At 42.7% G+C, this 51,160-nt stretch carries 29 protein-coding genes and 3 pseudogenes; 22 read left to right on the forward strand and 10 right to left on the reverse strand.

Going from position 1 to position 51,160, the window contains the following annotated elements; all coding sequences use genetic code 11:
- Positions 1–139: 139 nt before the first annotated feature.
- The 3 genes and pseudogenes from EHV15_RS35960 to tnpB all read right to left on the reverse strand — a co-directional run bounded on the left by EHV15_RS35960 (position 140) and on the right by tnpB (position 3,493).
- On the reverse strand, positions 140–1,255 hold the full coding sequence (locus EHV15_RS35960) for a hypothetical protein (protein ID WP_128636064.1): 1,116 nt from the start codon (positions 1,253–1,255) through the stop codon (positions 140–142).
- Positions 1,256–2,000: 745 nt separating this feature from the next.
- A complete protein-coding gene (locus tag EHV15_RS36910) occupies positions 2,001–2,177 on the reverse strand; it encodes a hypothetical protein (RefSeq protein WP_178076131.1) in 177 nt (58 codons plus the stop codon).
- A gap of 213 nt (positions 2,178–2,390) precedes the next feature.
- Positions 2,391–3,493 (reverse strand): annotated as a pseudogene (gene tnpB, locus EHV15_RS35965) (IS200/IS605 family element RNA-guided endonuclease TnpB).
- 596 nt (positions 3,494–4,089) lie between these two features.
- Between tnpB and EHV15_RS35970 the strand changes: the two are divergent.
- The 4 genes from EHV15_RS35970 to EHV15_RS35985 all read left to right on the forward strand — a co-directional run bounded on the left by EHV15_RS35970 (position 4,090) and on the right by EHV15_RS35985 (position 17,689).
- Entirely contained in the window at positions 4,090–8,607 is a 4,518-nt protein-coding gene (locus tag EHV15_RS35970; RefSeq protein WP_178076132.1) for a fibronectin type III domain-containing protein, read from the forward strand.
- Between the two features lie 214 nt (positions 8,608–8,821).
- On the forward strand, positions 8,822–16,234 hold the full coding sequence (locus EHV15_RS35975) for a fibronectin type III domain-containing protein (protein ID WP_128636066.1): 7,413 nt from the start codon (positions 8,822–8,824) through the stop codon (positions 16,232–16,234).
- A 140-nt stretch (positions 16,235–16,374) separates the two neighbouring features.
- The gene (locus EHV15_RS35980) at positions 16,375–16,707 is read left to right on the forward strand and encodes a hypothetical protein (protein ID WP_128636067.1); all 333 of its coding nucleotides are present in this window, start codon (positions 16,375–16,377) and stop codon (positions 16,705–16,707) included.
- 115 nt (positions 16,708–16,822) lie between these two features.
- Positions 16,823–17,689, forward strand: a complete 867-nt coding sequence (locus EHV15_RS35985) for a hypothetical protein (protein WP_128636068.1) — start codon at positions 16,823–16,825, stop codon at positions 17,687–17,689.
- Positions 17,690–18,121: 432 nt separating this feature from the next.
- Here EHV15_RS35985 and EHV15_RS35990 read toward each other — a convergent pair whose 3' ends face one another.
- Positions 18,122–19,081 carry a TPM domain-containing protein gene (locus EHV15_RS35990; protein ID WP_128636069.1) on the reverse strand — a complete coding sequence of 320 codons (960 nt, stop codon included), beginning with the start codon at positions 19,079–19,081 and terminating at the stop codon, positions 18,122–18,124.
- Positions 19,082–19,779: 698 nt separating this feature from the next.
- Entirely contained in the window at positions 19,780–21,651 is a 1,872-nt protein-coding gene (locus tag EHV15_RS36000; protein WP_128636071.1) for a coiled-coil domain-containing protein, read from the reverse strand.
- A 202-nt stretch (positions 21,652–21,853) separates the two neighbouring features.
- Here EHV15_RS36000 and EHV15_RS36005 point away from each other — a divergent pair, with 202 nt between their 5' ends.
- Positions 21,854–23,242 carry a helix-turn-helix domain-containing protein gene (locus tag EHV15_RS36005; protein WP_128636072.1) on the forward strand — a complete coding sequence of 463 codons (1,389 nt, stop codon included), beginning with the start codon at positions 21,854–21,856 and terminating at the stop codon, positions 23,240–23,242.
- Positions 23,243–23,364: 122 nt separating this feature from the next.
- Positions 23,365–24,156 carry a hypothetical protein gene (locus EHV15_RS36010; protein ID WP_128636073.1) on the forward strand — a complete coding sequence of 264 codons (792 nt, stop codon included), beginning with the start codon at positions 23,365–23,367 and terminating at the stop codon, positions 24,154–24,156.
- Between the two features lie 49 nt (positions 24,157–24,205).
- Here the strand turns inward: EHV15_RS36010 and EHV15_RS36015 are convergent, their stop codons facing one another.
- A complete protein-coding gene (locus EHV15_RS36015) occupies positions 24,206–24,565 on the reverse strand; it encodes a hypothetical protein (RefSeq protein ID WP_128636074.1) in 360 nt (119 codons plus the stop codon).
- Between the two features lie 342 nt (positions 24,566–24,907).
- On the opposite strand from EHV15_RS36015, the gene EHV15_RS36020 reads away from it, so the two are divergent.
- The 16 genes from EHV15_RS36020 to EHV15_RS36095 all read left to right on the forward strand — a co-directional run bounded on the left by EHV15_RS36020 (position 24,908) and on the right by EHV15_RS36095 (position 47,338).
- Positions 24,908–28,093 carry a TraM recognition domain-containing protein gene (locus EHV15_RS36020; protein WP_246062131.1) on the forward strand — a complete coding sequence of 1,062 codons (3,186 nt, stop codon included), beginning with the start codon at positions 24,908–24,910 and terminating at the stop codon, positions 28,091–28,093.
- Between the two features lie 194 nt (positions 28,094–28,287).
- Positions 28,288–29,148: a hypothetical protein gene (locus EHV15_RS36025; protein ID WP_128636075.1), complete on the forward strand. Its 861-nt coding sequence runs from the start codon at positions 28,288–28,290 to the stop codon at positions 29,146–29,148.
- Entirely contained in the window at positions 29,145–30,302 is a 1,158-nt protein-coding gene (locus EHV15_RS36030) for a replication-relaxation family protein (RefSeq protein ID WP_128636076.1), read from the forward strand. The genes EHV15_RS36025 and EHV15_RS36030 overlap by 4 nt, the downstream gene beginning before the upstream one ends.
- A 163-nt stretch (positions 30,303–30,465) precedes the next feature.
- Positions 30,466–30,735 (forward strand): DUF1292 domain-containing protein, encoded by a 270-nt coding sequence (locus tag EHV15_RS36035; protein WP_128636077.1) that lies wholly within the window; start codon positions 30,466–30,468, stop codon positions 30,733–30,735.
- 314 nt (positions 30,736–31,049) lie between these two features.
- Positions 31,050–31,511, forward strand: a complete 462-nt coding sequence (locus tag EHV15_RS36040) for a hypothetical protein (RefSeq protein WP_128636078.1) — start codon at positions 31,050–31,052, stop codon at positions 31,509–31,511.
- A 463-nt stretch (positions 31,512–31,974) separates the two neighbouring features.
- Complete coding sequence (locus EHV15_RS36045; RefSeq protein ID WP_128636079.1) at positions 31,975–33,456, forward strand: AAA family ATPase; 1,482 nt, start codon at positions 31,975–31,977, stop codon at positions 33,454–33,456.
- A 71-nt stretch (positions 33,457–33,527) separates the two neighbouring features.
- Positions 33,528–35,603 (forward strand): hypothetical protein, encoded by a 2,076-nt coding sequence (locus EHV15_RS36050; protein WP_128636080.1) that lies wholly within the window; start codon positions 33,528–33,530, stop codon positions 35,601–35,603.
- Between the two features lie 167 nt (positions 35,604–35,770).
- Positions 35,771–37,051, forward strand: coding sequence for a hypothetical protein (locus EHV15_RS36055; protein ID WP_128636081.1), 1,281 nt, complete (start codon positions 35,771–35,773; stop codon positions 37,049–37,051).
- Between the two features lie 682 nt (positions 37,052–37,733).
- A complete protein-coding gene (locus EHV15_RS36060) occupies positions 37,734–39,215 on the forward strand; it encodes a hypothetical protein (RefSeq protein ID WP_128636082.1) in 1,482 nt (493 codons plus the stop codon).
- A gap of 813 nt (positions 39,216–40,028) precedes the next feature.
- A complete protein-coding gene (locus EHV15_RS36065; RefSeq protein WP_128636083.1) occupies positions 40,029–41,381 on the forward strand; it encodes a CHC2 zinc finger domain-containing protein in 1,353 nt (450 codons plus the stop codon).
- A 26-nt stretch (positions 41,382–41,407) separates the two neighbouring features.
- Positions 41,408–41,887: a single-stranded DNA-binding protein gene (gene ssb / locus EHV15_RS36070; protein WP_128636084.1), complete on the forward strand. Its 480-nt coding sequence runs from the start codon at positions 41,408–41,410 to the stop codon at positions 41,885–41,887.
- Between the two features lie 342 nt (positions 41,888–42,229).
- Positions 42,230–42,514, forward strand: a complete 285-nt coding sequence (rpsR, locus tag EHV15_RS36075) for a 30S ribosomal protein S18 (protein ID WP_023559051.1) — start codon at positions 42,230–42,232, stop codon at positions 42,512–42,514.
- Between the two features lie 214 nt (positions 42,515–42,728).
- Complete coding sequence (locus tag EHV15_RS36080; RefSeq protein WP_246062132.1) at positions 42,729–43,877, forward strand: tyrosine-type recombinase/integrase; 1,149 nt, start codon at positions 42,729–42,731, stop codon at positions 43,875–43,877.
- Positions 43,874–45,271 carry a tyrosine-type recombinase/integrase gene (locus tag EHV15_RS36085; RefSeq protein ID WP_023559053.1) on the forward strand — a complete coding sequence of 466 codons (1,398 nt, stop codon included), beginning with the start codon at positions 43,874–43,876 and terminating at the stop codon, positions 45,269–45,271. Before EHV15_RS36080 ends, EHV15_RS36085 begins: the two co-directional genes overlap by 4 nt.
- Positions 45,264–46,895 (forward strand): tyrosine-type recombinase/integrase, encoded by a 1,632-nt coding sequence (locus tag EHV15_RS36090; protein ID WP_023559054.1) that lies wholly within the window; start codon positions 45,264–45,266, stop codon positions 46,893–46,895. The genes EHV15_RS36085 and EHV15_RS36090 overlap by 8 nt, the downstream gene beginning before the upstream one ends.
- Entirely contained in the window at positions 46,892–47,338 is a 447-nt protein-coding gene (locus EHV15_RS36095) for a DUF6262 family protein (RefSeq protein WP_023559055.1), read from the forward strand. The genes EHV15_RS36090 and EHV15_RS36095 overlap by 4 nt, the downstream gene beginning before the upstream one ends.
- A 300-nt stretch (positions 47,339–47,638) precedes the next feature.
- On the opposite strand, the gene EHV15_RS36100 is transcribed toward EHV15_RS36095, so the two are convergent.
- The 4 genes and pseudogenes from EHV15_RS36100 to EHV15_RS36115 form a co-directional block, all read right to left on the reverse strand.
- A complete protein-coding gene (locus EHV15_RS36100) occupies positions 47,639–48,463 on the reverse strand; it encodes an ExeA family protein (protein WP_128636085.1) in 825 nt (274 codons plus the stop codon).
- Positions 48,460–49,845: pseudogene (locus EHV15_RS36105) on the reverse strand (transposase). The gene EHV15_RS36100 and the pseudogene EHV15_RS36105 overlap by 4 nt, the downstream one beginning before the upstream one ends.
- Before the next feature lie 102 nt (positions 49,846–49,947).
- A complete protein-coding gene (locus tag EHV15_RS36110) occupies positions 49,948–50,766 on the reverse strand; it encodes a DUF6431 domain-containing protein (protein WP_342774103.1) in 819 nt (272 codons plus the stop codon).
- A 226-nt stretch (positions 50,767–50,992) separates the two neighbouring features.
- Positions 50,993–51,160 (reverse strand): annotated as a pseudogene (locus EHV15_RS36115) (manganese catalase family protein); the annotation flags it as partial.

Here is a 51,160-nt window from a genome sequence, read left to right on the forward strand (position 1 = left end):
GATATATATTTGCACTAAAATATAAATTGGGAATTGCGGAAGAAGGCAAAGACTTTTTTTGATGCATAGTGAGCTGAGTAAATTTCAATAAAAAAAGAGGATGCACCTAATTGATAGGTTGCATCCTCTTTTTCTTGCATCAGGCCTCAGTCTGAAGCAAAATATATTCCTTAAAGTGATTCAAGGCAATTTCGTTTCGCTTTTGGACGTTTGACTCACGAGTGTCTCCCCCGAAGTTATTGTAACCACTCTCAGCGATATCCTCGATGAAGAATTTGTTTGCCCAGGCAGCAAAGACTTCGACCGGAAGATCTTTCGGAGCTTGGGAAGCCACATAGAGCAGGGTGGGCTTGTGCTTTTTATGGAAGATTTTCTTAGCAAGTTTGGTCTCTTCGAATGTTAAACAGACCTCCTCTAAGAAGGGAGTAATCTTACTAACCAACAACAACGTCTTGGGAGAGAACTTGTTCTTGATCAGCATGTCATTAATAACATCCTCTTTCAGACTCGTCTGGTTATTGGTTTCAATCAGTGCGAACCCTTGGAGAAGCGGCTCCATGTGCTGAGACCGGTTGACTCGCCAATCTTTGAAGCCAATTTTAGTGAAGTTCATCTTCAATGCGTTATTCACGGTTTCCTGCATAATAGCAGACATGTGAGCCCGCTTTAGCTCGGAGGAAGTATGAGGTTCATAATTGTTCCAACGATAGAACATTTCGTTTTTCATTTCATCATCCATACTATACAGGTGTACTTGGAATGAGTATCCTGTGATACGGCGTTGGAACATTTTTGGCAGGTCGTTGAAATATGCACCTGATACATCGATAAGGATCTTTTCGCCATTAAGTTCTCCAAAGATATAGGTTTCCGGATCAAGCGCCCACTCATTCTTAATATAAGCTCGCTGCGATGCCAACCGGTTTCCTCCATCGATAACGTTGCGGTACAACTTTTTGTTATGAGATATCTTTTGAACTTTAATCGGGCCAAGTTCGATTCTCATGAGAATGGAAGCAATCCCCTCCGACCGCTTCCTTGAAGACCAAGCATCCGTTCCGCGTTGAACCGGGTCATCGAATTTGAAAAGATTTTGGCGTTCCAAGAACTCGTCCAAAGTCCAATCTTCACTTTGGAATTTAATGCCGAACATGAATCCTTGTTCATCTGGATCAAAATCTTCCGATTGAGTCATTTCTACAACTTCCTGAAGGCTTAACACAGTAAGCTCCGGGTACTTTTCAAGATTGATCATTTGACTAATCTCCTTTGTCACAGCCGATTAATTTAAACACATCTTATCACAGAATGGCAATTTGTTCCTTCTTGCGACGGTTCTTTTTTCTACGTATTCGATATTTTCATAGTTCTCTCTCCTTAGTAGGGATTGGGTTGCAGGCGCAAAATGCAAAAATGCACCTAACAAATGATCAAATAGGCGCACCAATGGTGAGCGAATTTTACTTGATCACTTGTTACGCGCATTTAACATTAGAATTCATCCACTGCGTCTGCTGGGACGTAAGTATTAATGTATTTGTAAGGTATGTGCTTATTTTATCAAATTTTCTGACGATGTCCAACACGTTTTTCTCGCGTCTTGTTGTCAGTTTGTTCAATTTTGTGTTACAGTAAATGTAATCAAATACCTTATATGCGAAGAACGCATCTATCTGAAAAAAGATAGGTGCGTTTTGTTTTGAAAAAAAACAAGGCTGGGTTTGGAATTATGTACTATCTTCATTATTTATTATTCATTTTTTTTCGCCTGATTAAGACTCTACTTTACATTTTATTGGCAAGTATTCTCTTTATGGTCGCCCTTGTATTAACTTTTGGTTTACTAAATGCACTATAAGTTTATCGGATAGACTTGTTTGAAAGAGAATAATAAAGAAAAGCTCTCCACTTGGAAGTTGGGCGAGTAAAGAGCGATTGCTAGGTCGATCCACTTAATATTTTTCGAGAAGAATTCAATATCTAAAAATCAGAAGCGTTCATCAATTGTCAGCCGAGAGTTCCTCAAGCAGCTTTTCAAACTGTCCGCTGGCAAGGATCATCACAAGATTTAACCCTTCATAAGGACTATGTCGGAAAACGAATTTTCCTTTTTTATTTTTATAAACATCAATATCATGGTTACCGTAAGCCATGCAGCTTTTTTCGCGGGTTTCCATCCAATATGGCCTGGAGTTGCCCCTTTAAATCTGCCTCCCAGATATTGATCTCATGACGGCTTTCACCAAGCGGTTTATCAGGCTCCGGCATCCGAAACTTATTGAATCTCTCATGGCTAAAGCCACGAGATTCTTGGGTAGTCCGTTCTTCTGAACAGAATTAGCACGTAATGTGCCACCAAGCTATCCCCGAAGTTCCTGCGGTTCCTGCAATTACGCAGATAGGAGTCTCTTGCCTTCGGCAAGGATGTTTTTACTTGCATTAATATCCCGATCATGGCGGGTATGGCAGGCCGGACATATCCACTCACGAATATGAAGGTCTTTAACTTCTTTATTTTGGTAACCACAACACGAACAGAGTTGAGAAGAGGCGAAAGTTCGGCCTACGGCAACAACCATTCGCCCATACCACTTTGCCTTATATTCAAGCATCGTTCTAAATTGATACCAGGACACTTCACCAATCGCTTTGGCCAGATTATGATTTTTCATCAGGTTAGACACCTGCAAATCTTCAATCGCAATCATATCGTGGTTTTTGACAATATACGTTGAAAGCTTTTGCAAGTAGTCTGTACGGCAGTTGGCAATGCCTTCATGGATTCGGGCGACCTTCACTCGTTGTTTATTCCAACCCGAGGAACCTTTCAACCGTCTGGAAAGAATCCGCTGTTCACGAATAAGTTTTTGTTCCATCTTTCGCAGGAAATTCGGATTCTCGAATACTTCACCGCTGGATAATACCGCGAAATCTTTGATTCCTAAGTCAATTCCGACTGCTTGGTTTGTTTTTGGCAGGGGGTGTACGTTGGTTTCCACTAACAGCGAAACAAAGTATTTACCGGAAGGATTACGCCTAATCGTCGCATGCATTATACGACCTTCTACTTCTCTTGACTTGGCAAACCTTACTAAACCTAATTTAGGGAGTTTCATCTTGTTGCCAATGATCGAAATATTTCCATTGGTATAGTTAGTTTGATACGACTGAACCGGCTTCTTTTTACTCTTAAATCTCGGTGCGTCAGTTTGTTTCTTAAAAAACCGGTTAAACGAATCCGCCAGATTTTTCAAGGCATTTTGCAAAGAAAATTTGTCCGGTTCTTTTAGCCATTCGAGTTCTTGTTTCAATTTCGTGAGTTCGGCAGAACATGCAGCATACGACAATCCTTTTCCTGTGCTGCGGTAAGCTTTATTCCATACTCCCAAAAAGTGGTTAATACAAAACGGGAACAGCCGATCGTCTTGTTGATGAGAACAGCCTGATCTTGGCTTGGGTAGATGCGAAATTTATAGGCTTTATGTACAAGCATGAACTCACTTCACTTTCTGATCTTGAATATACTTTTGGATTTGTAGGTTCGCTCACCGTAGTAACAAAATAGGATGATTCATCACTATAATAATTTTACTATAAGTAACAACCATGTCGCTTCATTGTCATGTCCAATGACATGCCTGAACCGAAGTTTTCTTACTCATGACTAAAGTCGCGAGTTTGCGAAAACTCGTTATCAAATAGTGATGGGTGGTTTGCTGGGATCTTTTTAAAGACCTCCAAGATTTCAACGTCCTCTCTAGTAATCCACTCAGACATGGGTAGCACCTCGCCTTTTCTATTTATTTTGATTATATCATTACTGATCTCAACGGATCTTGAAATTTAGGTTCAAAAAGAATCACAGAGTTCATCTATTATTTACAAGGGTCAATTGATTCTATATAATGATGGTAATCGCATACTCGAAAAGTGGAAGCACCACTGGAAAGGCATTACGCCTATTCAGCGGTGCTTCCTTTTTTGGTTGCATTTTTATTTCTCAAAATGACTCCGATAAGAGGGGGGCTGCAATGTATTAATAATCGAAAAAAGAAGACTCGATTTTCAAAAATACAATGGAGGTACTCAATGAAAAAGAACTTGTTCAAAGTAGCTCTCGCTCTTCAAGTCGGCCTGCTCTCATTTGGAAGTTTCGGGCCAATAGCGAGTGTTTCCTACGCTGCAACAGGGAACATTAAACCGAATACTCCCGGGATTTATTCGGTATCCGATGGACAATGGGCTAATTCAACATCGATCAACATTATGTTCACTTACAGCGATCCGGATGGAAATGCACAACAATCCTATCAAATTCAGCGATCCTATGATAACTGGGCCACAACAGAGTTTGATTCAGGCGAAATGCCGGCGAGGACGCAACATACGCTTACAGGCTCACGTCAAGGCGACAACTACGTACGAGTAAGGGTTAAGGACTCAATCGGAGATTGGTCGGATTGGGGGTACGTTCATTTTAACGTAGACTCGTTTAGTCCGAATCCATTTACTGTTAGTCCCATTCAATTTTCGAACGACCCGAATGGATCATATCGCATACTAGCGCAGAACGTAACTGATAACATCGGGATTAAACGTGTGAACTTCCAATCTGAGTACAATGGGGCTTGGACTGATCATGGGAATGGTTCTTCTACAGGTGGCGATCAGTGGTACATGGACCTGCCAAAGAGGGGCGAAGGACTTCATACAATTAAGATCACCGCATATGACTTCGCGGACAATTATTATGGACCGGTATTTGCACAGTATCGGGTAGATACTGTGGCACCATCGGCACCTGCAGTTACCCCTTCCACGACGGAGTGGACTAACGGTGATGTTACCGTAACGATTTCTCATGGAAGCGACTCCAACTCCGGGATCAACCGGACCGAATTCAGGTTGGATGGCGCAAAGGATCAAGACTGGACTCCTTATACAGGAACTCTGGCCATTACCAATGAGGGCCAGACAACCGTCACTGCCCGGACGATTGATAACGCCGGAAATATAAGTACTACCACATCAGCATTGGTAAAGATTGATAAGACAGGCCCTGCTGGGCCGGAGATTACACCGAGTACGACAGACTGGACAAATCAAGATGTCACTGTCAATATCGAACCAGGTTCGGATGCAGCCGCGGGGATAAACAGAACGGAATATCGCCTTGTCGGAGCAACCACCTTGAATTGGACCACTTATAATGGACCAATCACGATTAGTGAATCCGGCGAAACAACCATTTACGCTCGTACGATTGATAACATCGACAATATCAGTTCAGAAAGTGCTTACGTGGTACGAATTGATAAAGACCCACCAACGAATCCGACCATTACTCCAAGCGTGGTAGGATGGACGAAAGATAACGTTGGTTTTACTATCGGGGATAGTACGGATGTGAACCCGATCACATATGAATTTAAAATTGGCAATGGTCCTTACGTTGAAGGAGCCAGCGATACGATTACGGATAATGGCGAAACGGTGGTGACCGCCCGGGCTAAAGACTCTCTCGGTAACATTGGAGCCGAAATCCCGCTATCGATCTACATCGATAAAGAACCGCCGACTATTTCGTATTCGACCAGCCAGCGTGATTGGGATTCGCAAGACATTGCACTGACAATCAATTACGACGATACTCTATCTGGCGTAAATGTAAACAAACGATTCTACAAGGTTACAAACAACCCGGCAGTTCCCGCTTCATGGGATATCGCAACGAGTGACGAACAGCCGGTCACTATAACCAGTGAAGGCGAATGGTATGTCCACGCAAAAGTAGAGGACCAGGTAGGCAATTCGGCTTCCTTAACAACATCCCATCTTCGGCTGCAAAGGCAGCCTGCTGAACCGGCGAACGTGGTCGTTAGCAACATAAGAGAAAACGAAGCAACAATTTCCTGGGATCTGCCTGCTGGCGGCACGTTGACAGATGGGTTTTCTTACGAAGTCACGAACCAGACGACCGGGCAAACCTGGACGGTATCTTATCCGCAAAACTCCATTACGGATAACACGCTTCAAGGTGGAACAGTTTATCAATATGTCGTCAAAGCTATTAACCATGTAGGTAGCAGTGCGGACTCGGCTCCTGCCAGTGCGCTCACACTTCCAAAAGCACCGGTAAACATTACTGCCTATAAGGTCGATGGCAGACCGGACCAAGCGACGATTAGTTTTGACCCTGTTGAAAGTGCTACCGCATATCGGCTTGTGGCTAAAAACCCCAGTAATGCCGTCGTGTACGATCAAACTGTCACTGGCTCGGTATATCAACCTATCGAAAATCTTTCTCCGGGTCTGAATTATTCCATTTCTGTCAGTGCAATCAACACGACAGGCGAAGGGGCGAGTTCGAATATCAGCTTCCTTTCCTTACCGAACACGCCGGGCAACTTCAATACCGTAACCATCCAAAAAGATAACATTCGATTGGGGTGGAGTTCCGTAACGTCCGCGACTTACTATAACCTGGAACGGGACGGGGAACAGATTTATCACGGAAGCGGGACCATATTCCAAGACGTGGGACTTGAAAGCGGCACGTCTTATGCGTACCTTCTCTACGCAGAGAACCAAACGGGTGACGGTATTTCAGGGATATTGACTGTCATGACTCTTCCAGCAGCAATATCAGAGCTTCAAATATCTCAACAAACCACAAATAGTTTCTTGCTGAACTGGAACGCCGTTAAAGGAGCAGAGAATTATGTGGTCAAAGTAAACGACAAAACGGTTACTTTGGGGGCGGATGAAACGAGCTATTTGGTTGAGGGACTTGAGGCAGGCGTTTCGTATCCGGTCGAGGTTTATCCGACGAATACAAGTGGAGCAGGGGAATCGGTTTTCAATACGGGTCTTACAATTCCGGACATTCCAACTGGAATGATTGCGGCATCAGAAGAAACATCCAGTGTTCTTACTTGGAGCCCGGTTCCAGGAGCGACGAAATACCGAGTGACAACTGGAGGAAGGTCCCAAGAGGTATCCGGGACCACAGCTACTATTGAAGGTCTCGAGGGAAGTAAATCATATCCCTATACCATTGAAGCTGGCAATGCTTCGGGTTATGGTGATGCCGCGTCCGGCACACTACTTACTAAACCGCACCAACCGACCAATATCCATGAAGCTGGACGTACAGAGCAATCCGTTGAGCTTGCATGGGATGCAGACCCGACCGCTACAGTTTATACAATCATTCAAGATGGGGTGGGTACTCTTGCAACGGTGCAAAACAGCACTTACAAAATTGAAGGGTTGACTGCGGCGACGGGGTACAAATTCACGATCGTAAGTACGAACGCATCCGGCGACAGCACTCCAGCTGTATTCAACTGGGTATCTCAAACTTTGCCGGTTGCAAATGTGATAGCGACACCTGGGACAACGACAGCTCAACTGAGCTGGGATGCTGCTGAAGGGGCTACAGGTTACGTGATTTTAAATGGAAACACCGAAATCTATCGGGGTACAGAACCAACTGCGAAAATATCGGGATTATCCGATGGGCAAGAGTATACGTTTGTGATAAAAGCTTTGAATTCCTTGGGCATTGGTTCGACTGGAACATCGGTTTCCTTTAAGCAGAAACCGAAAACACCTGCAGCAGTTACGGCATCTGTAACGAGCTCCACGGTAACGCTGAATCTCTCTGCCACACAAGTTGTAGGGGCAGATGAGTACATCGTTGAGCGGGATGGGAAAGAAATTACCAAGATCCCAGCTACCGATACCTCGTACACGGACAGCAAACTGGAATCACGTACCACGTACAAGTACACGGTAAAAGCATCGAATGCATCAGGTGTAAGCGATGGCTTTGACGTAACGATTACAACCAGCGCTCTTAACAGTGGGGGCGGTGGAGGTGGTGGTGGAGGCGGTGGAGTTCCTCCTACAACGCCACCTACCCAAACCAAAACGAATGAAGGAACAGATAAAAATAGTAAGTCGTCCAACGATAAGGGAGCTAACAACGGTTCCAACGGCTCCAAAGGCTCTAATAGCTATAATGGCTCCAATGGAACAAGCACGAAAAATGAGGTGAGATTTACCGATATCGACAAGACGTTCAACAAAGATCAAATCCTTGAGCTTGCCGAAGCGGGAATTATTTCGGGTGTTTCCGATAAATCCTTCGAGCCGAATCGTCCGATTAATCGCGCAGAATATGTTGCGCTTATCGTGCGTCTGATGAGGCTCGATACAAAACAAACCACGGCCACCATGTTCAAGGATGTTAAAGCTTCAGATTGGTTTGCTTCTTCCATCGCGGCTGCACTAGCCCATAAACTGGTTGAAGGCGTTAGCCAAGACTCCTTCGAGCCTCAAGCCATGATTTCGCGGGAGCAGGCGGCAAAAATCATCGCGAACGTACTTCGGACTCTTGAAAAAACAGAGGCTAAAGGCGAAGTGAACTTTACAGATAAAACCCAAATTTCGTCTTGGGTCCTCGATGATCTCGCATATCTGGTTGAGAAAGATCTGATCCGTGGATATGAGGATGGAACCTTCAAACCGAAGAACAAACTCAGCCGCGCCGAAGCAGTCGCTCTGATTTACAACCTGAAGAATTATTTAGGGAATCGGTAAGGTGAATACTGCCCCGATTTGGGCGGCATTTTCTTTCATAATCATTTACAGAACCCTATCATTAGCTTTATAATAATAGGTAATCAAATAACTGCGAACGGGGAAGCACCTCGATATTGGTTAAGCCAATATTGGGGTGCTTTTTTGTTTCTGCGGACAGAAAGGAAGGGAGACCCTTTTGAAGAGAAAAGGATTAAGGAAGACCTCCGAGACGATGGGGAAAGTATTGCTTGCCGTCGCTTTGCTTTCACCTCCATTGGCATCAACCGGGCTGCTAATGCCCTCAGCTTATGCTGCTGCTGTAGATAACATAACGGTTGTATCAGACACAGCAACACTGAAAGCTGTACAGTCTTCAGTGGTTAAGGTTGAGATGACTGATAAGGGAAGATATCGTATTATACTTCTCCCAAACACAAATGTGTTTTATGGAAGCGGCGAAGGCAACGTTTCTACAATTCTGGATTACAACGGTACAACGATTAATTTTAACTCGTTGCCATTAAACTATTTCCGGATCAACAACAATGTTATCGAAATGTCTCGCCAAAAAGATAGCTTAGAATTCATCCTCCGTGTATCCATTGTCAATGCAACCTCACTCGGAGCATATATGAAGGTAGAATTGGAGGCCGTCAACCGGAGCGGGGGCAACCAAAACCTCGGAGGCACCTTTTATTGGGACACCAAGGTAAACGACAATGACGGGTCCCCTTTTGAAGTGATTCCAAACGGTTGGAGGAACTATAGCGGCGGAGTTCAGGTCACTGCTTTTTACGCGAATACGTATAATGTTGTAGATGCCGACCGGATTTGGATGGGGCAGTATTCCAATCCCGATAATGCGAGCTTGAGCGGAGGAAGCTCGCCCTCCTACTATACTGTAGGACAAAAAATTTCCGCATCTGATACCGCGGCTCAATTTTGGTGGAATCAACAGACGGTAAGTAATGGGGCATCCAGGAAGTTTTCAACAATTGTTGGTATCGGACCTCAAAATACTCCGCCGTCGTTTACGTTGTCATCACCAGCCTCCGGCCAGACTTTTTATAAAGGCCAGTCACTACAAATCACGGGTACAACTAAGGATTCGGACGTTGGTGATGTACTGACTGTAAAATGGTCTATCGATGGTGGACCTGAAAACATTCTTAATACACTGACTGCGGATGGTTCCAATCAACAATTTACGATGAATTATACGCTCCCTACCAACATGTCGGATGGAGCCCATACCCTTCAGGTTTGGGTAATGGATGACAAGGGAGGCGTTTCGAGTGTCAGCAACGTGAACTTCACAGTAAAGAGCTTCGTTATTCCAGGACAACCTGTTTTTAATGCAACGCAACCAAATGGCTTCGACATTTCTTGGGATAAGAAAGAAAACGATGCCTCCGTCACCTATGAGTTGTTGAATTCGACAACAAACCAAACCATTAATACAGGCACAGCAAACAGTACGACCGTGACGGGCTTGACCCCGAACACCAGTTACTCATTTGTGGTTCGTGCCAAAAACTCCAGTGGTGAATATACAAGCTATTCGCCAGTATCAAACCTATTTACACTTGCCAACGCTCCAGCGTCGGCTTCCATTACGCAATCTGGTAACTCACCGCATGCAACGTGGTCTGCTAACGGAAATCCGACAGGAACAACGTATAAATATGAGCTCAGGGATCAGGGCGGGGCAGTTGTAAAGAGCGGAACAACCACTTCCACCTCAACGAGCATCCCGCTGGATGGGGTTCCCGATGGTCGCTACAACTTGTTTGTTTGTGCGATCAATGGTAATGGAATTTCGACAACATACGCTTCGGCCGGCCAGGTATTAAAGGATACGACTGCTCCTACAGCTCCTGGTGTATCCATTGCTCCAAGCACATGGACAAATAGCAGCGCCACCGTGACCATCACCCACGGAACCGATAATCTGAGTGGAGTGCAAAAGAGCCAATATAAAATTGGGTCGGCAGGAACATGGGTGGATTACACCACCCCATTCACAATTTCGACGGAAGGCTTGCAGGATGTATATGCCCGGACCTTCGATAATTTCGGAAACATCAGCTCTGTGGCATCGTCGACTGCTCTTATCGATAAAACGGCTCCGATGCAGCCATCCATTTCATTGAATCCCTTGGGGTGGACAAGCTCCAGTGTCACCGTAACGATTACACCCGGCAGCGACACACTCAGTGGCGTTCTGAAGACACAGTACAAAATTGGCCCTGGTGGATCTTGGGCTGACTACACTGCACCGATTACGATCTCTGCTGAAGGTCTATCGGATGTTTATGCACGTACGATCGACTACGCTTCTAATGTAAGTTCGGAAGCTACCGTAACAGCGAAGATTGATAAGACTGCGCCATCCGCCCCTGCGATAACGCTCAGTGATTCCAACTGGAGCAACAAAGATGTCACATTTACCATTAGCAGTGGTGCGGATAACGGCAGCGGCGTTGCCAAAAACCAATACAAGATTGGGGCAGGAGCATGGGTGGATTATACGGGAATTGTCACCATTTCGACTGAGGGTCAAACTGATATTTATGCCCGGACCGTTGACAATGTAGGCAATATAAGCACTCAGACTGTTGCGAGGGCGCTGATCGATAAGACACCACCATCAGATCCTCAGGTGCTGTTGAGCGAATCAACTTGGACCCAGAAACCCGTCACTTTTTCAATCGGCGGCAGCTCTGACGTAAATCCCATCACATATGAGTATAAGATAAACGGTGGGGATTATAAGGTCGGTACCTCGGGGACGATAAGTGAAAATGGAGTCACCACGATTACTGTTCGGGCGAGTGATTCTGTAGGAAATATCAGCAATGAAATATCCAAGAAGATTTACGTTGATGCTGTTGATCCATTCATTTCTATTGGGCCTAACACGCAGGATTGGACGGACAAGGATGTCAAGGTCACGATTAATTACTCTGATGAACATTCGGGTGTAGACCCAAATAAGCGGTTCTACAAAGTGACGAGCAGCCCTAATCTTCCGACAAGTTGGGAGACGGCCACTTCGAATAACCAAGAGGTAATGATTCAATCGGAAGGCGTTTGGTATGTACATGCTAAAGTTGAAGATCTTGCCGGTAATACATTCCAAACAACGTCTTCTGAGATTCGTCTGCAGCGAATGCCTCAAATTCCCGTGAACTTGAGAGTGACACAGGTGACCGAAAAAACTGCGCAATTGACGTTTGACCTTCCAGCAGGAGTTCTCAGTGATGGTTATCAATATGAGGTCAAAAACAGTACTACAGGTAAAAGCTGGTTGCTTGATCATCCGAGCAATACGATTACCGATCTATCGCTTGAAGGTGATCATGCCTATGAGTATCAGGTCAGGGCAATTAACCATGTAGGGTCAAGTCCATTCGGCAATTCGGTATCTGCATTGACGCTGCCCAAGCCACCGGATAACCTTGTTGTTCAGAGCGTAGGCACGGATTATAGCCGGGCAACCGTTTCATTTGATCCTGTTGATAGCGCATCTTACTATCGGATCGTTGCAAAAGACAAAAACGATAATATTGTCTATAATGAAACGGTAACAGATACCGTGTATCAACCTGTCGATGGGTTGGATGCTGGAACCATGTACACGATCTCTGTGAGTGGCATTAATGCTTCCGGTGAGGGTACAAGCCGTAACGCTGGCTATCTCTCGTTACCAGCTGCTCCGGGCAATTTCAACAGTATTCAGATCGAAGAGACAGCGATTAAGTTGGGCTGGGAATCAGTGACCTCGGCAACGTATTTTTCGCTGAATCGGAATGGCAGGCCAGTTTATGAAGGCCCGGAACTTCAGTTTTCAGATTCAGGTCTTGATTCGGGTACTATCTACAACTATAGCTTACGTGCTTTTAATGAAGCAGGTGAAGGCGAAAAGTCTGTTCTTGATGGGCTTATCACCTTGCCGGGTCACATTCAGAATCTTCACACATCCGACTATACAACGAATTCATTGCTTTTGACATGGGACGAGGTTCGCGGTGCGACACGGTACGTCATTATGGTAAATGGGAAACTGTATAAAACAGTTCCCGCCGGCCAACCGTCCTTGATGATCTCTGATCTCGCTTCTGGAACAGAATATACCTTTTCAGTTTATGCGGTGAATGAGAGCGGGCAAGGCGTTGAAGCCTACACTTCCGGAACAACGATTCCTGACCAAGTGAGTGCCATTAACGCAACCGATATTCAAGAAACAGCAGGCAGGATCACGTGGGAGCCGGTACTGGGAGCCAATCGCTACCGTATTACCGTTGGAGATAAGATGTTTGAGGTGGCTGGCAACTTCTACGACATCCGCGGGCTTACCGGAAGCCAAAAATACCACTACTCTGTCGAAGCCGGTAACGAATCAGGTTATGGGAAGGCAACGGAGGGCGATTTTCTGACATTGCCGTATTCTCCGAATAATATTGAAGTTACGGCCACTACAGAATCCTCGATTGGTTTGAAGTGGGCTCCGGTAGAAACAGCATCTTCTTATATCGTAACAATGGATGGAAAAGTTGTTGGAACACCGGCATCCGCGGAAATTACCATAGAAGGGCTTACTGATGGCTCGAATCATGTATTCACCATTCAAGCAGTTAACCTGAGCGGTGAAAGTCAAAAATCTATCTTTGGCTGGATGACGAAACCTATCGCACCAACAGTGGTCTGGACAAATCCGAACACCTACAGCACGGATGTAATGTGGGAGCCAGTAAACGGCGCGGAAGAGTATATTGTAGAAAGAGCAGAAACAGTTATTTATAGGGGCAAGGACACCCGTTTCACCCTTACGGGACTCTCGGATGGCCAGGAGTATGATTACACGATCCGTGCAGTCAACGCTAATATGGTAAGTTCCTCGAAGACATCTTTCGGTTTCAAAACGCTGCCGCGCAAACCCGTAATCGTAACAGCGACAGAAGTACAAACCGCTACGTTGACTTTGGACCTTTCCAATACTCAAATGAATGGTATCGACCGGTATGTCATCGGACGTAACGGAGATGTGATAGCGACGATTCCTTCTTCCCAAAAGTCTTATAAAGATGAAGGATTAGACGCGGGAACCGCCTATACTTACTCGATACAGGGGCAGAATAAGTCGGGTTCAGGTGATGCTTTCTCCTTTAAGGCTACTACTCAAACTGATCCCGTGAATTTGAAAACAGTCAAGGTTGAACCAGGAACAAATCAATTGTATATCTCGTGGGGAAAGGTCAAAGGAGCTGCATCCTATCAGATCCGAAATACCGTTACTGGAGAAGTTTATACAACTTCGACCACCGACGTTTCTGTTCCGAATTTGAATTCTGGAACCAACTATTCCTTCGAAATTGCAGCAGTTAATATCAATGGTGTTGTTTCCAAATCTGTTGCCTTTACAGGTCTGACGAAGCCGGCAGAACCGGCCACGGCTAGTATTGGCCGGGTGAGTGATTCCTCTATTACCATCGACTTGACACAAACATCTGTCCAAGGTGCTGATGAATTTATCATAGAGCGCGGTGGAAAAGAGATTGGTCGTGTCTCCGCAGGAATCGACTCCTATGAAGAAAAGGGCCTTGAGGCTGGACAGGTTTACACTTACGTGATTAAGGCAGGCAATAAGTCAGGAATGAGCGATCATGGATTTTCTCTCACTGCAAAGACGGTTCCTGCGAGTATTGATAAACTTGCAGAGGCCACTGCAGTCACTGAGAACAGCGCAACTGTTTCGTGGGATAAGGTGAAGGGTGCAGATGGGTACAGGGTATTCATTGGAACAAGACTTATCACAACGACGGCCGAAACCACTGCTACGATCGATAATCTTGTCAGTGCCAAGGCATATGATAATATCAGTATTGTGGCGTTCAACGACGCAGGGGATGCCATGCCTATTCGAGTAAAGGAATTTGAAACTCTTCCTGTTATTAAGGGTCTCGATGTTATTTCGAAACCTGGAACTACAAAGGCGAAGCTTTCTTGGACTCTCCCGTCAAAAAATGAGATCTTTGTCCTCGTGTATAAGGGAAAGGAGATTTACCGAGGGAAAGAACGTGAGTTTATGGCCGCCGGCTTTACGCCTGGTGAAATCGAGGAAGTATACTTCTATACTGAAAACAGCAGAGGAGATACTTCAGAAGCTGCTGTCCATTCATTCCTTATGGTGCCGGCTGCACCTACGGATGTAAAATACCAATCCGCTCCTTATTCTGTAACAATCGACCTTTCCGGAAGCGAAGTCAAGGGAGCAATCGGCTATGTAATTGAGCGCGATGGCAAAAAAATTGCTCAAACTTCCGTTACGTCAGCGGTGTACGTAGATACGAATCTTTATCCTGGACAAACCTACCACTACCTGATCAAATCGGTGAACGATTCGGGTATAAGTGAGGAAGGGCATGCTGTTGACGTAACAACACTACCGAGTGGTATGAAAGGCGTTCCTACTGTAGGAAATACTACAACAGATGAAGTCAACCTTACTTGGGAGCCGGTTGAAGGTGCGACAGGTTATAAATTGTACTACGACGAGTCCCTTATTACAGAAACAGACAAACCTTCAGTAAACATTTCGGGACTGGAAAGTGCTCATCAGTACAGCCATTACCGAGTCATTCCATACAACCAAGCAGGGGTAGGCAAAGGGGCTGATGTGCCGGTATTTGTAACCTTGCCAGATCCTAATTTTACTGTGAACGCCACAGGTAAGAGCAACACTGAAGTTGATTTTACTTGGACATTACCGTCTAATAACGAGATTTTTGTCCTTTCTTTCGGTGGCTTGGTAATCTACCGCGGGAAAGATCAGAGCTTCTCGTGGAAGGATCTGAAGAGCGGTACAGCCTATCAAGTGGAAGCATGGACCGAAAATGAACTTGGTGATCGGAGTGACGCCAAACAGATTACCGCTCGTACTCTTGGGTTCCTTTCTCCACCCAGTGGAGGCAAAGGAGGTGGAGGCGGGGGAACACCTTCAACGTCTACTCCTATTAATTTTGAAAAGGATGTGCCACCTGACCTTAACGATACACCTCCTTATCCAGTGGCTCCTGTGGTTAAGCAGGTGAAATTTGTAGACATTGATAACACCTTCAACAAAGATCAGATTGAGTACCTGGCTCAGCAAGGTGTTATCGAAGGAGTGACGGAGACAAGGTTTGAACCAGGACTTGCTATCACTAGAGCCGAATTCACAACACTGATTATTAGATTGATGGGCTTTAAACCAGTTGATTATCAAAACACATTTAAAGACGTTAAGGCAGAAGACTGGTTTGCTCAGTTCATCGCAGTAGGAGTTGCTAACAATGTAGTCTCGGGAATGGGAGCGGGAGTGTTTGTTCCTAACGATCATATTACAAGAGAGCAGGCATCAGTTATTCTTGCCAATGTGCTTAAATCAATGAATGCATCAGCGTTGTCAAACGGGCAGGAGTTTGTAGATCAAGAGAACATCTCTAAATGGGCTGAGGAAAAGGTCAAATATTTGTCGCAAATGGAAATGGTCACTGGATATGAGGATAGATCTTTCCGGCCGCTGAACAAACTCACTCGTGCGGAAGCAGCTGCCCTAATCTATCGGCTAATAGACGTAGTTAACAACAAACTTAAGAATTAAGAATAAATTGGAGCCTACCCCAGAAAAGAGTTTCTATTATTAAGGTAGGTAACTGCATACTTGAACGGGGAAGCACCCCAGATTGGAGTTCATCCAATTTGGGGTGCTTATTTTTATCAGGAGAGGGGGCTACTAGTTATATGTTATTCACTTCAAATAAGGACAATCATGGCAAAATGGGTTATTCTGCTGGGAAATCTGCAATCGATCTTCTATCCAAATTACAGGATCTACTTAAAGCTGAACTGGATTATTATGAAAGGTACTATTCACCCTCGATGATTAGTGAATATTCTCTTGATCTAATTAAAATACAAGCTGAGATAAAAGGCACAAAAGATACGAACTATCTTTCTTATCTCAAGAGCATGGAAAGAATACTGATTAGTCGTATAACCAAATATGACTCGAATCAACGAGCTCTGATCAGCAAGGAAATTAAACATGTAGAGGAAAGGATTCGCGATTTCTAAAAATCCCAGTTATAAATTTAGAGATTAAGTGGTAGACTAAGATTACCGGGTCTACCACGTTTTTAATGAGTTTAATTTAGGTTTACTATGGTCTACTCAAGAAGGGATGTTGGTAATGGATTCAATGGATCGTGCCCAGGAGCGAAATGATGCAATAGAAGAAACAAGAAGAGCTCGGGAACTTGGTGGAGATGACAAGAAAGGTAAAGTGGTTAAATCTTTTAAGGTTAGGCCAGAAACCAGAGACTGGATAGACAAACTCTTTGCTGCCTCTGGTATTCAAGTACAAGATGAGTGGCTAGAGAAAGTTGTTCAGGATTGGGAGATGCGCGAGCTTGCGAAAGGAAATCCGGATTTTACCTATCTACTTGATAAACTTGATTACTTCCTCGGCGGGATTTCGAACATCTTCCTTGCTTTTCTGCATGGTGAGCAGGCAGAAAAGAGGCAGATGGAGGACCGATACTCTGCAGATGCCGATAAGCTGCAGGAAGAGTTGGAAAAAGCAAGAGAGGATCTGAGCAAGCAACTTGAGGAAAACAAAGAGATGTCTCTTTTTGTGGAAAGAATCCAGAAAGAAAAAGAACAACAGGATGCGACTATCGAGCAACTGCGGGGTTTAGTTGATAAATCAGATTTGTTGGTGAAAGAATACACAGTAAAAAATCAGAATCTCTCTGATTTGGTTTCCAAGCAGACGAAAGCCGCAGAAGAAGGCGAAAAACACGCAGAGGAAGCAAGGGCTATTCGAACTCAGAATGAGCAACTGACGCGGCAATTAAAGGAACTTGAGGACAGAATGACTCGTATGGAGGAAAAGCATCGAGAAGAGTTGGCAAGTTCCCTTGCAAAAAAGGATCTCGAACATGAAAAAGAGAAAGTACAGCTACAGGCTGAATACCAAGATAAACTTGAAAGCATGAGAAATGAAATGACCCAATGGCTTATGGAAGCCTTAAAACCAGGGCGTATCGAAGAATGAAAAAAGCAGCTTCTCCATTTTGAGGAGAAGTGCTTTTTGTTTTCCGCTTCATATTAAACTTCACCTCCGTGAAGACTTTTCTTTAATTGTTAGGTATAAGTCATTTGCTTCTCTCCAAAAGAGAAACCTTATGATGAATGTGTTTATACAGATGGCGATAATTGGGGCAGCTATTTTCTGTGCATCGTTATAGAAACATCTAATGATAAATGTGGCAAATTCACCCCCGGTGATGGCTAGTATAGCACAACAAATCCATTGTGTTATTCTCATAGGTAGTCTTCCTTTCAAATAAAAAAAGCACCAAATCCATCTGTCTTAAAGAGGGACTGGTACTTCCAGTTTTAGATATTCGGTTACTCATAGTATATCAGGATTCCTAATCTAATGTCTACAAGATACATGTGTAGGTGGGATCATTAAACTCATTAATCATCTTCGTATTATTCGCTTTGCTTCAGGATTGTCTACACTTTTATGTTGATTCTTCTCATTGTTGTCTACCCGTATAACTCTAAGTCCAGTATTTGACTCACTATCATCAGTATTCGTTCTGCGCTGAGTCACAGGTTGAGTAGATTCAGTCGTGGTGGTGTTGTTATTAAGCATGTTTTCCAGTGCATCTGCTACTGAAACAGGACGCTGTGATCGAGGCCGGGTTGTCTGAGTGGACTCTTGCCTAGAATTCTGTTCTGTTCTTCTTCTATCAGTGGAGCCATTTATATCATCTCCGAATATACGTCTCAGTATTTGGTAACCTACTGAAGTTACAGACGTAAGAACCAGAAATGAACCTAAAAAATATAAAGGAGTTAAAAGGAATTTCGAAGAATCTTCTTCTTTATCTTTTTTTGGAGAGCTGGATTCTTTGTTCTGCTCTTTATTTGCTACTTTTAAAGTGTTTAAATTCCGGAATGTATTCATAAAATCCATTACACCTGCAGAAAAGTCTTCATTTTGGGCATATGAAACAAAGTGCATTCTAATCAGTTTTTCAAGGGTGGTTTCATTTGGGTTCTCTTTATTATCATATTCCTGTGGAAGATTAACATTTGAAAGATAGGCAGTGTTCCTATAATTGACTTCGATTCGATGGTCCTGTTTTGATATCAAAATGAGCGCCTCGTCATTATTCAGTCCCCAGGAATTAAAAACTTCAGCTGCGTATTGTGCAGAATTCTGACCGTTTAGTGTATCGATGGTTAGTATGTAAAAGGTTATGTTCGAATCTTCCTGGTGAGCGATACTATTTATTTCATCAATTTTTTCATTTGGGAAAATATGTGCCATGTCTTGCACGTAGTCTTTCTTTTCTGGTACTGATGCAAGGGCTGTCATAGGTGTGGATATAATAAGAAAAAATAAGAAAAGCACAACCGTTATTTTATTCATAGGGATCACCTCAAGTAAGACTTTTATTTAATAATATCAAGTGACTGCTTTATCGACAGTTTTAGTGGCAACGACAAAATTGCTATGGCTAACCTAAAATTTCTAAACACGTATTATGTTCCAATTAAAGAAGCACCAAATCCATCTGCTGTTACAGAGGGACTGGTGCTTCCAGATATCAGTATTCAATTACTTCGAGTATACCAGCATCTCTTAACTTATGTCTATATGGTACTTTGGGAACGCATTTCTATTTCGCCCGGCAAGGGGGGGTATTGACCGGAACAATTAAAGATCAGTATTCAGGGTTTTCTCCATCTTGAAGAATTTCAAATGATTTTTTCCATATAACTCATTGTTAGAGGTCGCTTTAGCAATAGTCCCCCTGATCATTAGATAGCCGTCATAGCCTTCGACGATTTTCATCAGACGCTCAGTTATTAAGAGGGGATAAACAGAAGTGTCACGCCCCTAAATTGAGTTAGATTACTTTTATGGCGAAGTCGTCTTCATTCCCGCAGATGCATTTTTTGAATCCTGTTTCAATATGCTCACCAGTATGTATACCCCGAAAAGTATATTTTTCGCCACAATTGTTACACTTAATTTTAACTTTTACCTTTTTACCAGTCAGAATACCTGATTCAGAGTTTTTTTCAGCCAAGGAGACTTCCTCTCTTTCTCTTAGGGAAAACTAACTAACAGTTATCTTCATCGGACCTATCGCCTCCAACATTTCTAGTATCACCGTTCGAGTCTGGGGGTTCGGAGTCAGATCCAAATCGTATTATCCTATTTGCTTCAGGAATGTATTTTTCATAATTTTGTTCATTATCCTTTACGCGTATAACTCTAAATCCGGAATTTGATTCACCATCGTCAGTACTAATGTTGCTTCTACTCTCAGGAGGAGCAAATTCAGACGTGGTTGTGGTGTTATTAAGCAAGTTTTCCAGAGCTTCGGCAAATAAAGAATTGGGCAGTTGGGTTTGAGTTCGTATCATTTGCCTTATCACATTTTCAAGATGCTTAACATTAGCCGTAAACTGAGAAATCTCTAGTTCTAATAAATCCAGGTCGAATGGATGAATTTGGGTGAGTTTCTCAAGTCGTTCTTTTTGAACCTTAGTTCGTTCGAATATAGCAGAGAGGCCAGAAATCGAATATATTTGCAGCCCATTTTTCACTGCTTCGTCTTCAGCTTCACGCAATCTAAGTGACCAGGAATTTAGTTCCCTCCGAGCAGAATCGATTTTATTCGTAAATATCCGCTGAGAGTTTTCAATCATTTTGAAAGAACCCTCAATTGTAGCTAATCTAGACTCAACATCGATGACTAAATCATATGCCTCTCGGTACTTTTGTACTTGATCGGACAATAATCCTTTGATTTTTGATATGTCTGCCTGCAGAGATCGGAGCTCGGAGAGCTTATCATGATAATCTGCCGGCAGCCTGCGCCAATGCTTTTCAACCAGGATATCCTTGAGTTCAATGTGTATGTTATTGAACTTTTCATCGGTAAGTGTTATCTCTGAATTTAATTTTTCAATCTTGTGAAGGACTTTGATGACTTGCTTCTTTAAAGAAATTCGTTCCTGAACATCATCGATGGCAGCTCTTAAGCTTTTGGATAATTCCTTAGAATGCCGAGTAGCTTCATCCAAGTGACCATCATTAAACGATCGCTCGAATAGACGGAGTGATTGTTCAGCATCCGATATTTTGGAATATGGATTAAACTCAATCAATCTCAAGTTATTCACAGCGAGGAGGCGATCGACCTGCCCCTTGAAATTATGAATACGCTGCACCGCGGTACTCAATTCTTGAAACAGTTCAGGCATTCGGTTCAAACGCATTTTAAATTCGTCCATTTTTTCGCTTAATACATTTAAATTTGAATCGATGGATTCAAGATCGTACATATGGAAGTTCAAAGCTTTATCCAACTCTCTTTGAATTTCAATGAGTTCTTGATGGAACTTTTTATTCCCAGTGTCCATGGAGACTTTTTCGTAGGAGTCTTGAAGCTCCTTTAGTCTGACATTCAATTGTTCACCGAATTTATAGATTTCATTCGTCATTACTATAAACGCTTGAACCTGATTCCTTGTGCCGATGAGGGAAATTTGAATTTCATCAAGCTGCTTCTTTATCTCGCTTATATTGATTTCATATGCCTTCGTTCGAAGAAGAGGAATCCGAATCACTTTAAGCCCGATAAGTAGTTGTGAAGTCTGGGAAGATAGGGTATTTAGGTTTTTACTAAGCAATTCTAGGTCTACCACGGATGATCCTTTAAAATTACTCGTTAGATCCTTAACTGCATTTTGAGTTTCATTCAGTTCAGTATTTAAAGAGGAAATTTCCGAGTTGATTTTTATTTTGACTTTATAACTTCTATTCATTCGTCTTTTAATAAATATAGTGATAACTAGAGCAACAATGAAAGCAGCAATTACAGGAAAGATCTGAATGGATATATTATTCAAATCGGCCCAGTATGGTACGGATACGTCTATCGAGTTCGGTTCAACTGATGCCGAAAATGGTAATATTCTATTCAAAATGATCACCTCAAGTAAGTCTTTATCTAAATAGTATCCTGTATAAGGATTATCGGCATTCTTCGCGACTTACGTAAAGCGAAATTCAATGTTGGAACCTAAATGAAGCTGTAGGAGTTAACAATTTTGATCTCATGTTACGGAAAAATTTCATTAGGGGTATAATGGTAGTTATTAAGAAATCTTGTCAGGGTAGTGGGTGATGAAAGAATTGTTAGAAAAAGGGACCTCGCTCAACCCCGAAGTGGTCGGTCGTAAAATTCGGGAAATCCGTAAGGAAAAAAAGAATTTAACGATCATTCAGCTCGCCCAAAAGCTAGGGTATGCAACGGGTAAATTGAGTAATATTGAAAGGGGGAAGCGAGCCAAATTCCCGCTTGAAGAACTGGAGGTGATTGCCAAGGTCTTGGAGGAACCTCTAGAAACTTTTTTGAAAGATGATTCAGATTACCTAAACGAACTTGAGCATATTAAACAAAAAATTAGTTTAGCAAAGCATCGACTAAGTGCAGGTCTTGTGACCGGTCTAAAACCTACTCTTACGGATCTTCAAGAAACGATTGAGAAAGTAGCAGTACACGATGTGATGGTTCATTTGAATTTTTTATGGGCTGAATATTACAGGGGGCTCTGTGATTACGATCTCGCTTCCGAATACTACAAAGAAATATTGAACACAGAGGTTTATGATAAGGAAGCTATTGAGATAAAAATGAGGACATTTAACGCACTTGCATCTTTACAGATACATGAGCGTCAGCTTAAGGAAGCTGTTCTAACTTTGAGAACTGCTTTGAACTTCATAGAAAAACACGATGGGACGTTAAACTTAGACAAGGCTAATGTTCATTACAATTTAACACTTATTTATTTCAGGTTAGGTTATTTAGATCTGGCTGAGTATCATGTTCAGAGCTGCTTAGAAATAACAAAAGGAAAAAATGAACAAGCATACTACTATGCTCTGTATCTGCTTTCAATAACCTACTGGTTAAAGCAGAAGTTTGAGCAAGCGCGAAAGCTTCTGTTTGAGTCTATGAATTGGTTCCAACGCCAAAAAGATTTGGGTAGCTTATTTAACTCTCTTGAGTTTATATTTTTTATATATCAAGTAAAACCGAATTTAATCTTTATTGAGATGCTTAATGATATAAGGGAGTTTCTTAATGTTGTGGTTCCAGATCATATACTGCCACAAAAATTACGGTGTTTCTTCAGATATATTGAGTTTGAAATTGAACGAGAAAATTATTTAACGGCACATGAAATGTTGGATATATGTAAAGGATACCTCTCAGATAATTCAATCGAAGATGGATATAAAGCTTACTTGTTGGAAGCGATATTGATACGAATTACTTCTAAGAATATGGTAGCCGAGATACATGCTTTAGAAAAAGCTTTAACCTACTTTAGTCCAGGTGACCGTTCCCTTCAAAAAGCATCAGTGTTGTCTCAATTAGGAAAACTTAAAGCCACATGTGAAAATATTTATTATGAGGAAGCCCTAAGTATATTCGATGAAATATATAATAAACAAGTAAAATTTGATCACACCATTTTATCATTATTGCCCAATGCCATGTATTAGTATTAGATAGCAGCGGTTTGGAGCATCCACTCTGCTGCTATTTGGTTAAGGCTTCACTAAAACTTTTTCTTATTTTCTGTTAGAATGAATGGATAATTTGCTTGAAGAGAGGAGGTACCCTTGTGAAGGGGGTTCTGTCGAAATTCACAAAACCAATAAGTATTGAACGATACTTCAGCAGCCTTCCTTTGTACGGAACAGTCGAATCAGTAGATTCACTTTCTGGATATTTTCTAAGACCGGAGTTAAAGGATCTTCTTCTCCAAAGCAATCAGTACATGGACAATAGAAACAAACAACTTGTCTTAACGGATCATGCTTACGAACGCTGGAACCAAAGAGTGGCTTATTCCACGGAGAAAACAATACTTGAAAATAAATTGAATATTCTCTACGCAATGCTTGATAGGGTTGACTTTATTACTCACGAGATGGGGGTGATTGACAAAGATATACTATTCACTTATGAACAAGAACAAGGAAGAATTATTATTTCAACCTTTTATGGGCGGCTCTCTCAAAATCCATCATTAAACCATTTTGAGACTATGCGAAACTATAATCATCAGAGCGATGACTATATTGAACTTTCCTTGGTTGATTCTATACTATCCTCATTGTTCGATCCTCCAATACCGGCCCAACGCATGATTTTTAAAGGGAGTACATCACAATACTTGATCGATAAGTACAGCGACAATGAACGTTCTTTGTTTGTGCTTTTGGTTCTTGAGGGAGCCGAGAAGGGATTACTTCGAGAGATTTACTCTGACCGACCAGAGTGTGAGAAAATTGAGAAGAGCGTACGTCAGGCAATATCGTTGCTTGGAGAAGAAGAATTTGTATATAATCATATAGCTTTTCATTACCCAGATGAACTCAGTAAGCGTCTCAAAAAGCTAAAAGGAAAATAAAAATAAAAAACACCCTTGAGCATTCAAAGGTGTACACTTGAAAGAAATTCTATTGGTCAGCTCGCCAAACCTGAGTCTTAGAACGATTTCTGCTTTTATGTTTTTGTTTTTCCTCTTTACGTTTGTTACCGAGGTAAGTAAATAATTGATTTTTTTCTTGAAAGGTTATTTGAAGGTCGTTAAATAATAAACTTTCAAGTTGTTCCCATGCATTCTGAAGAGTTTTAACTTCGATTTCTTTGCGCTCATTTTGCCGAGCAATTTCTTCAATAGAAACACGGGGATTTATTGATGGATCAAATTGGCTGTAATCGATGGGTTCTCTGGATGTTAATAAATCAACTAATTCTGTTATCATTTCAATCTTCTTTATATTGTTATTGGCTATATGTGCATCGTTTTCAGACATTGAGAGGCCGCCTTTCCATAAACTAGTCTAAGAATAAACTACCGTATTAACGGAACAATTGTCAAAACCAATTTTCATTTCTCAAATGATGAATGCTTTGATATATTTTACACGAATCATGCCATTTGGTTTTCAAATGACTTATTCTCTAGTTAAGAGTCTTTATCCCTTGTCTATAAAAAGGATAGTGAAGTATAATAATATCAGAAACTGAATATCTGGAAACTGGAAGCACCAGTTATAGCGATAATCGCTATGGCTGGTGCTTCCTTTTTTTGTTTTTAGGAGGCGATCGACACATTTTTATTTTTTCAATGACTTTTAATAAAAGGAAGGTGACCCATGGACGACAGTTCTGTAAACGGAGCAACCGGTAGTTCTATGCCGCCACGATTCAGTTCGTTTGCAAAGAAATGGTGGGTTGATAACCGAGAAAGACTTGAGGAGTGGTATCGAATTTATTTCCATACCATTAGCGTTACGCTCCTTTTGATTGTCAATTTGTGGCTTGGATTTTCGTCATTTTTATTGTTCTTTGCGCAGTGGTATCACGTTGATTCGGGACCGGTAGGTTTCTTATCCCTTTTTTTAAAAAATCCGAATCCACATGGACCCTTGACAAACCTATTCAACCTTTTTTACGTTCCTTTAGATCATCATATGGCTGTCTGGATCTTATTGGTTCTCAACCTGCCGTTATTTAACTGGCTGTACTCGACAACTACCCAACCCATCATGCGGGGGTATTCAACTATTATTAGTTGGACTTCCAAACGTGGACGAATAGCTGCAGCTATCTTATCAGGCATTCCATTCTTTTGTTCTTTTACAGCAGTTTTCGCGTGGTATGTAAGACACTACCTATTTGACTTTTTCACTTCGGTAAAGTCAGATAAGGAATACCTTGTCGTTCATTCAATGGAGAGTTTCGGGTATGTACTCATGTGTGTACCTATATTCATCTCTTTGTTTTCTGTCTACCTGATAGCTAAGGAATTTTATCGCAACGAAGATATTCAAAAGATGTTTTTTAAGTGGGAGTTTCCGCTACTTGCCAGTCAATCCTTTTCACTTCGTGGGAAGTCTTGCGATGTAATTGTCGGATGGGAGAAAGATACCAACAAACCAATAGTGCTAAAGGAAAACTCTCGTTATTTGCACGAATTGATTGTCGGCGCTACCGGTACGGGTAAGACTTCAACAGCCATTTTAATACGGATTATTCAGGATCTCATTCGTATAGCTCGAGGAAGAAGAATGGGGGTTGTTGTTCTTGAACCCAAGGGTGACTTGATAAGGGATGTTCAAAAACTTTGCGCAAAGTTAGGAATCCAAGGCGATAAGATCAAGATCGTCGATCCAACGGACCTTGTCCGATCTATTAAGTTTAATCCTTTCCTCGGTCCGTTGGAAGCTGCAGCTGAAACCTTCCGGGGGGTACTAGATGCGTTAGCCGGCGACCAGGATGAATTTTTCAAAGGCCAACAAAATGAAACCGCCAGCCTTTATACTATGCTGGGGAAAATTCGTTACGGAAACATCTTTTCCATTGTACAGATGCAACAGATGTATAGCGATCCTCGTTACTTAGCCAACATTACTGAAGAGGTAAGAGTGGCTCTTGACAAGGAATTGTCTGACACTGATCTTCCTCCGGAAAAGAAAATACTTTTTGAGCGGTATGATCGTGTTGTTGCTTATTTCGAGAATGATGTCCTTGAGTATAAGACTTTCAGGGATAAAGAGGGCAACGTCAACCCTGTCGTTTATCAATCTGGCCATAAATATGAGGGCCAGCAGGTAGTCGACAACAAGAAGGATAAGTTCGTCACTGGTGCTAAGAAATACTTGAATGACATCGTGATGAATGCAATGCTCTCCCAGTTGATGGTTGCAAATGATGGAGAGGAGGCGCTGGATATAGACAGATTCCTTCAAGAAGGCGGCGTTCTTCTTGTGAATACCGCCCTTGGGGAACTGGAAGAACTTAGTTTGTCTTTTGGTCAATTTTTTATTCGCCAATTCCAATCCAGTGTGTTCCGTCGTCCTCCGGATGAAAGTGGCGTCAAACGTTGCCCGATCTTTTTCAATATTGACGAATTCCCATTGTACATCAACGAAGCATTTGTACGTTTACTAACCCTTGGCCGTTCGTTTAAGGTAGGCACACTAATAGCCATTCAGTCACTAGGACAGCTGAAGGTTGTAGTACCGGGATACGATAACACTGTTATGAACTCCGCTCGGAATAAAACAGTTTTTGGTGGTGGTGAATTCGAAGATAATGAAAGGTTCTCCCAAAACTTCGGTGAGGAGCACCACGTTGAAGAGTCTATGAATGAATCGACCACACCGGTAAGTATGCCAAACCAAAGTTGGGGAATGAGGTACAACACTCAACGAAAGCTCGAGGCGAGGTTTACTCCAACTGATATTAAAGAGCAACCATTTAAGCACTTCATTGTAGACTTGGTTGATGGTGACGGTAGTGTACAAGCCCCTGTCGAGGCTTATGGTAAATTCATTACCGAGACAAAGTTCATCAAGAAGTTTGTCAATATTGGACAGATTGAATTCGAAACAAAAAATCACAAGCCGCTTGCTATTGCTGCTCATAAATTGGTACACTTTAATCTTTTGAGACCACTCTTTGCAGAGAGTGTAAAGGAAGAAGACATTCAAAAAACATCGCAGGTTGAAGAAGTTCAGGAAGATAAAGCCCCCATTGAAATGTTACCAACATCACCGGTGCAGGACGATGAAGAGGAGCTGCCATTGAATGGAACTGCAATTGTACCCCTGGAAAGCCAGAATGGAATGGAGCAACAACGCGGGTATACGCCAGATCCCGTATTCTCAGAACAAACTAGGGTTCAAACTCCAGTTGATGTTTCATCTCATCCGTATGAAGAAGTCCAGCGGTTAGTTGCTGTAGATGACGAAGAAGAATCTCCACTTGATCAAACGATGCCAGTTGGACAAAGACAACCTATCACACTTTCTCCTGAAGAAGAGGAGAGCTATGAATTTTATAACGACTCAACGAGAAGCTTTCCCGCAGATAGTGGAAATTCGGAATATGATGGGGTTCTAAGTGTAATAGATGATGATCCTTCTCTTCATCCAGTTAGTACAGACAATACGATGGATCATGTGGAAGATAGTATTCGATTACCAAATGCTATGGAAGCCTCGTTAAACACCTTATTTAATCAGTTGGATAAACCAACTTCTGTGGAACAAAGTATTCATCACGACAGTGATTCGTCCAAAGGCGGGTGGGATTTGGCAGACATCACCACAGATTCTAATCAAGGGGTACAAGTTGTTGGACCAACTAATATCCCAACAAATCAACCTACGAAAAAAAGAGAAACGATTTCACCGGCGCAGGGGGCTGAGAGTACCGAAATAGATCGGGATCTTATTGACCTAGTAGCAGAAAACAAAAAAAGTGGCCGATCAATTCAACAAGAGATCGCCAACTCTCGGATTACTGTTTTGCATGACACGGTTGAAGAGGATTAATGAAAGTGGTTTTATGGCGCATGGTTGACAATGCTAAATTAAATCATTACTATATAATTAATTGAATAGTTCGGAACGAGGAAGCACCTCGCACACACGGCTTTGGCCTGTGTACGAGGTGCTTTTTCTATTCTCCGGACAAATTTTTTTATTCCAAAATCTAAAGGAAAGAAGCTGATCAGGAAATGCGTACTGTGGAACAACACTTTGATAGTGTTGGGGAAGAGCAACTGGCATGGGCGGACATCAAAGAATCGCAGCGTGTAAAGCAGGTCCTTTACGCTGAGGCGATCGGTCTAGAAACTCTCTCTTTCGGTAACAAGAAGGAAGAAATGCTAAAATTGAACTACAAAGGGGTTTATGGTTACCTTCCGAAATCCCGCATCGATAATTATGAATTCAAAGGACTTCACCATTTCCTGGGTAAGGAATTCGAATTCGTCGTGGAACAAGTAGACCTCGAAGGCCATTGGTTCCTGGCAAACCGGATTGAAGCACTGGAAGTTTCGGCGAAACGCTTCTGGAAATCGGCCAAGGTTGGCCAAGTATTAGTTGGCTTCATTAGAGGTATGGATGTATCTCGACTTTATCTTCTGGTTGAAGGCGTGCCGGCGATCATGGGGAGAGAGGACGTAAGCTATTCCTATATCGATGACATGCGTAGCGAGTTCGAAATTGGTGACACCATTAACGTAAAAATCACAAACCTGGAAGCTCCTACTGAGGAAAACGGCGATGGCGTTCTCGAAGTAAGTGCAAAAGTACTCCAGAGAGATCCATGGGGGCAAATCGCGCACTACAAGGAAGGCAGTTCATACAGCGGCATAATTACGAAGGTTCACCCTTTGCATGGCGTCTTCTTGGAGCTCGTTCCCGGCTTGAGGGTGAGGACAAATTTCCCTCCGAATGCAAATCCGACAGTTTTGCAGAAGGGAAAGAAGATTACCATCAAGGTGTTGGAGATCAATCATCGCGAAAGACGTTTGAAGGCCATAACGATCATTCCGCAAAAATCCATCAACGCCGGCAGACGCGGCGGTAGAGTGGTACAATGAGTGCAAATCCCGGGTTACTCACTTTTGGATCGGAGCAACCCGAACGTCCGGTGAGAGGGGTTACCCCCTCTCCTCCCGCATTTGCTTTTCAAATAGTTCCTCCGGAGCGTAATCCTTATGGCCAGGATGCACCGAACGACATTGAGGAAATGCTTTTACCGGACGGTTCCCAATTTGGGTTGTTTAGCGACCCGTATGCCCAACAAGTCTTTGTCAAAGCTAATGAAGGTGTACGTAATGGCCAATATTGGTTTAATGAAAAGCTAGCCGATGGCCACTTTCGCGAAAAAGAGATCAAACTTCTTGATTTGCTTTCGACGATTCGAATTGCAACAAGAAGCCAAATTCATCGGGCCTTCAATCAGGGGGACGTTCCGGATGATGATCGGAGCACGGCCGAGTTCATCAAAAAGTGCAGAAGAAATGGTATTATATGCGCCTTTTCATGGATTTCACCTTTGCAAGATGGTCGTAAGAAGCCTTTCGTGTATGCACTCACTCAGGCCGGGGCAAAAGCAGCAGAACTGGTGTTCCAAAAGAAATTGCCGGACAAGTTCTGGCTTCAACCCATCGTATTCCCACCTGGGCGATCTCCTTCGATGGATGTTTTTTTTCTCGACTTGATAGCGAATGAACTATATAGCGAATTGGTTCGGATCGACCGATTACTTGAATGGACTCGTCGGCCAACGATTAAAATTCCAAACTCGCAGTCAAATCATTACCCTTACGCTTCTTTTAAAATCATCAAAGACAAAAACGACTTTAAGCTGTTTTGGATTGAGGTGTTTCGGCCGACACGAGACTGGGTAAACAAAGTGGTTACACGTTTTCAAAGAACTCAACTCGCATACAACGCGCTTCAGGAATATCAAAGACCAAGCAGAATCATAATGATTGCAGACGGCGACAGCCGTGTGAAGATCCTATCCGAGCTTGCACAAAAGTTTATGCCAAGCGTAGAAATCCGTTTTACAACGGATGAAAGAATCCTCTCTGGTATTGGACCGGACACTTTTATATCCTACAACTTCGAGAAGGAACAATTGATTCGTAGATCCTTCCCTTATCTTAAACCTGGCTTTGGTGGAATGACCGCATCCGAATATTATGCATCGCTGCAACCGAATTTTGAAGACGATGAAGATCTGTAATCAATCGACATCTCACATTTTGAGAAAGGGGTTCCCCTTTCTCAAAATCGTCTTTATAGTTGACAATTGAAACCTATTTATCTTAGAGTGAGATTATTATTAAAATTCGACCATAAAGCATGCGTGCTTTCTATATGCCAATAAAGAACGGGGACTGAAAAGAATGAGCTATGAAAATTTTCCTGTTGATCCAGTTGATCTAATTATCATTAGTGACAGTTTGGATAATCGGACTAAGTTGAAATATTTAAAGATGTTTTATATTAATACTCAAGGTTATGTCGCGGCTAGCACAGACGAATCCAGCTATAACTTGTTTAAAATCGTTGAGGTTAAGGAAGGAAAGTCTGAACTTCATGACATAAAGGATGATGCGGAATGGAACCAGGTCAACGAGTATTTACTGACTCATTACAAAGAAGTTCTCAGCTAAATTGCTTCAAAGCCTGCGCGAAATAGGGCTTTTTATTGTTTGATCGCTTATCAACTGTTTCTTTTTATGATATTATTTCTACATACGATATCTATTTTATTTCTCTTTGGTCCGGCCACACGGAAGGACCCGTTCTAACTTTTCATTCTCCGCATTTTTACGGAATATCTATGTTCAAAATCCATCTTTCTACTGATGTACCAATGTTTAATTGCTTATTTTTTTATGAGCCACAACATTGGTTTTTCTGTAGATAGGTGGTTTTTTTATTTTTAATCTAATCATCTATTTGAGTTTGAGGAGGAAAAATCAACATGAACCTAAAAAAAGTTCAAATGACTTGGGTCGAAGTGTTGAAGCTGCCGTCGCCGTTCAAGTTTGGAAAAGGTGCCGTTCGTGTCAATCGGTATGATAACACAAGAGTATATTTTGAATTTCCGGGTCAGGTTTCCGAAAATTTGAGAGAGATTTACCGGCAAATTAGAGTTTGGTTATTGAATTCCCGATGTGTTTCGATTCAGTTTACGTATGAGGGAACTATGCCAATTAAGGAGCTTACCCGATTAAAATTCACTCGTTCGTCTGACAAGATTTGGCGCATGCAACATGACCTTTTATCTGTTGTTGCCATACCTATAGATAATGCAGGAACTTGGATCTTGTCAATTGAGAACAGAACAGGTAAAAAAGGTGTCCCGGTCGATGCGTGTGATCTGCCAGCACTATTCTCGGTCCAGCTTTCCATTGATGCTGACGGGGAGGTGATTGGTTCATGACGATCCGGGTTGCAATTCTTGTGGACGAGAGCAACGCTAGGCATCATCTCTATTCGTGGCATCTGTCAACCTGACCCCTCCCACAGTAGCTTCAGGAAAAAGGCATAGATGTTCTTGTCGCTCTGGACGTCGTAGAATTTGCTCAAGACGACCTTCTCTTCGGACGCTCACCTCGTACCGGTATTGGAGAGAGCTAGAAGATGTTCGAAGGTTGTCACTATCATTAAGGATGGCTGGCCTGACAAGTGTATCCGTGAAAATGTAGATGGGGTTTTACCATGGAAACTGTTTGTTAGTTTGACCAATCAGAATAATCTATTTCCAAAGATAGCATAGGATTAGTGTATATTTGGGGATAAAAACAGAAGAGTAATGTTTCTGTCCAGAGAAGTCAAAGAAATTTCTAATGGGAAATTCTTTGACTTTTATATTTTTTTAATCATAAATTTGGAGGGTTTCGAATTTGGCAACTACCACTAAACGGATGAAAGTAAGCGGTACGGATATTACACCAATTCTATTGGCACAAGCTGTCCCGAAAATTCCAAGTAAAGTTAATCAAGTCGAACGTGCAGAGGTAGATCGCGATGACATTAAAGCTATTGCCTTACGTTTTCATTATGCCGGCCTACATGAACCTGGGTATATTATATCGGATGCGAACGGCACCAATTGCTATCATTATTGCGAAGCTTCTGCGAATGGTAATAATTGCAATCATTGGGTATATGCGGGGGCGGTAGCCCATGAACTTGGCATGGAACTAAAGAAAACTTACCACGCTAAGGACCCAAGCGATTATGAGCATTTAATCAGAGACTTTGTTGATTTCGAGGACATCTCATCGCAATTTGGAGTAGTTCCACCAATTCCTTCGGGAGGCACAGCAAGTACGGCTGCTTCATCAAGCGCAGCTCCTAGCACTGCTCCTGTGGTTTCCACAAAAACCGCTACTCCGATTACCAAAAAAAGGAACTGGAGCGAGGGGTACAATGAAGTTCTCGAATACCTGAAAGGAGAAGGAGTCACAGGTTCAATGCTCATGGAAATCGTTGAGCTGCGGAAGTCAATCTACGAAAATGTCCAACTGACGACGATGGCTACAGAACCGGTAAAGCCTGATTTGCCCTATATGGGTTCCTATGTCGGCCGTGCATTTCGGCATATTATTGCCGGCAAGGATCTGATCTTAATTGGTGACAAAGGTTGCGGCAAGGATACGCTTATCGCAACTATAGCATGGGTTCTTGGTTTGCCTGTATATTTGCAACCTGGCAATGCCAATGAAACCAAAGAAAGTATCGTAGGTGATCGTTCGTTTGCTAAGGGCGAAGTGTTCTTTGATCTTTCTCCTTTTGCCACGTCCGTTCAGTACGGTGGTATTTCGAACTATACCGAGCTAAACATGATTCCAGGACAAGTAACAGCTGTGTTTCATCCGGTGTTGGATGAAAATCGACAGCTCCCAACTCTAAAGGGTGCTATACCGAGACATAAACATCACCTTTTTATTGGTTCTATGAACGTCGGGGAACAGTATGCAGGAGTAAGCTTAACAAATGGTGCCTTGATGGACCGTTTTGCTATTTTGGAAATGCCATACTCCCTTGAGTTTAAAGAATTACTAATTCGAAAGTCGGGTTTAACCGATAACAAACCGCTCAAGTTCTTGGAGGATGTAAAAATGCAAATCGATGAGTTGATTGCCACGGAGGGAACCGGTGAACGTTCCAAGACCATTCGAGGTTATATTGACGCCGCCAAACACCTCAAAAAGTATGGCGTTAACCACAACAATAAAGTCGAAGCGGTCGAAGATTTTATTATCAATAAAACGGAGGATAAGATCGAAAAATTCAAAATGCGTGATCGTCTTCGTCAAAGTGTATTTCCTGATTTGCCGAAGACCAAAGAGGAAGAGGATTACGAAAACGGATCATTCTAAATCGTTTGGAGGGAGACAATTTGTCTTCCTCCTTTTTTACAATTTATTAAAACTATTGGAGGAGTTCATGTATGCCGCTGCCAGCCAATTTAATTCCATCACGGGAAGAAATAATAAAGGAAAGAGAACGGGAAAGGCTGCATCGTTACCTATTCATCAAGTTCGGACGAAAGAAGTTTGATATGTACTGGACGAATGAGGAAACCTCATTCACGGATTATTCTTCAATTTATGTAAAGTATCAACTTCAGACTCCGGCTCACCGTCTCTTTAATCTAGAAGAAATGAGGATGCTTAGGAAGGGGCATGCTCTCCATGAAAGAGGGCATATCGAATATGACGTCTCCGGAGTAACCTACAACTGGAGAATGAATAATGTTTCCGCCGATAAAAAGGATTGGGCGGCCAATTTTAAGTATCCGATGGGCTGGTTGAAATACTTCTCTGGCATCATGGTTGATGTGCGAATGGAAAACTTTGTGATCGTTGATCTGCCTGAAACAAAGCAGTATTTTGATTTCTGCAATTACAATTGGAGATTCGGGATTCGAGGAGAGCATGCAGGTGAAGATCGACTTTATGATTTCCGAGAGTGTCTTGCAAGCCGGGGATTTAATTTGACGGATATTCCCGAATGGCATCCGGAAGCGGTTGAATTGGTTGAGTCTGTGGAGAGTATGATTAGGGATGTTCAATTCAGCAGCTCGACACAAGAAGGCATGGACAATACTAGCCGAATAGTGAAAGAGGTATGGCCAACCTTGTATGAGTGGATGGTGCAAGATAGCCAGGAGGATAAGGAACCCGAAGAGAATGAATCTGGTCATGATAACTCGAACTGGGGGGACCCGGACGATGTTAAACAGAACTCGGATAGAGTAGTCATGAAGATTCAATTGACCAGAAAGAATGGGGAAGAAGATTCCGAAGGTAAGGGCAATGACAAATCTGAGGATGAAAATGAAGAATCCAAAGGAAATTCTTCGAAGAAGACCAATGGGGAACCTGAAGAGAACAGTAACTCTATTGAACAGAAGGGAGAATCACCTCATGATCCCAATGACGAGGATCAATCAGATGGAGAGTCGGGTACTGAGGGTGAGAATGAAGCCGAGGATTGCAAGAAACCAGACTTCAAGGGCATTCTTACAGCCATTTCGGCTGAGTTAAAAGCCGATGAAAAAGCTGCAGACGATGAAGTTGGACCTTACCTGGCCCAACTGGTTGACGTAAAAGTAGGCGATGAAAAGAAAGATCGGAAGGCTTATTCGGACAAAGTTGTTCTTATTCCTTATCATGGTCACGATTCATCTGCCTATGTCAATCTGAAAGAGCAGGTAAAGCGTCAAATCCAGCCTACTTCATCAACTTTAAAAAAGTTGCTTGATCCAACTCCAGACCAAAAATATACTAATCAGCGGTCTGGCCGCCTGAATGTTACTAAGGTATGGTCCGCATCGATAATGGATGATCCCAACGTATTCAACAGGCATGTAAAAGGGACACCTGCTCAAGAAGCACGTATTTTGGTCCTCGACGATATCTCGGGTTCGACCGGCGGTTGGGTTACTCCAGGAGTATGCCGCATCGATGCAATGAAGAAAGCCATGGTACTTCTTTCTGAAGCGACTGAAGCTGCAAAGATCCCAACGGCTGTCTATGCCTTCACCGAAGACCGCTACTCAGAAATCGATGGAAGGATCATGTATCCATTAACAGGCTCTGAAGATCCCAAAACCATTAAACTAGGAACCATCATTCACCCCCTTAAGCCTTATGGAAGATTAGGTAATGTGGAGAAAGGTTTCATTGGAGCTCTCGAACCTCAAAATGGGAATAGAGACACCCTTGCTCTTCAATGGGCTGTGGATGCATTAAAACCCTACCATGAAAGTATTCGGTTGTTGATTGTATTATCTGATGGTGAGCCGTGTTTTAGTGCGAATGAAGACGAGAACACGATGCGTTCGATCGTTCAGCAAGCTCAAAAGCAGGGAATCGATGTGCTGTGCTTATTTATCGGTCCAGAGCATTCTTTTCCTGCTGTTAAAAATATGTACCCCGGGGGTGCGATCTTTGTTTCCAAGAATTTGATCAGGGATCTTACCCAGCAAGTCATGCAAATAATCAAGAGGAGAAGAAAATAGGTTGACGAGCTGCACTAATTGCATTAACATTATCGTTAACTGAATAATCGAAAGCAGGAAGCACCTGCATGGACCCTCAATGGGATATCCATGTTATGGTGCTTCTTTTTTTGTTGATCATAGCTTTATAACTTCTATGAGATTACAATATAAAGGAGAAATGAGGAATGAAGGTGGATAAGGATATGTCAAAATTCAATGACCTCCTCTCCAATGAGATAGACGCCTTGGCAAAGAAAAAATTGGACATGCTCAACTACCGGATTGACGCCGAAAAGATTGATCGGATGATGGAAGCAGATCTTCAGCGGGTTGCAAAGGGGTTAATGAGCAGTAACCTGCATGAGTTGAAACCTGTACTCGAAAAGTTTCGGAATAAAGAAACCGAGTTGTTGAAACGTTTTTTAACCATTCAAGGATCTGGTCAAAACATAAGTGATATGGAACATCATGAGCAGATCCGTTATGACCTTATCACAAAAACGATTGAGATAGCGATTCAAATGAAGAGAGAGTACCGTAAACAGTACAATTCGCATATCCTTGAAAAAAACCTTATCCAAGGCGGTGTCTTTTTATCCGGAACTCCGCATGCAGCTACCATGAACAAACTTACCGGTGGCGACATCCTTGAGTTAGAAAGACGTGGATTCCGTCCGATGGTTTATAGAAATGACAATGGAGCTATTTTGAACTCCTACGACACAAGGGTGCTCATCGGATTATTCAAGTTGTGGCTCACCCAGGGTAAGAAAAAGCAGATCCAATTCGAATTTAAGGAACTTGCAGAAGCGATGGTAACCAAAACATCAGGCGGCGAGTATCGTTTAATATACGAGAGTCTCAAAAATATTGCAGCAACATGGGTTGAGTACAAAGAATACTTTGATCCTAATTCGTCGAATTTTTATTCGGCTACGATTAAGCATCGTCCAATAAAGAGTATGGCTTGGATCGCGCGGACGAAGGAAGAGGAGGGCGGAAAAGAACGTGCAGCCATCGTTTCCTTCCACGAAGAACTTCACGAGTCGCTCTTGGCCGGCAATTACGTTTTCATTAATATGGTGATTTATAACGAGTTGCCGACATCCTATGCCCGGTTGATCTACTTAAATATTCTTGACGCTATAGAGAGCGGAATAACCCAGTTTGAACTTGATACGTTGATTGATCACATCATACTAAAAGATGGGGATGATGAAGCGTTCAATCGAGCAAGAACGATTCGTACAATTGAAACCTCTTTCGGTCATCTCATGGATGCAGATGTTATCACTGACTTCAGCCTCAAAAAAACTGGTCGCAAGTTTACTCATATCAACTTTGTTCCTTCTGATTGGTTACAGGGACATAGAAATACTGCAACAGCGGAATTGGACACTTCGATTTCTTTACAAAGACCGGTCCAAATAACAATGCTTGAAGTGCCAGGTTTCAGTACCGCATAATCTCTACATAAAAAAATAGAAAACTGTGGAGTGGGTCTCATATACTTAAGAGGCCTTCTCCAAAAACAAGCATACATTTAGTTCCGCATTTCAGCATATTTTGAACTCCTTCACCTTATTAAACATACATTTTACTCCGTTCATAAACATACATTCTACTCCGCAAGTTTTTCATAGAATTCATTTTTGCGAAAAAAGGTCGAGAAAAATGAAATTTATTTTACTTTGTTCTAGGGAGTAAAATGTATGGTTTATTAGGGAGTAGAATGTATTTTTGTGGGAGTAGAATGTATTTTGGGCGGAGTAGAATGTATTTTTGTATAAAACATACATTCTACTCCGTCATTTATCATACATTCTACTCCGATTGACCGAAGTATTACTTAATGATAATGTCGAATTAAGACAAAAGGTGTGTGCATCTTTTTGTCTAAAGCAAAAACCTCCGTGTCACCGGAGGTTTCAGTTGGGCAGAATGTGTTCCAGACATTCTACCTAATTATTTTTTTGAGATCACCGTCACCAAAACAATAATCTCAATCCTAACCTTAAACCTCACGAAAAAAAATAGAGGTAGAAGGTCTGTTTTAGTTTTGTCTTCTAAAGAAATTATAGCAATCACCAATAACTAAGTCTATATAAATCGCATGATTTTCCGGATCTTTTAATGAAAGGAGGCCTAATGGTGACTGATGTAGTATTCGAATTTAAACAGCCAATTGGAGATAAGGATATTGCGTTGACTGACGGGTTTATAGATGCGTTATTCTCAATTTCCGAAAAGATTCATTCTAGCGAAAAGTTCAGAGTTCGCTCTAACGGATCAAGTCGATTGGTGTGGCATGTAACGGAAGCGGATTTGATGCTTATGGTTACACTTCATGTTTGTTTCAACTCGGAAGGAAAAATCCAGAATGTTTCAAGACATCAAATCTATCAGAAGCTTCACGAATTGTACGAAGATCCTTGCTGTGATGATCAATTCTACATCGCGTTTGAAAAATTTGTGAAATTGGGCCTCATCGAAGAGAAAGTATCTGGTGTAATAAGCGAATTTTCAATGAACCACTTTATCAATCCGGATACTAATAAAATTAGCCGGTTGGTTGTGGTTAACCCTTTTGTATTCAGTAAGCAATTCACAGATCTGCCTATTTCGGCTCAGAAATTTGTTTTTGATCTTCTTAGAAAGCAAGGGAATGAGAAGGGAAAAGAGGTCTTTTATTGGTTAGATAAGGGCAAGGGCATCCTGCAGCAGCTCCACAAAAAACATGTTTACGAATTAAAGAATATTCTGACGTTACTTTCTGAAACAATATTCAAAAATGTACCTTTGATCAAGTCCTGGAAAATTGAAGCCAAAACGGGGACTTCCCTACCTAAATTAACTGTTATCATAAATGAATCATTGACCAGTAGCTATGTTCCCGGGACTCATTATCGAGAGGTTATTCCAGGGAAAGGAACATACCGGCGAGTTATTAAACGACTCCAAAAGCTTCTTTCTGATAATATGATTGGTGAATTTGAATTTTTGAATAATGGAAGCGATTTTTATCAATTAGTTCACCTTCTTCGTGGAAAAAGCCATAAGTATATGGCTTATGTTGTCGATAAAATACGTGAGCTTTATGAAAAAAATCGAGTGTTTCCTAGCGACATAATAGACTTCATCAAAGATGAGTTACGTCATAAAGCAATGGTTACTTATCTTGAGATCGCAAAGCAAACAGGGGTATATAAGTTTATTTCCCCCAAAAAATTAGACGAATCTAGGTTGTTTGAGTTCGCGTCAGCTGCGAGTTTTTACAACCAAAGGCAATTTGCAGCAATATGCCTAAAGTCTTTAAGTAGGCTTGAGCGAAACTATACCCGGCCACCTGCTTATGATCATCGAGATTATGCAAAATCTGTGGAACTGGGACATTATCTTGATACTTTAACAATAAGAAAATACGCCTTTTCATTAGAGAAGTGTCCAGAACGTTATCACGAGCTCGAAATACAGGCTTTGGTTCGCATCGAGCAAGGAAACAACAGGGAAGAGGTAAGGGAGTGGCTCTTTAAAAAAATTGACCTGCTTCCAAAATGGACACTTGTCCCAGATGTACCTCTTAATTTTAAGTTGGAGGAATACCTCCTAACTGTACATTCTATCGCCTAGCCTTCTTTTTTAAGCCATTAAAAGAGGGCTATTCGTATTGATTTCAGGGGTATAGGTAATACCAGATTTATTGTGCGAAGATAAGCCAGACGTACCTCACAATGGCTCCAAAAAGTATGGATCGTTCAGATCCATTTTTTTTGTCCATTTTCGTATATATACAGAATAATATCTGTAGATAAAAGGAACTTCGATTTTACTTTAATCAGATAAAAGCAGAAGCTATTTTGTTGATAAAATGAACAATACTCATCTCAGCAATGAAATCATACAAAAACAGAATCTAGCATGTTAATATATGCTTCTGATTGTTAAGAAGTGTTCTCTGAATATGACATAGTTCTTATGATAAGGTGACCTTTCAAAATCTTTCTGTTTTTTTATGATGATATTTTTGATGTTCCTGTTTTTTTATCACTCTTCGGCAATAGTTTCTGTATTTTTTTGTTGATAATCCACAAATGCCTTTATTTTATACAGCAATTCAGAAGTCTAAGTAGTTCTTTTTTTATATCGATCATTTAATAAATAGTTTAATATAACTAGTTACAACTCTACTTCCCAATGACTTTATCAATCAGAACAATTGTGCTACAATGAATTCATAACCATTCTTATTTTTCTTTATGCCCTAGCATGCGCAAAAGGGCCATTCTAACACTAACTAATGCACTCCTCTTTCGAGTGACCAATCCCGTCTCTTTGAGACGATAATCCCTTATTTCAGGATTAGATCTGGTCATTGGAAAGGGCAGATGCATTTTTTTATGTCCTACAACCCAATAAACTATCGAAAAGGAGGAAATTGTTGGCATGGCAAAGTTCGTAAGTAAAGATACAGTGACTCAAGTGAAGAATGTCAGCGTTCATGACCTGGCCGTCGCTATGGGTCACAAAATCAAGAGTTCCGGCAACTCCTGGCAAATTTATTGTCCGAACCCAAACCACGGATATGAGAAAACGCCTGATACTTACATTTCCAAATCCAGAGGACATTTTAAATGTTTCGGCGGAGGAGGATGCGGGTGCCAAGGCGGGGACGCAATCACCTATTACTCATGGAGTACTTTTGGAGAATGGGACAAGGATAACAAGGAGCATTTTATTGATTGTGTCACAGGAGTAGCTGAAATCATGGGCATTCCTGTTGTTTATACTGATGGATCTGTATCTAACAATGAGCGTAGATCCATTATCCGGAATACACCACCACGACCGGTAATTGAAGATGTAGAACCTCAACCCGATGAGGTCTGCGATCGCGTTTACCGTCGTTTTTTATCTCTTTGCCCTATGTACGAGGAACATGTCCAAGAATGGCGTACAAAACGTCAGTATTCAGATGAAGAAATTGTTGCGATAGGGCTAAGGTCGATTCCCAGAGAATATTCTGAGGTCAATTCTATTATCCAAACGCTGTTAGCTGAAGGCTATTCTCTTGAACGAGTTCCTGGCTTTACTAAGAAGCTCCGAAGAAATGGGAACCCAATGAATGATCGGGATTGGTATTGGTCAATCTATCCGTCTGGGAAATACTTCATTCCAGTTCGTAATGAACTTGGCCAAATTGTTCGGATGAGAGTTTCAACAGGTCGGCCGGATAGTAAATACGCCTGGTTCTCTTCTCCACCAAACATTGAGTTTGAGTCTGATCCTTCTAAAATGCGAAAAGGCGGAGCTTCATCAGGGGCACCATTAAATATCGTTGCACCGTATCAGGTACTGCAAGCGTGGGAACCAGGTGTAGAAATTACATCATATTTTCGAGCAGACTTTGTTATAACTACGGAGGGGGAACACAAATCCCACATTTCTGCCAATAAGTTGAAGATATTACACGCTAGTATTCCAGGGTCCGGTAATTACAAAGGTGTCGTTCCTACCTTAAAACGGTGGGGAACTAAAAAGCTTGCAATTGCTATGGATATGGATGCATTGCTTGCACCGGAAAAAAAGGGAGGAAAGAATCAGTATGTTTTCAATCATCTTGTAGATTTTGCAAAGCAAGCTCTTGATGAAGAAGGCATTGAAGTTGTTATTTGGTGTTGGGACCCCAAACATGGTAAGGGATTGGACGATTTGCTGCTAGGTGGCCGAACACCAATTGAAATTGACCTTCGTACTAAAGAAAGAAGACCCGTTTCCCTCGCGTTATTATTAACTTAATTTACTATTAAGGAGATGAACTTATTATGTTGAATCGTGTTGTTCTGATCGGCCGTCTGACGAAAGACCCTGAACTTCGATACACCCCCTCTGGTGTTGCAGTTACTCAATTTACGCTTGCAGTTGACCGGCCGTTTACTAACGGCGGACAGAGAGAAGCCGATTTCATTCCAATCGTTTCTTGGCGACAGCTGGCAGAAACCTGCGCAAACTACCTTCGGAAAGGTAGATTAACTGCAGTTGAAGGGAGAATTCAAGTGCGTAACTACGAAAATAATGAAGGCAGGCGAGTGTATGTTACTGAAGTTATTGCCGATAATGTACGATTCCTTGAAAGCCAAAACAGTGGCAACTCTGCGCGTCGTGACGACGCACCTCCTCAAGGACGTTATGGCGGCGGCTACAGTGGTGAGGGTTACGGTTCAAGTGTGGGGAACAACCAAGACGACCCGTTTCAGGATGACGGCAAACCAATCGATATTTCAGATGACGACCTGCCATTTTAGAGAGCGTAACATCTGAGATCAGAAAATGCTTTAAGACCTCAGTAAAATCAAGGGGTTTTAAAGCATTTTAACTGTGTAATGGTAATCTTCATTTACGACCAGCATCCACGGTTTATTAAGATCGCGCGATGTTGAGTAAAGTGTGTAATACGTTATGACCGTCAATGTAGTCTAGTGATGATGACCATCCTTATTTCAAGATGTGGGTGTAGCCCCGTAGTGAGAAGTCGGGTGTGGGTAAGTCGTAAGACTTATCCACACCCAACTTTGAACTAGAGGATAGTCAGAAAAAACTTGGCACGTTAACCAATGTGCAATAATGAAGGGAACGAGAAAATAACAATGGCATTTGCACAAAGAAATGACGAAGAACGTGGTGAAAGAAAGTTTGCTCCACGTAGAGGTGGCAAAGGTAAACGTAGAAAAGTTTGCTACTTTACAGTCAATAAAATTACTCATATTGATTACAAAAATACGGAAGTTCTTAAAAAGTTCATTAGCGAACGTGGGAAGATTCTTCCTCGCCGTGTGACTGGAACAAGCGCAAAATATCAACGTGCATTAACAGTTGCAATTAAACGTGCTAGGGCGGTAGCGTTGCTTCCGTACACAACGGATAATATCTAGGAAAAAGGTGTGTTGGCCTTATGGCAACACACCTTTTTCTATGGCAGCACAAAAGAGTTCATTGAACCCGCGGCGGAAGAGCATTGCATGTGCGAATCGTTCCTTTTGTTTCTTGAGTTTACTCCGGAACTCAACTATGATAATTGACAATTAACTCTATAATAATAGATGATGGATGATATACACACTCAAGATCGGTAAAAGTGGGAAAACATTGGCTAAACATCATATAGGATTGATCTCGGTGGTGATGAATATGGGCAATCTGAAAATTGAAAAAACTTTCAATGAGGCCGGAAAACGAAATGTAGTAGTTGTGGATGAGGACTACAACATTGTCGAGGAAATAACATTGTTTCTTCACTATTTAAAAGAGAAGGGGCACTCTGAGAACACAATCGAAGGTTATAGTAGAGACTTAAAGGAATATTTCACTTGGTTAAACGAAGTGGGGCTTAAATTTTACGAGGTTAGGAAAGCGGATATGTTTTCTTGGCTTGAGTATTTGAAAACGAAAGTCGGAAAGACGGACAAAGAGAAATCTGCAAAGACAAAGAATAAGTATATGGCAACAATAGCCTCATTTTATCGATATTATGAAGTGATTGGGGGCTTTGTGACGGAGAACCCATTAACTTATAAAGATGATTCAAAAAACAGACATTTCCTAGTTCAGAAAGTTAGTCGTAAAGATATGGGTTTTAATTTCTTCCGAGTTAAAGAGAAAAAATCAGTTAAGGGTAAGCGTTTGACTCGGGAACAGGTTGAAAAGCTCTATCAAGGACTTGAGATGTTACAGTCAGATGAGAGCTTGAATGCCCGAAATCAGTTATTGTTCAGATTTCTTTATGAAACGGGTTGCCGGATTAGTGAGGCACTAGGTCTTCGTATAGGTGATTATGAGATTCAAACAAAAGTTGGGGTTATAAAGGTAAAAGAGCATGATCCACTATACCATAAAGACCACAACATCAAATCACTAGAAAGGGAAATACCCGTCAGCAGAGATATTGTCTTTGCCATAGAGGATTATATCTTGTATCATCGCCCTGATGATGGAAAACATCTTACGATATTTGTGAATCATGAAACCAGCCCTGGCCAATATATGATCCGCGATACGATAACAAAGCTCTTCAATAAGCTATCTGAACAAGTGGGTATTAAATGCACTCCTCACATGCTTAGGCACACCCATGGAACCGAACTCACCGAATCGGGATTTGATATGCGTTATGTCCAAAATAGGTTAGGTCATAATGATGTTAAGTCTACGAGTAAGTATCAACATTTGTCGCTTGAAGCGAAAACAACGGCATATGAAAGCTTCATGCGTCAGAGAAGGAGCGCGGAGTTGAATTGAGTAGAGCGTATATTTCAACAGTTGATACAAAAACTGATAGATGGGAGGTTCCGTATCAATCGAGTTATGGTGATAAATTATCTTTTGAATTTTCATATTTGCCAAATAAATGGTTCAAGAAAATACATAAGCAAATAACAATTGAATGCATGAGTCTAGGGAAGCCGAGCGTTGAAACACTGTATCGATATAATTATTCATTGAAACGGTTCTTTGAATTCGTGAAAGAATACAATTTGAAAATTATGGATTATGCCGATTTATCGCACCAAATCACTCAAATGTATATTTATTATTTACAACAGATTCAATTAGCAAACTCTACAAGATCGGTTGCTATGTCTGCACTAAAATGGGTAGTAGAACATGGGCAGTTTTTTGAGTATGATGGTTTTCCGGAGGGACAGGTTTTTGATGGAGATGAGTACCAAGCACTTAAGCAAGATGATGTTTTAAGGACAAGGTATATACCCGATAATGTAATGGAACAGATTGAAATAGCTTTAAAAAAGGAGAAAAACATCCTCTTGAAGTCTATTGTGGAGATCGGCATCGATTCGGGAATCAGGCTTTCAGAGGTTTTGGACCTAACCGAGGGGTGTATAACTGAAGATTTTACAGGAAAACCCGTATTGTATGTTTTCTCTCCGAAAAATAAGGCTGACAGATATATCCCCGTATCAAATCGAGTCAAACGGGCAGTTCAACTACTTGAACAATACTCAGAAGTGGCCAGGAAAGAACTTGCAACAAATTACATTTGTCTTTACTGGCAAAAACGGAATATACGGTACGCCAGACTGCTCCAAAAAATATTTCGAGATAAACTTTATCGGTTTGTCAAAAAGCATGATATCAGAGATAACGATGGCGAATTATACCCATTAACCTTTCACGCATTTAGGCATACGCTTGGAACGGACATGCTAAATAAGGGCATGAGCATGTTTGAAATTCAAGAATATTTAGGTCACGAATCATTGCACTCCACAAGCTTATATGCAAAAGTCAAAAATCCAAAAGTTGAAAGCGAATATAAAAAGCTTGGATTTATCGGCATGATAGTCAAGGAAATCAGTGATAAGGAACTTGGTCAAGGAAAGAATCTCGACACGGAAACGCTATTGTCTGCTTCATTGCCTGATGGGGCTTGTCAGAAGCCGATAAATAATGAGGGCAAGATATGCTCTAAATTTAATATGTGCGTGATCTGTCCTAAGTTTATCACGACTCCCGAACACTTACCAATTCATAAAGACCATTTGGATCGTCTCAGAGCCAACAGAGAGGCATATATGGCTCAGGAGTACATCGGTACGACGAATCATCTTGAGACTGTTGAATACGCCTTAGAAACGATTATAGGGCGTTTGGAGGCGATGCTGAGTGGTTGAAAGTATAAAGCTTCAATTGTTTGATTACAACCCCCTAATACCCCAATTAGATTTCCGCTGCGGTAATAGTAAATTCTCAGACAATGTATGGGATTTTAACGGATTTATTAATGTAGAGCATTTGTCTGGCAAGAGGCTTATGATTGATTTTGAATTTGTTGTTGATAAGCCCAAAATGCTAGAAGTAATAAAATGGTTTATGCATCATGAGTTAACCACGGGCAAGTTTTCAACTGCCAAACGAAATTTAGACGGTGTTGTTCGATTTTCTAAATTTATAAAAGAATATGCGCCGGAAGTGGAGTCGTTTTCAGAAATTGATCAGAGTTTATTGGAGAAGTATTTTACGTATTTGCCTGAAGCGAAAAGCGAGACAAGTGGTCAGTCAATAAGCTCTGTTTCAATCAAGAAAAGTGCATTGGCGTTAAAAGAAATCTTATTAAAGGGAAATATTAAAGGCTGGGATGTTCCAAAAGATGTTCGATTTGTTCAGGGCATGTACAATGAGCTCATTATTAATAACAAAGCGTTAAAGAAGGATGCCAAGCAAGCAGAGCAAGTAAACATTGATAAAATATCGGACGAACAGTTGATCGATCGGATATTGCGTAAAGCAGTAAGTGATTTAGATATGGACGAAAATATACTTGTTGCAGCTAGCGTAGTAGTTGGATTGCAGCTTGGACTTCGCATTAGCGAAATCATTACGATGTATAATGCCTCCATTGAGCCAATTGGCGGAGAAACAAAATTAGTATACAACACCGGTAAACTGCAAGCCGAACCTACGAGGGTGTATAAACCAGCGAATGCCCTTGTCGTACAAGCCATTACGAAAGTTGAAAAATACACGGATCCGTTAAGAAAAGAATCGGGCTTACCGTATTTATTTCTTAATCGAATACGTAATGTCAAAGGATATCCCGTGGGTATAGTTTCCCATGCAAATTGGTCAAAGAATTTTCTAAGACCCTGGCTTCAAAAACACAATCTCCGATATAAAAATGGAGATATTGCTGATTTTTCATCTCATACATTCCGCCACGCTTGCGCTACGTATGCTTTAAAAGGCGGGGCCTCTCTGGAAACCATACGGGAATTGTTAAATCACAAGTCCATTAGAGGTACACAGCACTATACACACCTGCTTCAAGAGGATGTAAGGAACAAGTTCGCGAAAGTATTCAATGAAGGCGCAGTTCTTGTTGGTAAGCAGGCTCTTCAAATAAAAGAAAAACTTAAAGTAAATAACCCATTCAAAGGAAAGACCATCGAACAAGTTGATAAATTGCGTAAAGCGCATAAGATTCAAATTTTGTCACATGGACTTTGTCTTCACCATCCAATGCGAAATGAACCTTGTGAAGGCGACGGGGTATGTTTAGGATGCCGCAATTTTTTGACTACTCCGGACTTTCTTGAAGTTCATAAAGGCCGGTTGAAAAAAATTCGTAGCGAATTGGCATCTGCACCTGCTGGGGGTCCTTATGAGAACAAGTTAAAGACAATTGAAAAATACCTCGTAGGAATTATTGATGAGTTGGAAACCCAGGTGAATTATTCCGGAATTGATAATCATTCAGATTACAATATCACACCAAGCGAATGGGAGGGAATGGCATGAGTGACCCTTCTAAAGAAAATAAACTCGTTACACTGGAGCGTATCGAACAAGCAATAACAAACCTCCGAAAAGGGAAGAAAAAACTGTCCATATCAGCGATTGCTAAAAAAGCTGGCATTGAGCGAAAGACGATCTATAATCGTCCTGATCTTAAGGAACGCTGTGATCAAGCCATTTTGCTGCAGATGGAAATTGAAAAAGGGGCAGAAGAAATTGCAGCTACTGCAATCGAAACGTCAACCAGACCAAGCGGTAAAAGATTGCTTGAGAATCGGTATGAAAAAGTTAAGCAGGCGCTTCAGAATGAGAAGGAAAAGAACGAGAAACTTCTGGAAATATGCAGAAAACATGTCATAGAGAAAGCACAACTAAAATCTCGTATCGAATATTTAGAAAATAAAATTCAAGAACTAAGGGAGAGACAATTGAAACCATTCCAATAAAGGCTTGTGCTTGACCACCACTATGTGACGAGCCGCACGCTGGGAGTCGCGCACGGCCAATAGAAATAAATAAAGGTTTCGTATACATGCCATATGTAAGCAGCAACTCTTGCCCGTATAGTGTTGCCGCTCACGTAAAATGGCGGCGTGAATCTTACCGACAATGACGGTAGATATGTAACGTCAACCCGCCAGGCAGGTGAGAAGTGTATCGCCATTCAATAGACGAAGCGTACGCCAATCTCTGTGAATAAGAGACGGCATACGCCAATTCATGTGCATATAGGGGATAAGGGCGAATTAATTCGTGAGGCCTCGCTGCCGATCCATGTCCGCGAGCACGCGAACGACATCACTTTCTTCAACAACCTCGAGATTTCGGGCGGTGGCATCGAGCAGGATCTGCGTGCAAATTTGGTTCACGACTCGTGGAAGTCCCTGGCTTGCTGCGAATATACGGCCGAGTGCGCTTTCGGCAAAAACAGGCTTCTCCGTTTTGCTTACGGTCATGTGGTGACGGATATAGGCGCTCGTTTCATCCTTGTTCATGCCGCCCAGATGGTACTGCATCCCGATGCGCTGGAGGGTCGCTTCATACTTTTTGAGCCGGAGCAACTTGCGAAGCTCAGGTTGGCCGACAAGGATGAGCGGAAACAGAGCCGCGGAGTCCATGTTGTAGTTAAGAGCGAATCGCAGCTCCAGCAGCATCGCTTCGCTCATTTCATGTGCCTCGTCAATAATGACGGCTAACGTTTTTTCTCCTGGCGCAGACCGGCTGCGCACCACCTCTTGCCAGAGCTTTCGCGCCTTGGACACCGTGTAAACCGGCTCTACGCCCACAGCTTCAAGCAGTCCAGCATAAAATTCACGCGGTTTCAGATTGGCGCAACACAGATAGATCGGCAAGTACGTCATCGGATCAAGCGAAGCGAACAAACGCCGGATCAGGGTGGATTTGCCGCCGCCCACCTCGCCCGTTAATACGCCGAGTGTTCGGTGCTTAATCATCAGGTCCAATCGGGCGGCTGCTTCCTTATGCCCGCTGAACGCATAACAGAGCATCGGATCGAGCTCTTTGCTAAAGGGCCTTTGCGGCGTGGGAGGGGCTTGCGAGACCGAATTCATGGCGTATCATCCCCTTCCACCGTGGCATAAGAGACAGGCTCGCTTGTCCACTGCGCTTGCCGCTTCTGTTCCGCCAGTTCCAGGAAGGCCACTTGCCCGTCCGGTTCCACGACAAGTGAAGAGGTCGTCTCTGGCTTTACTCGGCGGTCGTAGGGACGAGCTAAATCGACGACAGTGGCATCGGCGTACCTCTTGTCCTCATACCAGACCTGAATGGCACTTAGTTCAAAGGGGTCATAACGAAGCACCACACGCTTTCTGCACAGCTCAAGATCGACCTCATACGTGTTGCCATCGAGACTGACGCAGCCGGTTTTGTCGGCGGTTCGCTGCTCTTCCCAGAGGAAGATCTCCGTCAGTTCCGCTAGCGTTTTGCGCCGCATCTCCCGCTTACAAGAGGAAAGCCGCGCTTTGGGAGATTGCTTGGTAGAGCCATGCTCCCGAGTATGGTAGTATCCGTCCAGCCATGCGGCGAGCGCGGCATTAAGCTCGGCGAGCGTCGTTAGTCGCCCTTGCTCAATCAGCGCGTAAGCTTCCGGCTTGAAGCTGGTATCAATAAAACGGAACCAGCGTTCAATTTTACCGCGACCAGCAGGGCGTCGGACGGTACTGTGCGAAAGCTGAACGCCCAGCTTGCCGCAGATGCGCACCAGATGATGGGAAGAAAACGCAGAGCCGTTATCGCAGTAGAATTGAGAAGGAATTCCATGTTTTAAAATCGCCTTCTTGAGACTGTCCTCCATACGCGGCAGCTTTTCATCCCAATAGAACTCGGCATGGACAATGTAGCGGCTGTAGTCGTCCAGGATCGCGAAGAGGATGGCTTTCTTTCGTTTCTTCGGGTCTTTCGGGTCGGGCAAATAGAGCGTGTGCTGAAAGTCGAATTGCCAACTTAAATGAGCATCCTCAGCTTCGAATCGCCGAAACCCTTTCTCCGTGCTCTCTACGAGCAACTCTTTGCGGCTTGCGCCAGCCTTTCTAAGATGACGGGAGAGTGTGCTTGCGGCAACCGTACCAGCCTCGGCCTGACCGCTTTCCTCAAGCAGAAAGATGATCTGCTCGACGCTGCGCTCAGGACGCTCTTTGCGTAGGCGAATCGCCTCTTGAAGTACCGCTGGCGGGATGCACAGATTGGTTTTCCGGATGCGGGCTTTCGGCTTCAGGCCGTTCCACTCGCCCCTCCGGTACTGGTTCAGCCAGCGTTCGAGTGAACGCACGCTTACCTGAGTTTTCGTGCTGCCGGGAATGTGGTAGACCTACGAAGCGGCCTGCTTCAAATAAGCCTTGAGCTCACCGGGCGCAAGCGGCGTTTGCCGACTGACTACGGGTGCGATCAGGCTGTAGCGAAAAGCGGCCATTTGTTCCTGCAAGGACGAATCCATATGGGCGTTGCCTCCTTTGGAGATGAAATAGGGCGCTAAAATCCCCTTGCCTCCATTGTGAGACACCGCCAATCGATGCGACAGGACAGGCTATGTGGTATTTTATCCGTGCGCCGTCACCGTCATGGAGAAGTGGAGGCGATTCAGGCCGTGAAGGAACCGGATGTTCCGAAGCTCCGGAATCCGCTCCCGAATGATCGTCCATGCGGTGTGCAGGGTGTTCCAGAGGGATGACGAGCGTGGAAGTGCGAGATGTGGTGCCCGGGCGAGTATCCATGCCCACAAGCCGGACTCGAGCTGCGCGAGCCGCTGGTTCCAGCCTCGAATCAGGCTGGCAATGGCACGCTCATCGAGGCTGCCGCAAGGCAGAGCCCCCGCCTGCTCTGCGACCTGCTCCACTGTAGCCCCTTGATGAGCCGCTCCGACCAGTTCTTCTTGAAGGTCTAGCGCCATCTGCCTATACGGCTCAAGGAAAGCGGGAATGACGGAATGAACGTATCCGCAATCTGGACAACGAAACCGGAAGATGTAGATCTTCTCTGAGCAAGTAAGCGTCATCACGATCCGCTCATAATGGCTGTGGCGATGAAGCTTCCGCTTACTCTGACAACACTTCGGGCATCGCTTGGGGCGGTCATCTTCCGGTATCCCATGTTTGCTGACAAGCGCCAGGTAGTGCATAAGATCTTGATGCCATGTGGGCAAGGGCGATTGCTGGAACTCGGCCCTGCATGCTGAAACAACTTCACTGCAGCAGGGACAGCGGTAGCCGCCCTTACCTACTCGGATCGTCATGTCATGTAAACGAATAAGCCCACCGTGGCGCTGCAATCGGCTATGCTCTAAACAGACGGTGATGCGCTCCGGTGCCGCAGCCCCCTCCAGAACGGACAGAGACTTTACAACTCTCTTCTTTTTCATTAAGCTTAATTCAAGCGAAAGCTGGGGAAAGGAAGTCGGGGCGGCAACCCATAACGTCTTCCTTTTTTATTTGGTCGCTTTCGCAGCTCCTTGGACAATGAATGGCGGTACAGCCTTCGGCTGCACACGCCATTCATTGTCCCTCATTACCGTCAGCACTGGCAAGAAAAAGCCGCTCGATTCCCGACAGGGAAACTGAGCGGCGACAGTATAGGAACGCAACACATTACAATCCGGCGAGCTTTTGCAGCCGTTGGGCAATCTGCATAAAATCCTCATTCGAGATGCCAGGGGCAAATTGTTCCGGCACTTCTTCAAGATCGGGCACTTCCCCTCCTTGGGGAACTCCTCTGACGACTTCCAATCGCTCTCCGTCGGAAGGGTGGGATCCTTT

It is taken from the genome of Paenibacillus oralis, from assembly GCF_003863965.1.
Lineage (GTDB): Bacteria > Bacillota > Bacilli > Paenibacillales > Paenibacillaceae > Fontibacillus > Fontibacillus oralis.

Bases quoted from the DNA above. Each gene is read 5' to 3' on its own strand.
- EHV15_RS35960 (WP_128636064.1), bottom strand. From the start codon at position 1,255: ATGATCAATCTTGAAAAGTACCCGGAGCTTACTGTGTTAAGCCTTCAG.
- EHV15_RS36910 (WP_178076131.1), bottom strand. From the start codon at position 2,177: ATGGAAACCCGCGAAAAAAGCTGCATGGCTTACGGTAACCATGATATT.
- EHV15_RS35970 (WP_178076132.1), top strand. From the start codon at position 4,090: ATGAAAAAGAACTTGTTCAAAGTAGCTCTCGCTCTTCAAGTCGGCCTG.
- EHV15_RS35975 (WP_128636066.1), top strand. From the start codon at position 8,822: ATGGGGAAAGTATTGCTTGCCGTCGCTTTGCTTTCACCTCCATTGGCA.
- EHV15_RS35980 (WP_128636067.1), top strand. From the start codon at position 16,375: ATGTTATTCACTTCAAATAAGGACAATCATGGCAAAATGGGTTATTCT.
- EHV15_RS35985 (WP_128636068.1), top strand. From the start codon at position 16,823: ATGGATTCAATGGATCGTGCCCAGGAGCGAAATGATGCAATAGAAGAA.
- EHV15_RS35990 (WP_128636069.1), bottom strand. From the start codon at position 19,081: ATGAATAAAATAACGGTTGTGCTTTTCTTATTTTTTCTTATTATATCC.
- EHV15_RS36005 (WP_128636072.1), top strand. From the start codon at position 21,854: ATGAAAGAATTGTTAGAAAAAGGGACCTCGCTCAACCCCGAAGTGGTC.
- EHV15_RS36015 (WP_128636074.1), bottom strand. From the start codon at position 24,565: ATGTCTGAAAACGATGCACATATAGCCAATAACAATATAAAGAAGATT.
- EHV15_RS36020 (WP_246062131.1), top strand. From the start codon at position 24,908: ATGGACGACAGTTCTGTAAACGGAGCAACCGGTAGTTCTATGCCGCCA.
- EHV15_RS36030 (WP_128636076.1), top strand. From the start codon at position 29,145: ATGAGTGCAAATCCCGGGTTACTCACTTTTGGATCGGAGCAACCCGAA.
- EHV15_RS36035 (WP_128636077.1), top strand. From the start codon at position 30,466: ATGAGCTATGAAAATTTTCCTGTTGATCCAGTTGATCTAATTATCATT.
- EHV15_RS36040 (WP_128636078.1), top strand. From the start codon at position 31,050: ATGAACCTAAAAAAAGTTCAAATGACTTGGGTCGAAGTGTTGAAGCTG.
- EHV15_RS36050 (WP_128636080.1), top strand. From the start codon at position 33,528: ATGCCGCTGCCAGCCAATTTAATTCCATCACGGGAAGAAATAATAAAG.
- EHV15_RS36055 (WP_128636081.1), top strand. From the start codon at position 35,771: ATGAAGGTGGATAAGGATATGTCAAAATTCAATGACCTCCTCTCCAAT.
- EHV15_RS36060 (WP_128636082.1), top strand. From the start codon at position 37,734: ATGGTGACTGATGTAGTATTCGAATTTAAACAGCCAATTGGAGATAAG.
- EHV15_RS36065 (WP_128636083.1), top strand. From the start codon at position 40,029: ATGGCAAAGTTCGTAAGTAAAGATACAGTGACTCAAGTGAAGAATGTC.
- ssb (WP_128636084.1), top strand. From the start codon at position 41,408: ATGTTGAATCGTGTTGTTCTGATCGGCCGTCTGACGAAAGACCCTGAA.
- rpsR (WP_023559051.1), top strand. From the start codon at position 42,230: ATGGCATTTGCACAAAGAAATGACGAAGAACGTGGTGAAAGAAAGTTT.
- EHV15_RS36095 (WP_023559055.1), top strand. From the start codon at position 46,892: ATGAGTGACCCTTCTAAAGAAAATAAACTCGTTACACTGGAGCGTATC.
- EHV15_RS36100 (WP_128636085.1), bottom strand. From the start codon at position 48,463: ATGAATTCGGTCTCGCAAGCCCCTCCCACGCCGCAAAGGCCCTTTAGC.
- EHV15_RS36110 (WP_342774103.1), bottom strand. From the start codon at position 50,766: ATGAAAAAGAAGAGAGTTGTAAAGTCTCTGTCCGTTCTGGAGGGGGCT.